Source organism: Pigmentiphaga litoralis, assembly GCF_013408655.1.
Lineage (GTDB): Bacteria > Pseudomonadota > Gammaproteobacteria > Burkholderiales > Burkholderiaceae_B > Pigmentiphaga > Pigmentiphaga litoralis_A.
The window spans coordinates 691,838-749,326 of record NZ_JACCBP010000001.1 but is presented as its reverse complement, the minus strand read 5'-3'; the positions used below and the strand labels follow the sequence as shown (position 1 = coordinate 749,326).

Genomic DNA, 57,489 nt, shown 5'->3' with positions numbered 1-57,489 from the left:
GATGCAGGACGGCCCGAACGCGCCCGCCGCGGTCCGGCGCAGCCTGGCCGATACCTGGGACGACCCGCCGGGCATTCGGGGCTTCTTCGCCGCGATCAACCACAAGACGATCGCCCGCCGCTTCATGCTGGCCACGTTCGTATTCTTTGTGCTGGGCGGACTGATCGCGCTGGCAATGCGCATCCAGTTGGCAAAGCCGGACCTGCGCCTGGTCGACCCCGACCTCTACAACCAGATGTTCACGCTGCACGGCACGACCATGATGTTCCTGTTCGCCGTGCCGGTCATGCAGGCGATCGCGACCTATCTGGTGCCCTTGATGATAGGCGCGCGCAGCGTGGCCTTTTCGCGCATGAACGCCTATGCCTTCTGGGTGTTCGTGCTGGGCGGCGCGTTTCTTTACGGGTCGTTCCTGCTGGGGTCGGCGTCCAGCGCCGGGTGGTTCAGCTACGTCCCCCTGGCCGGACCGGACTACTCGCCCGGCAAGGGCGTGGACATCTGGGCGCAGATGATCACCTTTACCGAAACCGCGGCCCTGCTCGAAGCCATCGTCCTCATCACCACGATCTTCAAGATGCGCGCGCCCGGCATGTCGCTCAATCGCATGCCGCTGTTCGTCTGGGCCACGCTGATCACCCAGTTCATGGTGCTGTTTGCAATGCCGGCCGTGATGCTGGGCAGCACGTCGCTGATCCTGGACCGGCTGGTGGGCACCCAGTTCTTCAACCCGGCGCGGGGCGGCGATGCCTTGCTGTGGCAACACCTCTTCTGGTTCTTTGGTCATCCAGAGGTCTACCTGATCTTCATTCCACCGCTTGGCATGATCTCGGCAATCATCCCGACCTTCGCGCGGCGCACGCTGTTCGGTTATCCGGCCATGGTGCTGGCCCTGTTCGCCACGGCCTTCCTGGCGTTCGGGCTCTGGGTCCACCACATGTACGCCACTGACATTCCGCAGCTCGGCAAAAGTTTCTTTACCGCGGCGAGCCTGATGATCGCGGTGCCATCGGGCATCCAGATCTTCTGCTGGCTTGCCACCCTGGCCACCGGGCGCCTCAACTTCAAGACGCCCCTGTGGTTCGTGCTGGCCTTTTTCGTGATCCTGGTCATGGGCGGGATGACCGGCGTGATGCTCGGCTCTGTCTCGCTCGACCTGCAGGTACACGACACCTACTTTGTCGTTGCACATCTCCACTATGTGCTCCTGGGCGGCGCGGTATTCCCGCTATTCGGCGCGTTCTATTACTGGTTTCCCAAATTCACCGGCCGCATGCTGAACGAGACGCTGGGCCGCTGGAATTTCTGGCTGATGTTCGTCGGCTTCAACGTCGCGTTCTTTCCGATGCATCTGCTGGGACTGCAAGGCATGCCGCGTCGCATCTGGACCTATGCCCCCGACATGGGTTGGGAGGGCATGAACCTGCTGGCCACGGCGGGCGCCTGGACGCTTGCGGCCGGCATCCTGGTCTTCATCGTGAACGTGCTGCGCAGCCGGCGGCATGGCGCGCTGGCAGGCGACAACCCCTGGGGCGCGGCCACGCTGGAATGGAGCATGCCCAGCCCCCCGCCCCCGCACAACTTCGATGTGATGCCTGTCGTGCATGGCCGCAATCCCTTGTGGGAGCCCGCCGGCAGCCCCCGTTGGGTCGCGGGCCTGGCGGCCAACGCGCGCCAGGTGCTGGTGACCAGCGTGATCGACGCGCGGCCCGACTCCTGTCCGGTATTTCCGTCGCCGTCCATCTGGCCATTCGTCAGTGCACTGGCAACGACCGCCCTGTTCATCGGATCGGTCTACACACCCTGGGCCGTGGTGTGGGGCACTATCCCCACCGCCATCGCCATGACGATCTGGTTCTGGCCCAACCGGCTCAACACCCAACGCGCCGTCTTCCTGGAGCGCAAGCCATGACCGCGCACGACCTGCCCGCCAGCGACTCGGCCACCTGGACACCCGACGGCCTGCCTGCGCGCGACGTCCTGAACGTGCGGGACCTGCCCACCTATGCCTTCGGCCACCGCAGCATCATGTGGTGGGCCACGCTGGGCTTGATGGTGATCGAAAGCACGGTGTTTGCGCTGGCGGTCATGACCTACTTCTACCTGCGCAGCCTGTCGGCGGACTGGCCGATCAACGCCATTGCGCCCGACCTGCTGTGGGGCACGGTCAACACCGTCATCCTGCTGCTGAGCGCCATCCCGAATCACTTCGCCAAACGCGAAGCCGAACGCCTGAACCGCGTGCGCGCCCGCAACTGGCTTCTGGTCTGCCTGCTGTCGGCCATCCTGTTCCTGGCCGTGCGCGCGTTCGAATTCGCGACCCTCAATGTGAGCTGGACGCTCAATGCCTACGGGTCCATCGTGTGGCTGCTGCTGGGACTGCACACCGTGCACTTGCTTACCGACACCATCGATACGTCGGTGCTCACGGTGCTGCTGTACACCGGTCCGCTCGAAGGCAAGCGCTACGTGGATGTGAGCGAGAACGCCGCCTACTGGTATTTCGTGGTTGTCAGCTGGCTTCCGATCTATGCGGTCATCTACTGGGCGCCCCGGTGGTAGGAGACGATGATGCCCACCTTCCTGGCCCTGCTGGGCGCCCCCACCGCGGCCCTGACCGCCTTGACCATCATGTACGCGCTGGTGCCCGTGTCCTGCGGCTGGCAGACCAACGCGGCGCTGCTCGCCTGCAGCCTGATCGCCTTCGTGTTCACGGTGATCGCAACGGTGCTGGCATGGCGCGACTGGCGGGCGGGCGCGCCGGCCAGCGCCCAGGTGTCGGGCAACCGGCCCTTCCTGGCGCTGGTGGGCACGTGTGTCGGGGCCATGTCGGCGCTGTCGCTGCTGGCGCTGTCGATTCCGCCATTGTTGCTGTCGGCGTGCCGATGATGACGCCATCGCCTGTCGCCTTTGCAGGTCATGGCCCGGCTTGCGGCAAGGTCGCCGGACCGGCGAGCAGCCGGTCTACCGGAGCGCGCAACGGGGTCGGTCGCACGACACTGCGACACCGGTCCTGGGCATGCGGTCGCGTGCAATCGGTGGCGGCACTCGTGCTCGCGATGGCACCGCTTGCCGCCGCGCGCGCGCACACCTTGTCGGCCGATGCCACCGGCGTTCCCGACATTGGCTGGACGTTCGAGCCGTGGGTCGTGGTGCTGCTCGTCGTCACGTTGGGCCTTTACCTGGCCGGGTATCTGCGGCTTCGCGCCCGCAGCCGGCGGGCGCGCGGGTTTCGCCTTCGCCAGTTCGGCGCCTTTGTGCTGGGCTGGGCCATGACCGTGCTGGCGCTGGTTTCACCGCTCGACGCCCTGGGCGCCGCCCTGTTTTCGGCCCACATGGTGCAGCACGAAGTGCTGATGCTGTTGGCCGCGCCCCTGCTCGTATTAGGCCGGCCGCTGGCAGTGTGGATGTGGGCCCTGCCATCGTCATGGCGGCCTGCCATCGGCCACGGCCTGCACGCGCCGGGCGTGCGCGGCAGCTGGCGGTGGATGACGTCGCCATCAGTGGCCTGGGCGTTCCACGCACTGGCCTTGTGGGCCTGGCACGCACCGCCCCTGTTCGAAGCCGCCCTGACCCGGCCCGGCATCCACACCCTGCAGCACGCCAGCTTTTTCGTCAGTGCACTGTTCTTCTGGTGGACAGTGCTGCCGGGCCGGCGTGGCCATACCGGCGATGGCCACGCCATGCTGTCAGTCTTCACGACCATGCTGCACACCGGCGCGCTTGGCGCACTGCTGACGCTGGCGCCGGGGCTCTGGTATCCCATCTATGTCACGCCCACCACGGCGCTTGGGTTCGACCCGTTGCAGGACCAGCAGCTGGGCGGGCTGATCATGTGGGTACCGGGCGGCCTGGCGTATTTCCTGGCAGGGCTGGCCATCGCGTTGCGGTACGTGCTGGATCGGCGCACGCCGGCCCTGGCCGCCGGGCATGCGGTGCCGCTGGCGCGATCCGCGAGGGGAAGCCGATGATACGGCGCGTGGTCATTTTCGCGGTGTGCCTGGTGGCTTCGGCGTGCCAGCCCAGCCTGCCGGAACGCGACATCGCCACGCACGGCTTTCCGCAAGCCGGGCGGGACGCCATTGCGCGTTACGGCTGCGGCGCCTGCCACACCATCGGCGGCGTGCCGGGCGCGCACGGCACGGTCGGCCCCTCGCTGAAAGGCCTGGGGGACCGCGCCTACCTTGCCGGCCATATCCCCAATACCCCCGACGGTCTGATCGCCTGGATCCAGCATCCCCAGGCGCTGGACCCGCGCAGCGCAATGCCCGACCTCGGCGTCAACGAGACCGACGCCCGCAACATTGCCGCCTACCTGCTGAACGCGCCCCGGTGACCGGCGGCGTCAAGACAAACATGACCATGACTTTTCGCCCCACTCCATTTGCCATGCTCTGCCTCCTGATCACTGGCGTCCTGCTGATCGGGAAGCCGGCAGTGGCGAGTGCGGGTCCCGACGCCGAACTGATTGCCCGCGGCAAGTATCTCGCGGTCGTTGCCGACTGCGCCGCCTGTCACACCGCCCGTGACAACGGCCAGCCCTTTGCCGGCGGACGCAGCCTGGGCACGCCTTTTGGCGAGATCATCAGCAGCAACGTCACGCCCGATCCCGCCTATGGCATCGGCCGCTACAGCTTTGATGACTTCGCCAAGGTCATGCGCCAGGGCATCGCGCCCGGCAACAAGCGGCTCTATCCCGCCATGCCCTACACGTCCTACAGCAAAATCACCGACGACGACATGCGCGCCCTGTTCGCCTACATGATGCATGGCGTCGCGCCAGTTGCCCTGCCCGCCCCCCAGACCGCGCTGCCCTTTCCCATGAACCAGCGCAAGCTGCTGGCCCTGTGGCAATGGGCGTTCGCACCGTCCGGCGTGTATCAAGCCAAGCCGGATCGCGACGCGACATGGAATCGCGGCGCCTACCTCGTGCAGGGCCTTGGACACTGCGGGACCTGCCACACCCCGCGCGGCGCAGGCTTCCAGGAACGCGGCAGCGACGAATCGTCCTGGCGTTACCTGACCGGCGCCATCAACGAAAACTGGTATGCGTCCAACCTGACGGGCGACCCCGGATCGGGACTGGGCCGCGTCAGCGAAGACGAACTGGTCCGCTTCTTCCGGACGGGTCATGGCGATGGCAGCGCGGCCTACGGCAGCATGGTCGAAACGATCGAAAAAAGCCTGCAGCACTGGACGGAAGACGACCACCGCGCCGCCGCCAGATACTTGAAGAGCCTGCCACCCAAACGCCCGTCTGGCGCCTTCGACGCGACCCGCACCACCGCGCGCGGACCCGCCGACGGCGACCGCACGGCAGACCGCGAGACGATAGGATTGTCGGTTTATCGTACTTTCTGCGCGCAATGCCACCAGGACAACGGACGTGGCGTGCCGGACCGCTACCCCAAGCTGGCGGGCAATCCATCGGTTCTGGCGAAAGATCCGACATCCCTGATCCGCCTGAGCCTGGAAGGCGGCGGCAGCCCCGTCACCCTGACCGGCCCGCCGCGACAGGACATGCCCGGCTTCGGGCAACGCCTGACTGATTTGCAGATTGCGCAGGCCCTGACCTATGTGCGGGGCGCCTGGGGCAACGAGGCCAAGCCGGTCACGACCAGCGACGTGGCCAAGCTGCGGCAGACGTTGCAGAAAGACAAAACGAAGCACTGACGTCGGGACGCCGGCCAGACCGCACTTGCTAGAATCGACCGCCTGTCCGAATCACCCCGCGCGGGGCTGAAGTTGTCGCCTGCCAGAATTACCCTGTGCGCGGCTGAAGCCACTGCCTGCCCAAATGACCTTGCTCGCGGCCGAAGTCACCGCCTGCCTGACCTGCCCTGCGCGCGGCTGAAGCCACCGCCGCGGCCCACCTGCCCGACCCCTCATGGAAGCCTTCATGCGCCCTCTTTCCACCCTGCTGCCCGCTTTGCGCGGCGTGTCCATGCTTCCCGACAGCCCGGCCACAGCCTTGCCTCGCGTGGTCTTCATGGCCACCGGCGGCACCATCGCCATGAAGATCGACCCGGCCACGGGTGGCATCGTGCCGGCCATCACCGGCGACGATCTGCTGCTGACCATCCCCGATGTGGCCACCCATGCCGAGATCGAGGTCGACAACGTCGCCAACATGTCGGCCAACTACTTCAACGCGGAATGGTGGGGCACGCTCACGCGCAGGGTGCAGGACACACTGGATCGGCCCGACGTCGCCGGCATTGTGCTCGCACAGGGCACCGACACCATGGAAGAGACCGCATGGTGGCTGGACCTGACTGTCGTGTCGGACAAGCCCGTTGTCATGGTCGGCGCGCAGCGCAATGCGTCGGCGGCCGACTTCGACGGACCGCGCAATCTGCTCAATGCCATCCGCATCGCCGTCGCTCCCGAAGCGCGGGGCAAAGGGGTGATGGTCGCAATGAACCAGCAGATCAACGCCGCGCGTTCCGTCACCAAGACGCACACGGGCAATGTCGAGACCTTCAAGTCGGGCGATGCAGGGTTCCTGGGCGAAGTCTGGGATGACCGCGTGGTGTTTTCACGCGCGCCCTTGCGGCGGATGACCGTGCCGGTCACGGCCACCACATTTCCCAAGGTCGATATCTTTCCGATGTATGGCGGCGCGGATGGCACCTATATCCGCTACGCCGTGGAACGCGGTGTGGCTGGCATCGTGGTCGAGGCCGTGGGCATGGGCAATATGAATGTGTCGATGTACGAGGCCGTAGTGCACGCGATCAAGCGGGGCGTGCCCGTCGTGATCACGTCACGGGTGCCGAATGGCCGGGTGCGGCCGCTGTACGGTTTTGTCGGAGGTGGCAAGACGACCTTCGACGCAGGCGCGATCCCGGGCGGTGACCTGAGCGCGCAAAAGGCGCGGTTGCTGCTGATCCTGCTGCTGCAGGCCGGCCCGCAAGACACCGCGTCGTTACGGGCCGCCTTTGATCGTTAGCCCGCTGCCTTGTTGCGGGCCGCCTTCGATCATTCAACGGCGGCCTCATTGCAGGCCGCGATCGATCGTCAGACCGCTGCCTATTTCCGGTCCACCCACACCGTCTGCGCATTCAGGAATTCCGTCATCCCGAAGTGCGACAGCTCGCGGCCATAGCCGCTGTGCTTGATGCCGCCGATCGGGATGCGCGGATCGGACGCCGGAAAGCCATTCACGAACACGCCGCCCGTTTCCAGGCGCCGCGCAAACGCCTTGCCCTTTTCGCGATCCGTGGTCCAGATGGCGCCGCTCAGCCCGAATTCGCTGTGGTTGGCCAGGGCCAGCGCGTCTTCTTCGTCTTCGGCCACGATCAGGGAAGCAACCGGGCCAAACAACTCCTGGTCGAAAGCGACCATGCCCGGACGCACATCCGACAGAATCACCGGCGCAAAGTAGTTGCCTTTGCCATCGACTTTGCCGCCCTCCAGCAGCAGGGTCGCGCCGCCGTCGATCGATGCCTGCACCTGTCCGGCCAACTCGTCCCGCAGATCGAACCGGGCCATCGGGCCGACGAAGGTATCAGCGTCCATGGGGTTACCCACCTTCAGCGCCTTGACCGCCGCCACGAACTTCTCGGTAAAGGCTTGCGCAATCGGCTTTTCAAGAATGATGCGCTTGGCCGCGATGCAGATCTGGCCATTGTTCTGGAAGCGGCCCGTCACCGCCGCCTTGACCGCGCCGTCCAGGTCTGCGTCCGCTAATACGATAAAGGGATCGGCGCCGCCCAATTCCAGCACGGACTTCTTCAGGGCCGCCCCGGCTTGCGACGCTATGGCGGAGCCCGCGCGCACGCTGCCCGTGACCGCCACCGCGGCAATCCGCCGGTCCGCAATGGCCATCGACACGCCATCATTCGATGCATTCAGTACGCTGAACGCCCCGTCCGGCAAGCCCGCTTCCTTCAGCGCCGACTGCAGCGCATAGGCGCAGCCCATCACATTCGGGGCGTGCTTGAGCACATAGGCGTTGCCACCCAACAGGATAGGCACCGCGCCGCGCAGCACCTGCCAGAACGGGAAATTCCAGGGCATGACGGCCAGCACGGCGCCGATCGGCAGGTAGGACACATAGGCGTCCTTGCCGATCGCGGTGCTTTCATCGTTCAGCATGGCGGGACCGTGTTCCGCGTACCAATCGCACAGGCCCGCGCACTTTTCAACTTCGGCCTTCGCCTGCGCAATCGGCTTACCCATCTCATTGGTGGCCAATGCAGCCAGGGCGTCGATATCGGCGCGCAGCACCTTCGCCAAACGCCGCAGCACGTCGGCGCGTCCGCTGACCGGCATCGCGCTCCAGGCCCGGTAGCCGGCCACGGCCAGATTCAGGGACGCATCAATTTCCGTTTGCGACTCGATCGGGTACCGCGCGAACTCTTCACCCGTTGCGGGGTTGATGGACAAGGCAAAAGCAGGGGTGGACGACATGCAAAGCTCCGGAACAAGAGGTCAGGCTCCACGATAAGCTTGTGCAACCTTCCTGAAAATTGAAAAATAAGGAAAGAAACATTCTTTCCGGAAGAATATGGACCTGTCCCAACTCGAAGTGTTCCGCGCCGTGGCGGAAGAAGGCGGCATCAGCGCGGCGGCCAAACGCCTGCATCGTGTGCCGTCCAACGTCACGACCCGCCTCAAGCAACTCGAAGAAGAACTGGGTGTCGACCTGTTCATTCGCGAAAAGCTGCGGCTGCGCCTGTCGTCGGTCGGCCATACTTTCCTGGACTACACCCGCCGTATCCTGGACCTGACCGAAGAAGCCCGGCAGGCCGCGATGGGCAGCGAACCGCGCGGCACTTTCACGCTGGGCGCCATGGAAAGCACTGCAGCCGTGCGTATTCCGCCGGTGCTGGCGGCTTTCCATCAACGCTATCCCAAGGTCGAACTGGACCTGTCCACCGGACCGTCAGGCGACATGATCGACGGCGTGCTGGCAGGCCGCCTGTCCGCCGCGTTCACCGACGGGCCAGTGGGCCATCCGCTGCTCGACGGCATTGCCGTGTACCCGGAAGAGATGGTCGTCATTTCGCCCAAGCGGCACGCGCCCATCGCGCGCGCCAGCGATGTGGCGGGCGCGACGCTGTATGCCTTCAGGCCCAACTGCTCCTATCGCCGGCACTTTGAAAACTGGTTTGCGGCCGACGGCGTGCGTCCGGGCAAGATCTTCGAAATGGAGTCCTACCACGGCATGCTGGCGTGCGTGACGGCTGGCGGCGGACTGGCGCTGGTTCCCTTGAGCATGCTCAATACCATGTACGGCAGCCAGAATGTGATGGCGCATCGCCTCGCATCACCGTTTCGCGAAGCGCAGACCTGGCTGGTGTGGCGGCGCGGTGCGCGGACGCCGAACGTCGATGCCCTGATCGGACTGCTCGGGGACCCCGCGACAACGGCAACGGAATCAACGCCGACGCCGGCATCGTAGCGACGGCTACATCCACATCGGCATCGATTGCGGTGCCGACATCTACACCTTGGACTGTTCCTGCTCCGGCACCTTTACCTGCTCCGGCACCTTCACCTGCGCGGGCGCCTGCGCCTTGATCGGCATGGCGTGCTCGTCCAGCGTCGCCAGATAGGCATGGATCTGCGCCACTACCCCGGCGCCCTCGCCCACCGCCGCCGCGACCCGTTTGGTCGACCCCGCGCGCGCATCACCGACCGCGAAGATGCCCGGCAGATTGGTCTCCAGCGGAGACGGCGTGCGGGCCGTCGGATCCTCGGAAGGCGCGCCGGTCAGGATGAAGCCCTTGCTGTCGCGAGCCACCGGGCAGTCCTTGAGCCAGTCAGTGTTCGGGTCCGCGCCAATGAACAGGAACAGACGGCGCACCGGGGTGAGCCGCTGTTCACCGGTGTCGCGATGCCGGCAGGTGACCGCGGTCAGCTCACCGTCTTCGCCCGTCAGACCGACAATCTCGGTGCGCAGATGCACTTCGACATTTTTCAGCCCGCGGATGCGCTCGACCAGATAGCTCGACATGGTTGCTTCCATGGACGCGCCCCGCACCAGTACATGCACCTTGGTGGCCTGGCTCGACAGATACACGATGGCTTGGCCCGCCGAATTGCCCGCACCGACCACCATGATTTCGGATGCGTGGCACAGCTTGCCTTCGATCGGCGATGCCCAGTAATGCACGCCCGCATTGTCGTAGCGCGCAAAGTTCTCGACATCCAGATGCCGGTACTTCGCGCCGCTGGCGATCACGACAGCCTTGGCTTGCACCGTCGGATTGCCTTCAATGAAGATGCGGCGCGGGCAGGCGCTGCAGTCCAGCCCTTCCACCACCGCCGGCACAGCGATGCGGGCGCCGAATTTCTCGGCCTGAACAAAGGCCCGGCCCGCCAAGGCCTGACCCGAAATCCCGGTGGGAAAACCCAGGTAGTTTTCGATCCGGGCACTGGCGCCGGCCTGCCCGCCAAACGCGTAGGCGTCGAGCACCAGCACTGACAGGCCTTCCGATGCCGCATACACCGCGGTTGCCAGCCCGGCGGGGCCCGCGCCAATCACCGCAATGTCATAGACCTTGTCGCCCGACAGATCGGGGAGCAGGCCCAGGCATCGACCCAGCTCGGCTTCGGACGGATTCAGTTTGACGGTGCCGTCCGGGCACACGACCAGCGGCAACTGATCGGCCGTCGGCCCGTATTCCTTGAGCAGCTTCAGCGCGGTCACATCGTCCATCGCCAGTTCGGCGTGGGGATGCGCATTGCGCGCCAGAAAGCCCTGCAGCCGCACCATGTTCGCGTGCCCCGGCGGCCCGACCAGCACGGGCGCCGCGGTATTGGTCTCGAGCAGCGCGACCCGCCGCAAAATCAGCGCGCGCATGATCCGCTCGCCCAGATCGGCTTCAGCCACGACCAGCGCCCGCAGGCTTTCCGGATCGATCACCAGGGCTTCGACATCGCCAATGGCGCGGCCCGACACCAGCGACGGGTGCCCTGCCAGTTGGCCTATCTCAGCCAGGAACTGCCCGGGGCCCTGCTCGACAACATCGGCGTAATGCCCCAGGCCGTCGTACTGCGTGATCTGCACACTGCCTTCCAGCAGCACCAACATGCCGGTCGCGGCATTGCCCGCCTCGAACATACCGGCGCCATCGGGCCAGCGCTGCTTGTGGCCGAAGCGGCACAGCCGGCCGATGTCGGCCGAGGACAGCATCGGGAACATCTGTGGCCGTCGCGAGGCGCTCGTCGACGTCCTGACGGGCTCGGCCAACGGAACGGAGTCGGCAAGCGAAAAGTCGGAACCTGGTGTGAGACCCATGCGTGGCGTGTCCTTGAATGTTCCGGGATGCCCGGCGTGTAGGGCCGGGGTAGGGTGCCGCTGCTAGCGCGACGCGGCCACCGCGGCGTCGATCGCGCGTTCGAGCCGGTCCATGCCGAAGGACACATCGACCAGCACGCCATTGATGTAGAACGTGGGGGTGGCGCGCACCCGCAGCGCCGTGCCCAACGCAATGTGTTCCTGCACCCGCTGCAGGTACACGTGGTCATCGAGCTCGCTCTTGAACCGCAGCATGTCCAGTTCAAGCGTTTCTGCGTAGGTGATCAGGTGCGCGTGGTCCAGATGCGACTGGTGTTCGAACAGCATATCCACATAGGGCCAGAACTTGCCCTGCGCGCCCGCCACTTCGGCGGCTTCGGCCGCAAGTTCGGCATGGGGATGCACTTCCAGCAGCGGGAAATGACGGAACACGTAACGGACGTCGTCGGCGCGGCGCTTGAGCAACTGGTGGACGGCCCCGTGTGCCGTGCGGCAGTTCGGACATTCAAGATCGCCATATTCGATGATCACGACGGGGGCCGAAGCCGGTCCGATAATGTGATCAATCGCCTTGTCAGGAATCAATGCGGTACGGTCTGGCATAGAGATACCCCCCTTGGCGCGTTGCGCCTCCCCCAGGGGCGACACCAGCGGACCGGAAGAGCCGGATCCGCGGCGTCCCTGGGGGGAGTGTGTGCTTGCGTGTCGTGATTGGAGGATAGCGGCAATTTGATGGTTCGATAACCCCCCCATCGGTGGTGGTCATGGTGTTTCGGGGGTCTACCGGGGCGATGCATGGGGTAACACGTTGCTGTGTTATTGGCGGGGAGCTGGCGGCACAATCGTATTTTCATACTATCGGCTGGCGCCTTCATGAAGATTGCTACCTTCAACATCAATGGGATCCGGGCCCGCTTGCCGGCTTTGCTGGAGTGGCTGGGGCGGGAGGCGCCGGACGTGGCGTGTCTGCAGGAGTTGAAGACGACGGACGCGACGTTTCCGGCGGACGAGATCCGGGCTGCCGGGTATGGGGTGATCTCGCATGGCCAGAAGTCGTGGAACGGGGTGGCGATCCTGGCGCGCGATACGGACCCGGTTGAGACCCGGCGCGGCTTGCCCGGCTTCGAGAAGGATGAACACAGCCGCTACCTGGAAGCGGCGGTGAACGGGGTGCTGATCGGCTGCCTGTATCTGCCGAATGGCAATCCGCAACCCGGCCCCAAGTTCGACTACAAACTGGCCTGGTTCGAGCATTTCCTGAAGCATGCGCAGACCTTGTTCGACAGCGGCCATCCGGTGGTGCTTGCGGGCGACTACAACGTCGTGCCGACCGATGACGACATCTATAACCCCAAGTCCTGGCTCAAGGATGCCTTGCTGCAGCCCGAGAGCCGAGAGTGCTTTGCGCGGCTGGTGGACCAGGGCTGGACCGATGCGCTGCGCGCGCAGTATCCCGACGAACGCATCTACACGTTCTGGGATTACTTCCGCCAGCACTGGCAGAAGAACTCGGGCCTGCGGATCGATCATCTGCTGTTGAGCAAGGATCTGGCGCCACGACTGGAATCGGCCGGCGTCGACCGGTGGGTGCGCGACCTGCCGCATGCCAGCGACCACGCACCCACATGGATCGTGCTGGGTGAAGCGAAGACGGCGGTGAAGAAAACGGCGGCGAAGAAGACCGCAGCCAAAAAGGCCGAACCCAAAAAGGCTGCAGTGAAGAAGGCAGCACCCAAGAAGTCAGCCTCCAAGACAGCGGCTGCAGAGCAAGTACCCGCAACACCGCCCCCTGCAAAGAAAGCCTCGGCGACCCAACCCGCGCAGACCCAACCCGCACAGACCAAACGGCCAGCAGCGCCACCGGCGACGCCAACATCGCCTGCAACGCGCGCCACTGCGCCGAAGCCTTCCGCCCACAAAGCGCCATCCCGACGAACCGCCGCGCGGAAGATATCGGGCTGAGGAAGCGGGCAGCCGGCGTTCCGGCGCCCGGCCCCGCGTCACCGTCCGGTCCGCCCTGCGCCCTGCGGCCCGCGCCGTCCCGGCGTACACTACCGCCCTTTCCGGACCGGCCCACTGCCGTCCGTCCCTTCCCCACGTGCGCCCGGTCATTCAACGACCCGCGCGCGTCTGCCCGTCACAGGAATCGTCCATGCAGGCCCTCGCCCGCCTCAGCCGTTTCGTCGGCAATACCTTCGCCATCTGGGTCTTGCTGTTTGCCATCATCGCCTTCTTTGCACCAGCGCAATTCACGTGGCTGGGCAAGTACATCGTGCCGCTGCTCGGCGTCATCATGTTCGGCATGGGCCTGACGCTGTCCAAGGAAGATTTCCGTGAAGTGGTGCGCCGCCCGCGCGACGTCGCGATCGGCGTGGCGGGCCAGTTCATCATCATGCCGGGCCTGGCCTGGCTGCTGACGCAGGCGCTGAACCTGCCCCCGGAAGTGGCCGTGGGCGTCATCCTGGTCGGTTGCTGCCCTGGCGGCACCGCATCGAACGTCATGACCTTCCTGGCTCGCGGCGATGTGGCGCTGTCGGTCGCCATCACATCGGTGACGACGCTGGTCGCCCCCATCGTCACGCCTGCATTGATTTACCTGCTGGCCAGCCAGTGGATCGAGGTCAGCGCCGCGGCCATGTTCTGGTCCATCGTCCAGGTGGTGGTGCTGCCGATCGCGCTCGGCGTGGCCGCACAGTATGTGCTGGGCAAGCGCGTCCAGCATGGCGTCGCCGTGTTGCCGCTGATTTCAGTGGTGGCGATCGTTGCCATCGTCGCGGCCGTGGTGGCGGGCAACCAGGCGCGTATTGCCAGCAGTGGACTGATGATTTTCGCGGTGGTTGTGTTGCACAACGGTCTGGGTCTGCTGATCGGTTATGGCCTGGCCAAGGCTTTTGGCATGAGCGTGGCCAAACGCAAGGCCATCTCGATCGAGGTCGGCATGCAGAACTCCGGCCTCGGGGTCGCATTGGCGACCGCGCATTTTTCGCCGCTGGCCGCCGTGCCCAGCGCGATCTTCAGCGTGTGGCACAACATCTCGGGCCCCCTGGCCGCGACGCTGTTCCGCCGCTTCAAGGACGACACTCGCCAGGACGCCGCCCCGCGCGTCTGAGTTCGCCCGCCAGCCCTCGGCGCAGGCCGGGGCTGCGCGGCGCGCGGGAATCTGCAAGAATCGGGGCCCGTCCTGCCGCCGAGCACGCCGCCATGCCCTACATGCTTCTGATCGTTGAACCCGTCAACCAACGCAGCGAACGCACCGAGGCCGAAGGTCGTGCCCTGTACGACCGCATGCTGGGTTTCGGTGCGGACCTTCACGCTCGCGGCCTGCTGGTCGCCGGCGAATCCCTTGTCTCCCAACAAAAAGCCGTCCGCGTACAAAAGCGCGATGGCCGCCAGCGCCTCATCGACGGCCCCTTTGCCGAAGCCAAGGAAATGGTCGGGGGCTTCTTCCTGCTCAACTGCGCCACCCGTGATGAAGCGGTCGAGATCGCCGGCACCTGCCCGGCGGCGGAATGGTGCACGGTCGAAGTCCGCGAAGTCGCGCCCTGCTACTTCTGAACCGGACCACTGAAACAATTTTTTCGCGCGGCGCACATTTCCTGTCGAGCCCGTGTCGATTCCGGTCATCGTGGGTCGTCGTAGGGGCAGAGGCGAACCTTCCCGCCTTGCAGGAGACCCCGATGCGTTTCATGATCCTGGTCCGGGCCACGCCCGAGACTGAAACCGAAGCTAGCACCCTGTTCGGCGATACGGCCATGATGGCCGCCATGACCGAGTACCACGATGCCCTTGCCAGGGCGGGCGTCCTGCTCGACGCCGCCGGGCTCAAGCCAAGCGCCGTTGGCTGGCGCATCCGCTACGCAGGCGATCGCCGCACCGTCATCGACGGGCCCTTTGCAGAGACCAAAGAGTTGCTGGCCGGCTATACGCTGATCCAGGTACGCTCACGCGATGAAGCCATGGAATGGGCAAGACGCTTCCCGAATCCGATGGGCGCGGGGGCCAGCGCCGAAATCGAAGTGCGCCCCTTGTACGAAGCCGAAGACCTGCCCGACGCGCTGACCCGGCCATCGATGTAGCCACCACAATAGCCACAACGATAGCCACCGCGACAGCAACCCCGCAGCCACCGCTGGACCCACCCTTGCCTTCACAGGACACCGCCATGCACAAACACATTTTCGTCAATCTGCCCGTCGCCGACCTGCCCCGCAGCAAGACTTTCTTTGCGGCGCTGGGCCTGACCTTCGAGCCGCGCTTTACCGACCACACCGCCGCCTGCATGATCCTTGGCGAGAACATTTTTGCCATGCTGCTGACGCATGAAAAATTCCGGGGCTTCACGCCCAAGCCCATCAGCGACGCCCACACCAGCACCGAAGTATTGACCTGCCTGTCCTGTGAAAGCCGGGCGGAAGTGGAAGACCTGGTGGCCAAGGCGCTTGCGGCCGGCGGCACGGCACCGCAGCCGCCCATGGACTACGGCTTCATGTACGCCCACGGATTTACCGACCTGGACGGCCACATCTGGGAGTTGATGTTCATGGACATGAGCGCCGCGCCGCCCGAAATGCAGCCGCCACAACCCGCCGGGACGCCATCCGGCAGCCCCGACCACCAGGCCACCACCTGACCGGTCACGTGGACGCCACGGCCACCCATCGTGCGATCGACGCCGTCTGGCGGATCGAGTCCGCGCGCGTCATTGCGGCGGTCGCGCGGCGGGTGCGTGACGTCGGCGTGGCCGAGGAACTGGCGCAGGACGCGCTGGTGGCCGCGCTCGAACGCTGGCCGCGCGACGGGGTGCCCGACAATCCGGGCGCGTGGCTCATGACGACGGCGATCAACCGCGCGCTTGACCGGCTGCGCCAGCAGGCGCTGCACGCGCGCAAGAACGAGCAGTACGGCCACGAGCAGGAAGTGCTGTATGGCGCGTCGGCGCCGGACCCGGCCGACCAGGTTGCCGCGGCCCGGGAGGACGACGTGGGCGACGATCTCCTGCGGCTGATCTTTACCGCGTGCCATCCGGTGCTGCCCACCGATGGCCGAGTCGCGCTCACGCTTCGGCTGCTGGGCGGCCTGACCACCGACGAGATCGCGCGCGCGTTCCTGGTCCCCGAACCCACCATCGCGCAGCGCATCGTCCGCGCCAAACGGGCGCTGACAGCCGCCGCCGTGCCCTTCGAGGTACCCGATGCTCAGGCCCGGCCTGAACGGCTTGCCTCGGTGCTCGAAGTCATCTACCTGATCTTCAATGAAGGCTATACAGCGACCGCGGGCGATGACCTGATGCGTCCGGCGCTGTGCGACGAAGCGATCCGCCTGGGGCGCGTGCTGGCCCGGCTGGCGCCGGCTGAAAGCGAGGTGCAGGGGTTGCTGGCCTTGATGGAATTGCAGGCATCGCGCGCTGCTGCCCGGGTCGACGCGGCGGGCCGGCCCGTGCTGCTGGCCGACCAGGACCGGACTCGCTGGGACGCGCTGCTGATTCACCGGGGGCTGGCGGCCCTGGCGCGCGCCGAGGCACTGGGCGGCGCCGACGGGCCTTACGCGTTGCAGGCCGCACTGGCTGCCTGCCACGCACGCGCGGCCACGGCGGGCGCCACCGACTGGCGGCGGATCGTTGCGATCTACAACGTGTTGATGATGCGGTCCCCATCGCCGGTGGTGGCCTTGAACCGCGCGGTGGCCGTCAGCATGGCCGAGGGTCCGCAGGCCGCGCTGGACTTGGTGGACGAACTGGCGCGCGATCCGGCGCTGGCCCATTACCCGTGGTTGCCAGGTGTGCGCGGCGACCTGCTGGCGCGCCTGCATCGGCATGCCGAGGCACGGGCCGCCTTCCAGTGCGCCGCGGACCTGACCCGCAATGCCCGCGAACGCGCGGCCTTGCTCGAACGGGCGGCGGCCCTGCCGACGGAGCCCCCTGCCGCGCCGACATGAGTCGGCCATATTGGTGTGACATCCTCAAATGTGGCACCCTTGCCGGTTGCGCGCCGCGTCCCGCCATCGGAACGCTTGTGGCCGCCCCTTCCTGAATGTGTTCGTCATGACCTCTGCACCCCCCACTGAATCGGCCCCGTCGCCCGAGGCCCGCACCCTCGCCACCCGCCGGGAATGGATAGGCCTGGCGGTCATCGCCCTGCCCTGTCTGGTCTATGCCATGGACCTGACCGTACTCAATCTGGCCCTGCCCGCGATCAGCGAACACCTGCATCCGTCCAGCTCGCAGCTCCTCTGGATCATCGACGTCTACGGATTTCTGGTGGCGGGTTTCCTCATCACCATGGGAACGCTGGGCGACCGGATCGGCCGCCGCAAGCTCCTGCTGATCGGCGCCGCCTTCTTTGCCGTGGCCTCGACGCTGGCCGCCTTTGCCGACTCGGCCGGCATGCTGATTGCCATGCGGGCGCTGCTCGGGATTGCCGGTGCGACGCTGGCGCCCTCGACCCTGTCGCTCATCCGGAACATGTTCCATGACGAGCGGCAACGGCAGTTCGCAATCGGCGTTTGGATCGCCAGCTTTTCAGTCGGCAGCGCGATCGGCCCGCTGGTCGGTGGTGTCCTGCTGGAATTTTTCTGGTGGGGCTCGGTGTTCCTGCTGGCCTTGCCGGTGATGGCGCTGCTGTTGATTGTCGGGCCGTCGCTGCTGCCCGAATACAAGGACCCGAACGCCGGCCGCATCGACCTGGTCAGCGTTGCCCTGTCCTTGTTCGCGGTGCTCAGCATCATCTATGCGCTCAAGCAGTTGGCCGAGCATGGCTTGCACGCGTTGCCACTGGCGCTGCTGGCGGTCGGCCTGGGCGTCGGCACGGTGTTCATCCGGCGGCAGACCACGCTGGCCTATCCGCTGCTCGACCTGGCCCTGTTTCAAAGCCGGCCGTTCAGCGCGGCCATCACGGCCTATGCCCTGTCCTGCCTGGCCATGTTCGGCGTCTACATCTACATCAGCCAGTACCTGCAACTAGTGCTGGGCCTGTCGCCGCTGATGGCAGGCGTCGCCTTGCTGCCCTGGGCACTGGGCTTCGTATTCGGGTCCCTGCTTTCGCCGCGGCTGTCACGCCATGTCGCGCCCGCCACCATCATGATCTGGGGGCTGCTGTCATCGTCGATCGGCTTTGCGCTGGTGTGGATGGCCGGCACATCGTGGGGCCTGTCTGCCCTGATTGCCGGCACGATCGTCATGAGCCTGGGCATGGCGCCCGTGTTCACCGTCGGCAACGAGATCATCGTGACGGCTGCGCCGCCGGAACGCGCCGGGTCGGCCTCCGCCATTTCCGAGACCAGCGCCGAATTCAGCGGCGCGCTCGGCATTGCCATCTTCGGCAGCCTGGGCACGCTCATCTACCGGATGGCGGTCAGCGATGGGCTGCCTGCAGCGCTGTCGCCCGAAGATCGCGCCACGTCGCTCGCCACGTTGGGCGGCGCGGTCGCCACGGCGCACGGCGCCCCCGGCCCGGTCGCCGACGCGTTGCTGCTGGTGGCGCGGGAGGCATTCGTCAGTGCACTGCAATTCACGGCGCTGGTCGGCGGCGTGCTGGTACTGCTTGCCGGGTTGCTGACGGCGCGGATCCTGCGCACCCTGCCGCCCAAGGTCTGAGGCGGCGCGCTTTCAACCGATGGTAACGGCGTTGGAAGCGCGCCCTGACTCGCTGCTAGCATGTCGGCCGCAGTCCAGCTGAGGAAGCCATCATGCAAGAACGTCCTTTCGGCGGCACCGGCCGCCAGGTCCCGATCATCGGTCAGGGCACATGGAACCTGGAACTCGCGCCGCGTCCCCAGGCCATCGCCGCATTGCAGCGCGGCCTGGACCTGGGCTTGCGGCACATCGATACCGCCGAAATGTACGGCGACGGAGACGCCGAAGCGCTGGTGGGCGAGGCGATCGATGGCCGTCGAGACGAGGTTTTCCTGGTGTCCAAGGTAGTGCCCTCCAACGCGTCGAAACGCGGCGTGCGCAGCGCCTGCGAACGTTCGCTCAAGCTGCTGCGCACCGACCGGCTGGACTGCTACCTGCTGCATTGGCGCGGATCCTATCCTCTGGAGGAGACCTTTGCCGCCTTCGAAGACCTGCAACGCGAGGGCAAGATCCTGAGCTTCGGCGTCAGCAACTTCGATGTCGATGACCTGGAAGAAGCGATCGATGTGTTGGGTCCGGGCCGCATTGCCTGCAACCAGGTGCTCTACCACCTGAAAGAGCGCGCCATCGAACACGCCGTCATCCCGTGGTGCGAAGAGAACCAGATCGCGGTCGTGGCCTACAGCCCTTTCGGACAGGACGCGTTTCCGTCCCCGGACAGCGCCGGCGGTCGGGTGCTGGCGGCCATTGCCGACGCCCATGGGGCCACGGCACGGCAGGTTGCACTGGCCTTCCTGACCCGCAGCAATGACGTCTTCGCCATCCCGAAGGCGTCCACCGCGGATCACACGCAAGCCAATGCCGGGGCCGGTGACATCATGCTGAGCGATGACGAGATCATCCAGATCGACAAGGCATTTCCGCGCGGCGCGAAGCCGCGGGGCTTGCCGATGCTGTAAGGCGGGCGCCGTTACGCCGCCCGGCCTGCCACACGCATTTCGTGCCAGCGCAGGCCGCCCAGCATCACCAGCACCACCGCCACCAGCGGGAACATCATCAGGTTGATGGCATCCCAGCCGGCCGCGCCCAGCATGCGGCCCGAACTGAAGGACGACAGGGCCACCGTGCCGAACACCAGGAAGTCGTTCAGGGCCTGCACCTTGGCTCGCTCTTCCGGCCGATAGCAGTCGGTGACGACGGACGTTGCGCCGATGAAGCCGAAGTTCCAGCCCACCCCCAGCAGCACCAGGCCGCCCCAGAAGTTGAACAGGTCGAGGCCACCTAACGACATCAAGGCCGCCGCCGCGATCAGCACAAGGCCCAGCGCGGTCATGGCGTACTTGCCGATGGCCGCGATCAGCCGGCCGGTGAACAGGCTGGGCGCGAACATGGCCAGCACATGCCACTGGATGCCCAGCGCGGCTTCACCGACGGTGTGCCCGCAACCGACCATGGCGATCGGCGCGGCGGTCATCACGAAGCTCATCAGCCCGAAGGTCACGACCCCGGCCGTGACGGCCACCATGAACTTCGGCGTCATGGCGATTTCGGATAACGGCCGGCCCGACCCGCTGGTGGTCACGGCGGCCGGCGGCGGAATACGCAGCATCGCAATCAGCGGAACGGCCAGCAACGCCAGGGCCGCCTGACCGAAGAAGCTGCCGGCAAACGGCGCGGCCGGCAAGGCATCGCGGGTCCAGATCACCACCTGCGGTCCGATGACCGCGGCGATCAGCCCCCCGACCATCACCCGCGAAATGGCCTGCGGACGCCAGGCCGGCGCCGCCATGTCCGCCGCCGCAAACCGGTAGCTCTGCACGCAGGCGCCATAGAAACCGGCCATGGTCGTGCCCACGCAGAACATCATGAAGTCGCTGCGGGCGATGCCCCAGGCCGCGATCAGGCCGGAGACCAGACCCAGCATGGCGCCCAGCAGATACGCCATACGACGGCCCATGCGCCGCATGATGAGGGCGGCCGGAATGGTCGACAGCGCGACCCCCAGGTTGTACAGACTGACCGGCAAGGTGGACAGCGCCGGGTTGGTCGACAGCATCTGCCCCACCAGGCCGCCCAGCGAAATGATGATGGGCGCCGACGCACCGCCCAGCGACTGCGCGGCCACCAGAAGGTGCAGATTGCGCCGCTGCGAAGGCTCGGGCGCGGCATCGGCGCCGGCCGTTGCGCTGGCCGTTGCGCTGGCCGATGCGCTGTCAGTCGTGCCGGCGGCGGCGGTCGTTGCGGGGGATGGGGTCGACATCGTCAAGGCTTCCGCTTGGCGCCCGCCGTGCCGAACACGTGGGCGAGGTAACACTGCAACATGGTCCGCAATTCGTTCAGCAGACCCGGCAAGCCGGCCGCCTCTTCGTCGATCAGCGGCCCGACACTGCGCATCTGGCTGAGCAAGGTGGCAGCGACGCGCGCGCCCTGCGCGGGCGGCACCTTGCCGGCCACGGCCAGGATGCCGACCAGGCTCGCGCGCATGTCCGCGCGCAAGCGGCTGCGGCGACCATCCGCATCGCCCCGGGCGTCCATCAGTGCGATGGCCGCGGCGCGGTCGGACCGCAGGGTGCTCATCAGGTCGACCAGCCGATCGGCCAAGCCTGCCGCGTCCAGTCCGGCCGCATCGGCGGTGATGGCATCGAGCGATGCGTGGATACGTTCGCCGTAGCGGGTGAGCAACACATCCGCCAGGACTTCTTTGGTCGGGAAAAAACGATAAAGGGATCCGATCGCCGTATTCGATCGCGCGGCAACTTCCGTCATCGTCGCGGCGTCGTAGCCCTTTTCCGCGAACACGGCCGCGCCGGCATCCAGGATCGCGGCCACGCGCTGCATGCCGCGTTCGCGTTTGGGTTCGCGCGCAGTGGCAACGGCGATTGACTTTTGCGAGGCCATCCTCAACAATCCTGATTTGCGAGTCTATCCTCGCATTCTCGCACAGCCGTGTGCCGCGATGTCCCCCATTCAACCTCACGTTTCCCCGCCCCCTTCCCTGACCGCGACCCCGGACACGCCTGCTGGCGGGCCTGCTCCTGGCGGCAAGCCCCGCGTTCCGTACAAGCGTTGGGCGGCCTTGCTTGTGCTGTCGATCGTGTTCGCGACGCTGCTGGAACTGGCCGGCCTGTCGGCCGCGCTGCTGCTGGGGCCAATGATCGCGGCCATTATCGTGGCCTACGTGGACGGCACGCTGAACGTGCCCAAGCGCCCCTTCCTGCTGGCCCAGGGGCTGATCGGCTGCATGATCGCGCACAGCATTCCGGCCACACTGCTGGGTGAAGTGCTCAAGGACTGGCCGGTATTTGTCCTGGCTGTCGGATCGGTGATCGTCGCAAGTGTGATTATCGGATGGCTCATGACACGCTGGCAGGTGCTGCCCGGCACCACGTCGATCTGGGGCGCCTTCCCGGGCGCCGCGTCGGCCATGACCTTGATGGCCGAGGCCTATGGCGCGGACTTCCGCCTGGTTGCGTTCATGCAGTACGTGCGGGTGGTGCTGGTCGCCATCGTGGCGTCGACCCTGACCCGCATCTGGGTCAGCGACGCCAGTGTCGCGGCCACCGCGCCGGTCGCGCATATCCTGTGGTTCCCCCCGCTCAACCCGGTGGACTTTGCCAAGACCCTGGCATTGGCCGCGGGCGGCGCGTGGGTGGCGCTGCGCCTGCGGATTCCGGCCGGGCCGCTGCTGGTGCCGATGGTGGTGGGGATCGTGCTGCAGAACGTATTCGGCATGACGCTGGTGCTGCCGCCGTGGCTGCTGGCCCTGGCCTACGGCCTGGTCGGCTGGAGCATCGGCCTGCGCTTCACCCGCCCCATCCTGAGCTACGCCATGAAGACGCTGCCGCAAGTCCTGATCGCCGTCGTCACGCTGATTACCGTATGCGGCGGATTCGCCGTCATGCTGGTGGTGTTTGCCGGTATCGATCCCCTTACGGCCTACCTGGCCACCAGTCCGGGCGGCGCCGATTCGGTCGCCATCATCGCGGCGTCCAGCAACGTCGACATGCCATTCGTGATGGCCATGCAGACCGGCCGTTTCGTGGTCGTCCTGCTGATCGGGCCTGGCCTTGCCCGGTTCATTGCACGCCGATCGGGCATCAAGGACATCCCCACCCGATGAACGGACCGCGCTGCAGCGCGGTTTTCGCACCGTCATTCGCGCCAGCCATAGAGGGTATGGCGGGCGATGCGTAGACACTGCCAGGCGCCCGGCCTACCTTAGCCTCCAGTACGACAGCACGATGACAGTCGCATCGTCATCCGTCGGATATCACGGAGAAACAGCATGAGCCAGGCGTCCCTACGCAACCTCGTCGACGGCGAAACCGGCACCGTCAGCCGCGAGGTCTACGTCAACGACACCATTTTTACGCAGGAGATGGAGCAGATTTTCAGCCGTGCCTGGCTCTTTGTCGGCCACGAAAGCATGGTGCCGAATCCCGACGATTATTTCGTCAGCCGCATGGGCACCGACTCCGTCATCCTGACCCGCGATCGTCAGGGCGAGATCCAGGTCCTGCTCAATAGCTGCCTGCATCGCGGCATGAAACTGTGCCGCTATGACCACGGCAACAACCGCACGTTCACCTGTCCCTATCACGGCTGGAGCTATTCCACCGACGGCCGCCTGGTCGAGAAGGCCGGTGAACTGGTCGGCGTGCCGGGCTACAAGACCCACTACTTTTCCGAACTCGACAAGCAAGCCTGGGGCCTGAAAAGCGTCGCCAAGCTGGTGAACTACAAGGGCTCCATCTGGGCCACGTGGGACGCCGACGCACCGTCATTCGAAGACTACCTGGGCGACATGAAGCTCTACCTGGACTTCGCGCTGGACCATCGCGATGGCCGCGAAGGCGGATCGGAAATGATCGGCGGCGTGCAGAAGTGGCGCATCCCGTGCAACTGGAAAACCGCTGCCGAAAACTTCAACGCCGACCTGTACCACGACATCAGCCATCGCTCGGTCGACATCGTCGGCATCGGACCCGGGGGCAAGGGACGCCGCGATCCCACCCCCAACCGCGTGTCCATCTCGTTCAAGAACCTGGGCCATGGTCTGGTCGGCCGCGCGCCCTACACCGAAGAAAATCCGTACGCGCCGCTGTATGGCAAGTACCCGGAAGTCGAGGCCTATTACCGCCAGGTCTATGAAGACCGCGAAAACCGCCTGGGTGGAAAGATGCGCGTGCTGCACAGCGTGGGCACCATCTTCCCGAACATGGCGATCCATGGGCGCCAGCCGCGCACGATTGCCGTCTTCCATCCGATCAGCGCCACCGAAACCGAAATGTGGCGCATCTATCTGGTGGACAAGGATGCCCCCGCCGCTGTCAAGGAAGCCGCGCGCGCCTACTACCTGCGCTATTCCGGCCCGGGCGGAATGACCGAGTCCGACGACATGGAAAACTGGTGCTATGCCACCGAATCCAGCACCGGCACCATTGCCCGCACCCTGGCCTACAACTACCAGATGGGCATGGGCCACGAACAGCCGGTACCGGGACTCAAGGGCGCCGTCACCACCGGTGAATTCACCGAAGAGACCAACCGCAACTACTACGTGCGATGGGCCGCATTCATGGCGGGCACGTCGTGGACCGAGCTGATGGCCGGCGCCAACGACTGAGGACGAGACATGACACAGACCTATCTGGACATCGAACCGGCCTCGGTGCAACAGGAAATCGAGCAGTTCTTCTATCGCGAAGCCGACCTGCTGGACGAACGCCGCTACGACGAATGGCTGGCCTTGCTTGCCGATGACATCCGCTACTGGATGCCGGTCGTGCGCAACGTCCGGCGGGATGCCCGCGAACAGGAATACACCCGCGAAGGGCTGGACGTCGCCTGGTTCGATGAAGGCATCGAGACACTGCGCCAGCGCGTCGCGCAGATCAACACGGGCATCCATTGGGCCGAAGAACCGGCCTCGCGGACCTCGCACCTGATCACCAACGTGCGCCTGCTGGGCGCTCCCGAAGGGCAGACGCTCGCGGCCAATGAGGTGCGCAGCAAGTGCCGCTTCATCGTGTATCAGAACCGGCTGGAAGGCGAAGTGGCGTGGTTCGTCGGCAAGCGCGTCGATACGCTGCGGCGCACCGAACACGGCCTGCAGGTGCGGCGCCGCGAGATCTACCTGGATCAGACGGTGCTGCTCGGCAAGGCGCTGACCGTCTTTTTCTAGGCGCCGCGGCGGCCAGGCATCTGGCTGCAGATCCGCTGTTTCGAGACATGACATCTCCCGCGCCACCGGGCGCGGGCGGGGACGGCTCGCGCCCGTACCTCGGCGCCGCCGCAAGCACCCAGGGTCGCCCGGCCTTGCGGCCGTCACGTCATGCCGCTGTGAAGTCTTCCGTCTTTTGTGGAGTGCCCCATGAACCCTTTGCCCGTCATCGTCATTGGAGCCGGCCATGCCGGTGTCGAATGCGCGTTTGCGCTGCGGCAGGCAGGCGTGCCGCAGGACATCCTTCTTATCGGTGACGAACCCCACCTGCCCTATGAACGGCCGCCGCTCTCCAAGGCGATGTTGTCGGACGCGCTCGATATTGAGCGCGTTCAACTCAAGCCCATGGCCGCATTCGACAAGGCGCGCATCACCCTGCGCCGCGGCGAACGTGTCACGCGGCTCGATACGGTGGCGCGTACGGTGGACCTGGCGGGTGGCGAGTCGCTGCGGTACAGCGAATGCATCCTTGCCACCGGTGGCCGCGCCCGCCTGCTGCCCGGCATGGATGCGGCGCAAGTCCACGCCATTCGCACGCTGGACGACGCACTGCGGCTCAAGCCCGAGCTTGTGCCCGGCCAACGCCTGGTCGTGATCGGTGCGGGCTACCTGGGCCTGGAGATCGCGTCCACCGCGGCCAAGCTCGGCCTGCACGTGACGGTGCTCGAAAACGGCCGGCTGATGGCCGGCAAGGCGTCGCCCTATACCGAAGCACGGTTTGCGGCCCTGCATCGGGATGCGGGCGTCGAGTTGTTCACGGGTGTCTCGGTAGTTGGCTGTGAAGGCCAGCCAGGCCAATGGCGCGTGACCGTGAATGGTGGCGCGGCGCACCCCCCCGCAACGCTGGACGGCGCGCAGTTCGATGCCGACCTGCTGCTGGTGTCCATCGGCGCACTGCCCAATACCGAACTGGCCGAGGCGGCCGGCATCGCGTGTCACGACGGCATCGAAGTCGACGCGCTGTGCCAGACCTCCGCCCCCGGCGTCTATGCCATCGGGGATTGCGCCAACGCGCATAGCCAGCATGGCCAGCGGCGCTGCCGGATCGAAAGCGTGCAGAACGCGCTATTCCAGGCGCGCACGGTAGCCGCGCAGCTGGCCGGCAAGCCCGTCGCCGCGCTGCGCCCGCCCACCTTCTGGTCCGAGCAATGCGGCAAGCGGCTGCAGATGGCCGGCCTCGTTCTGCTTGATGCGCCGATCGACGATCACGTCACCCATACCGACCGCGGCTGGGTCGTCGAACGTTTCCAGCACGGCGTCTTGCGCGCTGTGGAAGCGGTCGACAGCCCCATCGACTTCGTCCAGAAAACCCGATTGATCGCCGCGCCGCTGTCCGCCGAGACACCCGCGTGTGCCCCTTTGCTTACGGAGCCCCAGCATGCCTAGCGCGATTTTTGAACACCCCGATGGCGATCGCGAAACGGTCGACATTCCCGAAGGATGGACGCTGATGGAGGGCGCGCGGCGGGACGAGATCGCGGGCATCGACGCCGAATGTGGTGGCGGAGCGATCTGCGGCACCTGCCATGTGCAGGTCGATGGCCACTGGCTGGCGCGGCTCAAGCCAGCCGATGCATCGGAAAGTGCCCTGCTCGGCATCGTGCCCGAACGCACGGAAGGCAGCCGGCTGGCCTGCCAGATCGTGATGGATGACAGCCTGGACGGCATCGTCGTGCGCGTCCCGGCGGAACAGCTCGGCCTGTAGAGGACGGGTCAGCAGGGCGGCGGTCAGCAGGGAATCGGTCGGCAGGACAAATATCTAAATACGATTATCGGGAGAAGGTCGTGAGCGTGGCTTGGAACGAAAGGAAAGACGCGGCGTGCCCGCGCGGCGTGGGCATTGCCACCGACGTGTATGCGTCGCATGCGCAGGGCACGGAATTGTTCGATGAGAACGGCAAGCGCTATATCGATTTTGCGGGCGGCATTGGCGTGCTGAATGTGGGCCACCGCCATCCGCGCGTCGAAGCCGCCGTCGTAGACCAGGCGCGCCGCTTCATGCACAGCTGCTACCAAGTGCTTCCGTACAAGGAATACATCACCCTGGCCGAACGCCTGAACGCCATGGTGCCCGGCGACTTCCCGAAAAAAACGGTGTTCTTCACCACGGGGGTCGAGGCGGTCGAAAATGCGATAAAGATCGCCCGCGCCGCGACGGGCCGCCCTGCCATCATCAGCTTCAACGGCGCCTTTCATGGCCGCACGATGATGGGCCTGGCGCTGACGGGCAAGGTCGCGCCGTACAAGATCGGCTTCGGCTCGCTGCCGGGCGATGTCTATCGCGCCCCCTTCCCTGCCGACGGCACCGGTGCCGCCGTGGCGGACACGATGGCGGCGATCCAGGACCTGTTCCGTTACGACGTCGAAGCGTCCCGCGTCGCGGCCATCATCATCGAACCCGTGCAAGGCGAAGGCGGCTTCTATCCCGCGCCCGTCAGCCTGATGCGTCAGTTGCGCGCGCTGTGCGATGCGCACGGTATCCTGCTCATTGCCGATGAGATCCAGTGCGGCGTCGGCCGCACCGGCACGATGTTCGCGATGGAGCACTTTGGCGTGGCTGCCGACATCACGACGGTGGCCAAGAGCCTGGCGGGCGGGATGCCCCTGTCAGGCGTCGTCGGCCGCGCGTCGGTGATGGACGCCCCCGCACCCGGCGGCCTGGGCAGCACCTATGCCGGCGCACCGCTGGCCATCGCCGCGGCCCATGCCGTCCTGGACGTGTTCGAAAAAGAAGCGCTGCTGGAGCACGGCAACCTGCTGGCGCGCACGATGCGCCAACGCCTTGCCCGCGCCCAGGAGCGGCATACCGAGATCACGGACGTGCGCGGCCTCGGGCCGATGATCGCGATGGAATTCAGCGATGAGCACGGCAAGCCATCGGCCGCGCTGGCCCAGGCGCTGCGCATGGAGGCATTGGATGCGGGCCTGATCCTGCTGACCTGCGGCAGTTACGGCAACGCGATCCGCTTCCTGTTTCCGCTCAACACGCCGGTCGGCATCTTCAACGAAGCCCTCGACATTCTGGACACCGCGCTGGCCAACGTGCTGCGCCGGGAGCACACCGCATGACGACCCTCTCCGCCGCATCGGATCACTCCGAATCAGGCATGCCCGCAGGCAAGCCATGCACCATGCAGGCAAGCCCACCAACCGGCACGCAAACCGGCCCCCAGACCGGCTCCCACTGGATGCTGCGCAGCGCCGCCGCCTCCGGCCTGACCGTCTGCTTCGCCAACCCAGGCACGACCGAACTCCCCTTCGTCGCCGGAATGGATGCCGTGCCCGACGTCCGGCCCATCCTGACGATGTTCGAAGGCGTCTGTTCCGGCGCCGCCGACGGCTACTACCGCATCAGCGGCAAGCCGGCCATGACGCTGACCCATCTTGGCCCGGGCTTCGCCAATGCGATCGCCAACCTGCACAACGCCCGTCGCGCCGGATCGGCCATCTACAACGTCATCGGCGAACACATGTCGTGGCACATCGAGGCCGACCCGCCGCTGAACAGCGACATCGAATCGCTCGCGCGGCCGGTATCCGCGGGCGTGTATCGCGCCGACTCGGTGGCATCGCTGGCGTCCGTCACCCGCCAGTCGCTCGACAACGTCGTGGCGCCGGGCGGCGGCATTCACAGCCTTATCCTGCCCATGGATCTGCAAGCCGCGCCCATGGACGCACCGTTGCACGCCGCCGTCGCCAAGCCCATCGACGCGCCCATGGATGGCGCAGCGATCGACCGTGTGGCGGCCGGCATAGCCGCGGGCAAACGCACCCTGTTGCTGCTGGGCGCCGATGCCTTGCATGAAGCGGCACTGATCGAAGCGCTGCGATTCCGGTCATTGGGCCACGTCGACATCGTGGGCGAGACCTTTCCCGCCCGCAGCGAACATGGCGGCGGCTTGCCGGCCATCCGGCGCTTCAACCCGTCGGCCGAACAGGCGCATCCCTATTTGCTCGGCTTCGATTGCGTGGCGCTGATCGGCGCCAAACGGCCAGTCGCCTTCTTTGGCGCGCCAGGCTATCCCAGCTTCCTGGGCGACCCGGCCCGCACGGTTCCGCTGTGCGGCGGCAGTGAAGGCGCGCGCGGGGTGTTGCGGGCCCTGGCCGAGACCCTGCGTTTGCCGGTGCAGTCCGTCCAGGCTCCCCCGCCCGCGCAGGACCACGACCGCGACAACACGTTGACCGCCGAATCGGCCGCGCGCGTCGTCGCGGCTCACCTGCCTGCCAACGCCATCGTGTCGGCCGAGGGCCAGACATTGGCCTTCCCGTTCAACGCCATCGCAGCCGAAGCGCAGCGCCATTCGACCATCGTGCTGACAGGCGGGGCCATCGGCCAAGGCATTCCCGCCGCATTCGGCGCCGCCATTGCTGCGCCCGATCGCAAGGTCATCGGCCTGCAGTCCGACGGGAGCGCGCTCTATACGATCCAGACGCTGTGGTCGATGGCACGCGAAGGCGTCGATGCAACGATCCTGATTGCATCGAACCGCCGCTACAACATCCTGATCAACGAGATGCGCCGCAATGGCTATGACCTGGTCAGCCCGGCCGTGACCGACCTGCTGCATCTGTCGCGCCCCGATATCGACTGGGTGCATCTTGCGCGCGGCTTCGGCGTCAACGCCGACCGGGTCGAAACCGTCGCCGAACTGCGCGCGTCCTTCCGCCGCGCCATGGCCGAACCGGGCCCGAAGCTGATCGAGGTTGTCCTTCCCTAACGTCTCTCGTGGAGTCGCCATGCACGCCAACTACATTGCCGGACACTGGGTCGAAGGTGACGGCATCACCCGCAACATCAATCCGTCGGACACGTCCGACGTGGTCGGGGTCTACACCCAAGCCACCCTGTCGCAGGTGGACGATGCCATTGCCGCCGCCGAAGCCGCCGCGCCGGCCTGGGGCAGCACGACCGCCCTGCAGCGCGCCGACATGCTCGACGCCATCGGCACGGAACTGATCGCCCGCAAGGACGAACTGGGCCGGCTGCTGGCCCGCGAGGAAGGCAAGACACTGGCCGAGGCCACGGGCGAAGCGTGGCGCGCGGGCACTATCTTCCGCTTCTTTGCCGCCGAAGCGGTCCGCCTGCGCGGCGATCGGCTGCCGCAGCTGCGCCCGGGTGTCGACGTCGACATCACCCGCGAACCCGTCGGTGTGGTCGGTCTGATCACGCCCTGGAATTTCCCGCTGGCCATTCCGGCTTGGAAGATCGCACCCGCACTGGCCTTTGGCAACACCGTCGTGCTCAAGCCCGCCGAGCTGGTGCCCGGCTGCGCCTGGGCGCTGGCCGATATCATCAGCCGCCATGGCGTGCCGCCGGGGGTCTTCAACCTGACCATGGGCCGTGGCACTGTGGTGGGCCAGGCCATTCTGGACGACCCCCGCGTGGCAGCCATCAGCTTTACCGGGTCGGCCGCAACCGGCAAGCGTATTGCGGAGGCGGCCATGCGCCGTCTGGCCAAAGTGCAGATGGAAATGGGCGGCAAGAATCCACTCGTGATCCTGGACGATGCCGACCTGGATCGCGCCGTGGACTGCGCGGTGCAAGGATCCTTCTTTTCGACCGGCCAGCGTTGCACGGCATCCAGCCGCCTGATCGTTCAACGCGGCATCCATGATCGTTTCGTTTCGGCCATGAAGACGCGCATGGACAGCCTGCGCACCGACAACGCCCTGCTGCCCGGCACCGACATCGGCCCGGTCGTCGATGCCCGTCAGCTGCAGCAAAACGAAGACTATCTGCGGATCGGCCGCGACGAAGGCGCAACCCTCGTCCACGGTGGCGAGCGTTTGCGCCGCGATACGGACGGCTTTTATTTTTCGCCCGCGCTGTTCACCGACTGCGACAACAGCATGCGTGTCTGCCGCGAAGAAATCTTCGGGCCGGTGGCTGCGGTCATCTTGGTGGACAGTTACGAGGAAGCCCTGGCCGTGGCCAACGATACGGAATATGGCCTGTCCGCCGGCATCTGCACCGGCTCGCTCAAGCATGCCACGCACTTCAAGCGCCAGGCACAGGTTGGCCTGGTCACGGTCAACTGCCCGACCGCCGGCGCCGATCACCATGCGGCGTTTGGCGGCCGCAAGGGATCCAGCTACGGGTCGCGCGAGCAAGGCACCTATGCCGCCGAGTTCTATACCACCGTCAAGACGGCCTATACGGCCCCCTGACCCACCTTCACTCACTCAAGCAACCGGTTGTTTGACACAAACAACGGTATTACCGATTCACTCCCCTTCATTGCGAGGAACCATGTCGTCATCCCAACCTACCGTCGTCATCAGCGCCACCCTGCCCGCCGATTTGCGCGCCAAAGTCGCCGCCGCGTGCCGAATCATCGACGTGCCCCCCGGCGCTTCCCTGAGCGAAGCCGTTCCCGAGGCTGACCGTGCCCTGGTCGAAGGCGTGCTGTGCACCCTCAAGACGTCCATCGGCAAGGACCAGCTGGCTGCCCTGCCCAAGCTGCGCGTGGTTTCCAACTACGCCGTCGGCTTCGACAACATCAGCGTACCCATGGCATCCGAACACAAGGTCCTGGTCTGCAACACCCCGGGCGTGCTGGACCGCGCGGTCGCCGATCTGACGATCGGCCTGCTGATCTGCCTGGCGCGCGGCATGGTTGCCGGCGATGCCTTTGTGCGCAGTGGTGCATGGACCAAAGGCGCCGCGCCCCTGACCATGGACATTGCCGGCAAGACCTTGGGCCTGCTTGGCATGGGCCGCATCGGCACGCTGGTGGCCCGCACCGCCAAGGCATTCGACATGAAAGTTGTCTATCACAACCGTCGGCGCGACCAAGCCGCCGAGGCCGAAGGCCTGGCCACCTATGTGGAGCGCGACGCCCTGTTCAGCCAGTCGGATGTGGTCAGCGTCCATATCCCGCTGTCGCCCGAAACCCGCGGCGCGGTCGGCAAGGCCGAACTGGACATGATGAAACCTACCGCCTACCTCATCAACACCGCGCGCGGTCCGGTGGTGGATGAAGCGGCGCTGATCGCGCATCTGCAGCAAGGCAAGATCGCCGGCGCCGGGCTCGACGTCATGGAAAAGGAACCCCTGCCCGCCGACAGTCCGCTGTGCAGCCTGCCCAATGTCGTGCTGCAGGCCCACGTAGGCAGCGGCACCGTCGAAACCCGCCGCGCCATGATGGACCTGGCCGTCGCCAACCTGCTCGACGCCATGGCGGGCACGCAGCCCAAGGCCATGGTCAACCCCGACACCTGGGCTGCTGCCCAACGCCGCGCTGCCTGATCGCAGACGGAACGACCAACGACGCGCGCTCTTGGAAACGCGCGCTCATTGGGCCACGTAACTTCAAGGACACGCATTGCCATGAGTCAGATCCTGCAGCAGATGACCGGCATCCAGCCGGAAGTCGCCATCGAAGCCATTCCTTCCGACGAACGTGTCTGGGTGCTCCAGGCGCCCAACGTCTGGTTCCGACCGCTGTTCTTCAACACGCTGTCAGGGGGCTGGTGCAATCTGTTGCGTGTCCGCCGTTCGGGCGTATTGAGCCGCCACATCCACCCCGCCCCCGTGTTCGCATACGTGATCAAGGGTTCCTGGCGCTACCTGGAACACGACTGGGTCGCGTCCGCCGGCACGTTTGCGTTCGAGCCCCCGGGCGAGATCCACACCCTGGTGGTTGACGCCGACAACGAAAGCGACGAGATGATTACCTTCTTCAATGTCAGCGGCGCCATGATCTATCTCGATGACGCCGGCCGCCAGGTCGGGTATGAAGATGTCTTCAACAAGATCGACATGTGCCGCAAGCATTACCGCGAAGTCGGCCTGGGCGAGGACTACGTCGACCAGTTCATCCGCTAGCCGCCGCGGCACATCACGCACCTTCACCCTGAGGCACCATGGATCGTCGAACCCTATTGAAAGTCATCGGCAGCGCGGCAGCCCTTTCCTGGAACCTGCCCGCGTCAGCCCAGGGCACCTTCCCGGCCAAGCCCTTGCGCATCGTCGTGCCTTACACGGCCGGCGGCGTGACCGACGTCGCCGCGCGCATCGTGGGCGACATTCTTTTCCGCAAGTACGGCCAGCCGGCCGTCATTGAAAACCGTGCCGGGGGCAGCGGTGTCATCGGCGCCCAGTACGTGGCCCATGCGCCGGCCGATGGCTACACCCTGATCGTGGGCGGCCTGGGCGGCAACGTCATCCTGCCGGTCACGGTGCGCAACCTGCCGCTGGATATCAAGGCGTCCTTCGTTCCCGTTGCCCAGGTGGCGGAATTCGTCAACGTCCTGGTGGTGGCCCAGTCCCATCCGGCCAACAGCGTGGCAGAACTCATTGCCTACGCCAAACGTTCGCCCAAGCCGCTGGGCTACGGCACCAACGGGCTCGGCACCTCATCCCATCTGACCACCGAACTGTTCGCGCTGACCGCCGGCCTGAGCCTGATGCACGCACCCTACAAGGGCAGCAACGAGGCCCTGGTGGACACCGTCAACGGCAATCTGGACTTCTGTTTTTCGAATCTGCCGCCCGTGCTACCGCTGCTGAAGGCAGGGAAACTCAAGGCGCTGGCAGTCACCAGTTCGTACCGGTCCCGGCATCTGCCCAATGTCATGACAATGGGAGAAGCAGGCGTCGCCGACTTTTCGGTCACGAGCTGGCTGGGGATCTATGGTCCGTCGAAGATGCCGGCGGCCATCGTCGCGCAGCTGGGCAAGGACATCTCCGACGGCCTGAAAGCGCCGGACATGCAGGCCAAGGTCGAAGCCGCCGGGTTCGAGCCGCGGCCGCTCGACGCCGACGCCTTCGCGCGCCTGAACGAGGCCGAATACGCCCGTTGGGAAGGCATCGCCAGAAAGGCGAACGTGTCGCTGGAATTCGGCAAGTAAGCGCCGCGCCGCTTCACGCGGCGGCGCCGCCCGACCGGCTTTCGTTACCGACCTTGCGCAACGTGGCGCCGATCTGCAAGGCCGCGATATGACTGCGCAACCAGGTATTGGCCGTGTCGTTGTGAAAGCGTGCGTGCCAGAACTGGCGAATGTGCGAGTGCGGTGTCTCGAACGGCAAGGGGCACCACGTCACCCCCTTGGACGCTGTCACCGCATGCGCGATCACCTCCGCCACCGTCACCACCAGGTCGGTCTGCGCCAGCACCGTCGCCAGCACCAGATAGTTCGGCACACTCAACGCCACGTCGCGCCGGCTGCCGTGCTTGTCCAGTTCCAGGTCGATACCCAGGTCCGTTCGATTGGCCGACACCACCAGATGCCGCGCGGCAATGTATTCGTCCATCGTGATGTTCGGACCAGCCTTGCGAAAGTCCCGGCCCATCACACAGACGTGCTGATCGACCCACAAGCCCGACTGATAGAAGCCGCTTTGCAGCTCCTGCAGATTGCCCACCGCCAGATCGGCATCGCCGCTTTCCAGTGCACCGCGATACTGCTCGCGCGGAATGTTGCTGACATGCAGGTTCACGCCCGGCGCTTCCCGCTTGAGGCGCGCCACCAACGGCGGCAGCACCAGGAACTGCGCAAAATCCGACATCAGCAAGGTAAAGCTGCGAGTGGTGGTCGCCGGATCGAACCCGGTCGCCTGCTCCAGGCCGTTGCGCACCAGTTCCAGCGCGCGCAGCACAGTGACCGACAGGTCCGTGGCAAACGGCGTCGGCTCCATGCCGGCCTGCGTCCGCACGAACAGCGGATCGCCACACTGCGTGCGCAGCCGGACCAGCGCATTGCTCATGGAAGGTTGCGACAGACCGACACGCCGACCCGCACGCGTCACGTTCCGTTCGATATACAGCGCTTCAAACACCGGAAGCAGATTGAGATCGAGTTTGCTGATGTCCATGGCGGGAAAATGATATCTGCTGACCGCATCGCAGGCAATGATGCAAACGATGTGAAGCCCGGACGCGGCTTCGTTGCGAGAATCAACGATTTTGAACAACGACACGGCGGCGCGGTATCGGGAACGCCTGAGTGGTGAGCCACAACAAAAAAAGGGAGGCCGAAGCCTCCCTTTTTTACCTGCCAGGTCGCCCAAGGGCGACCGGCCTTGCTCGCTTACGCGCGGCGACGCACCATGCCGTAGATCACCAGCAGGATGACCGCGCCGACGACCGAAGCAATCCAGCCTGCCGGTTCGCCTTCGTTGTACCAGCCCAGCGCACGGCCCAGATATCCGGCAACCAGTGCACCGGCTATACCCAGCACGATCGTCATGACCCAGCCCAACTTGTCATCGCCCGGCTTCACCGCGCGTGCAATAAGACCAACGACAAACCCTACGATGATGGTGCCGATGAGAGAAAACATGGACTGCTCCTTGGGAAAACGGGTGGGGCCGCGCATTGCACCCTGCACTGCGCGGTGGCATGGCGGCTGAGCAAGTATCGTTCCCGCAGATGACCAAAGCAAGACGATCCGCCTGGAAAGCCCGCTGCAGCTTGGGATGCCGCCGGATCGTGCGGTCCGCCTGTTGCCATCAGCCGCTTAGAGTGCCCGCTTGTCCAAGCCAACTTTCCCGTAAATTTCATTGATGTGCTGCTTGACCGACTCCGGCGTGTCGTCGTTCTCGGGCTTGTGATTCCAGCCGACTCTTGCGCGCGCGTACTGGCCGATGATCTCGTCCTGGTCCGACGTGGCCCCACTGATCCCATAGGCACCCACCATCTCGTCGCCCTTGAAAATCGGCGCGCAACCCCCGGACGCCACGATCTGCCCGTTCGAGAACACCGACGCATTCATCATCATCTGCGGGTTACGTTCCTTGAACCATTGCTGGATGATCAGCCCGTCCTGGAAGCGCGGGCTCATGGAACGAAAGGCCGCCACGGTATAGGCCTTGGCGCGCGCCGTATCCGGCGTGATGAAGCCCGCGTCGTCCATCCGTTCCAGCGCGATCAAGTGCCCTTCCGCGCTGACCACCGCCATCGACAGCGGCACGCCCATCTCGGCCGCCTTCTCCGTCACAGCAAGAAAAAACGTACGGCATTCTGCAATCGTGACCTTCGCCATCATTCGACTCCTTCAATAATCAATCGAGTTTCACGCCCGCGGCCTGCATGACCTTGGCGTACTTGTCCACTTCCGTGCCGATGTAGCGGCCGAACTGCGCGGGGCCCGCGTCAACCGGTTCGATGCCTTGCGCCTGGAACTGCGCCTTGACTTGAGTGGCGTTGACGGCGGCCTTGACCGCTTCCACCAGCTTGCGCGTCACGGCCTCGGGCGTGCCCACCGGCGCCGCCAATCCGAACCACACTGACGAATCGAAGCCCTTGAGCCCCGCTTCGGCAATCGTCGGCACGGTTGGCAAGGTGGCGGTTCTTGCCGGGCTGGCCACGCCCAGGGCCTCCAGCTTTCCGGCCTGGATGTGCGGCAGCACCGTCGATGCCGGACCAAACATGATCGCAACCTGCCCGCCAAGCAGGTCGGCCACGGCGGGCGAGCTGCCGCGGTACGGAATGTGCAGCAGCTGAACGCCCGCCATCGATGCAAACAGCTCCCCCGCCAGATGGGGCGACGTGCCATTGCCCGACGAGGCGAACGTGATGCCGCCCGGCTTGGCCTTCGCGGCGGCAATCAGTTCGGGCACCGTCTTGACCTTGAGCGACGGATGCGCGACCAACACGTTCGGGACATTGCCCATCATGGCGACTGGCGAGAAGCTGCGCGTCACGTCTATGAACGACGTGCTCTTCGAACTCGTGTTGATGGCATTGGCGATAGTGACCACGAACAGGGCGTAGCCGTCGGGCGGTGACCCGGCCACCTGGCGGGCCGCGATGTCGCTGCTGGCACCCGGTTTGTTTTCGACCACCACCGACTGGCCCAAGGTGTCCGCCAGGCTGTTCGCGATCACACGCGTGGCGACGTCAGTCGAACTGCCTGCCGGAAAACCCACCGTGATCTTGATGGGCCGGGAAGGAAAGGCGTCCTGGGCCGTAGCGGCGAGCGGTGCGAGCGCCATGGCCGCAGCCACGACGATCCCTGCGTGTCGAGTGTTCATGTCGTCTCCTTGATCGGCAAGGCGTCGATGCGCCCTGCTCGTTGTATGCGTTCCAGCCGCAACGCCATTACATGGCGCGGGCATTTATAATTCAAACGAATCTTTCTTATATTTCAATGAGCCAAGCTCATGAATCTGACCGTTCGCCAACTGCAGGCCTTTGTTCATGTCGCGCGCCTGGGCAGCTTCACCAAAGCCGCACAGGCCATGCACCTGACCCAATCCGCATTGAGCCTGCTCATACGCGAGCTCGAAAGCGTGCTCGACACGCGCCTGATCGACCGCACCACACGCAGCGTCAGCCCGACCGCGGTCGGGCTCGAATTCCTGGCCAGTGCAGAACGCATCCTGGATGACCTGACCCACGCCATTGCCAACGTCGACCAACTCGTTGCGCAGCAGAAAGGCCGCGTCGTCGTCGCCGCGCCATTGGTCCTGTCGAGCACCTACCTGCCTCGCATCCTGGCTGGCTTCCGCAAGCGCTACCCCGGCATCGAACTCGCCCTGCGCGACTCGCTGCCCGACGAAGTACTGCCCCGCGTCAAAAGCGGCGCGGCCGACATCGGCATCGGCACCTTCGATGACAACGAACCCGATCTGGGCCGGATCCTGCTGTTTCGTGAATCGCTGGTCGCCGTCTTCCCGAAAGACCACGCCTTCGCCCAGGTCCGCATGCTGGGATGGAAACAGCTGGCCGACGTGCCGATCCTCGCCCTCCCGCGGGGCAGCGTGTTTCGCGACCTGGCCGAACGCGGATGCGCCGATGCCGGCATCAGCCTGGTGCCCGCCTTCGAAGCGACCTATGTAGGCACGCTGATCGGGATGGTCGGAGCAGGTCTGGGTGTCGCGATCGTGCCGGGCTACGCCACCGCATTGGCCGATGCCCAGACCACGGCGTGGAAACCGCTGGCACAACCGGTGGTGCAGCGCGACGTGGCCATCGTGCACCGGGCAGGCGTATCGCTGTCGCCAGCGGCCACGGCTTTCGTGGAGTTCTTGCAAGCCGCCGAGCGAGATGGCGGCCGCCCCGTGAACGGAAAGCCAAGGCCCAGGCGGCTGGCTCGTGGCTGAATGTCGCGTGCGCGGCTTTGTCGATTATCGTATTAGCCGATCGTCGTAGTACTGACCGCAGCACAGGTCGCCATCCACAACGCATGCCAAGCGCCCCCGCGCGCAAGGAGATCGATCATGCCCGGCATCCTCGCCCACAGCCACGCATTCGGCGGCTTTTCGTCCCCCGACGTTGCTCGCACCATCGCCTTCTACCGCGACGTCCTCGAATTGGACGCCGCCGAAGAAAACGGCATCGGCCAGATCCGCCTGCCCGGCGGCAGCAGCGTCATCTGCTACCCCAAGGCGGACCACGTACCGGCCACGTTCACCCTCCTCAACTTTGCGGTGCCCGATGTGGACGTGGCAGTCGATGCCCTCGTCAAGAAAGGCGTCGTCTTCGAACACTACGATCAGCCCGAGATCCGCACCGACGCCAAAGGCATCAGCCGCGACAACGGCGGGCCTGTCATCGCCTGGTTCAAAGACCCGGCCGGGAACATCCTGTCGGTGCTGCAAGCGGATTGACTGAAACGCGATGGGCACGCCAAGTGAGTGCCGCGCCACTCAGAACGTGACGGTCACCGACGGCGCGCTTCGCGTCGCCGCGCCGTGGAAAACCGCCTCGATATTGTTGCCGTCCGGGTCCAGCACGAACGCGCCGTAGTAGCCCGGGTGGTAGGGCCGATAGCCCGGCGCGCCGTTGTCCGTGCCGCCGTTGGCGAGCGCGGCTTGGTAGAAAGCATCCACCATCGCCGTGCCGTCCGCCTGGAACGCCAGATGATGACGGCCGGTCAGCTTGCCCTGCGCCGCCTCGCTGTCAGCGGACGATACGAACAACTCGTCCGCCCAGAAATAGCCCGGCCCCGTGCCGCCGATCGGCACGTTCAGTACGGCAAGCACTGCCCCGTAAAAACGCTGGCTGGCTGCCAGATCCGCCACGACCAGTTGCAGATGATCGATCAGCCGGCCGCGATGCAGTTGATTCGTTTCCATGGTGACCTCCTTGGTGGATGCTTCAGGCCCCCATAATAAATTGCTGACACGGCTAAGAAAAACGCCATAATCCGCCGTAGCGGGACGCAGAGCCTGCGCCACAGGAGACATGCATCATGAGACAGCTTTGCCTTGGCATCGCCGCGGGCCTTGCCGCGTCCGTGCTTGCCGTCGGCCACGCCGCTGACGCGCCCTTCCCCGATCATCCCGTCAAGATCGTCATCGGTTTTCCGCCCGGCAGCGCGACCGATGTCGCCACCCGCATCATCGCCAACAAGATGGGCGACCTGCTCGGCCAGCCCATGGTTGTGGAGAACAAACCCGGCGCCAGCACCAACATTGCGGCCGCCCAGGTCGCGCGCGCGGCGCCCGACGGCTACACACTCTTCATGGCGGGCAATTCGAATTCGGTCAACCCCGCCCTGCTCAAGAACGTGCCGGTCGACATGTTCCGCGACTTCACGCCGGTCGGGCTGGCCGCCACCGTGCCAAGCATCCTGGTGGTGGCGCCCAGCCTGGGCGTCACGTCCGTACCCGACCTGATCGCCGCCGCCAAACGCACACCCGGCAAGATCTTCTTTGCGTCATCCGGCGTCGCCACGACGTCGCATCTGTCGGGTGAACTGTTCGGCATGTCCACCGGCGCCAAAATGACCCATGTGCCGTACAAAGGCAGCAATCAGGTCATCACCGATCTGCTCGCCGGCTCGGTCCCCGTCATGTTCGCGCCCGCACCCACCGTGCTCGCCTTCGTCAAAGACAACAAACTGACCGCTTTGGCCACCACCGGCCTGGCCCGATCCAGGCTGCTGCCCGACCTGCCGACGGTCGCCGAGGCCGGCGTCAAGGATTACGAAACGCGCATCTGGTTCGGTCTCGTCGCACCCGCCGGCACACCCCAACCGGTCGTGCAGAAACTGTCCAGCGCGCTCGACGCCGCCACCGACAGCCAGGAAGTCCGCGACCAGCTCGCCGCGCAAGGCATCGAACCCTTCAAGGGCGACGCGAAAGAGTTCGCGCGCTACATGCAGCAGGAAACGCGCAAGTGGGCCGACGTCATCAAGACCAGCGGCATCACCGTGGAATGACTCCGGGCACGAGGTGGACCGGGATCGGCCCGCGGCAACCCGCCCCCATGCCGACACGCTTATGCCAGCGCCCGACATCCAACACCCGTCGTCATCCCCAAAAACGATCACGGAGACAAACTTGAACACGCTCAAACAATTGATTGCCGGCAACGAGCTGATCGTTGCCCCCGTCGCGCTGAACCCCATGATGGCCCGCCTGGCGCAAGACGCGGGCTTTCACGCCGCGTACGTCAGTGGCGGGTCGCTCGGCTGGCTCAAATGCGTGACCGAGGCAAATCTAAGCCTGCATGAAATGGCGCAACTCGGCCTGGACATCCGTTCGGCCTGTGACATCCCGTTAGTACTGGATGCCGGCGGCGGCTGGGGCGACCCGGTGCACATGCACCGCACCATGGCCTTGTCCGAAGCCGCTGGCTATGCGGCGCTTGAAGTCGAAGACCAGTACCTGCCCCGCCGCGTGCACCACCACCTCGGCGTCGAACGCCTCATCGATACCGACCTGATGGTCCAGAAGCTGCGCGAACTCGCCGCCGCCCGCAAGAACCCCGACACCCTGATCATCGCCCGCACCAACGCCATCCGCGCCGGCGGCATGGACGACGCCCTGCGCCGCGCCGAAGCCTTCCACAAGGCCGGCGCCGACATGCTGTTCGTCCACACCCGCGACCCGGAGCAGATGCGCTACCTCGGCGAACGCCTGCCCGCCCCACTGATGATCTTCGCGCCCGGCGATGGATTTTCCACGTTCGCCCTGTCCCGTACAGACCTGGCCGGACTCGGCTACCGCCTGGCCGCGTCGTCCGGCTCCGCGTTCGCCGCGATGTACAAGGCGGTCAAGGAGTCCTACGAATCCCTGGCGAACGACACCCCCAACCCGTACATGGCGCCTGGCGAAGTCGGGCGGCAGATGAAAGCGGCGCATGCGACCAGCCGCTTGCAGGACCTGATTGATGTGGAGCGGACTACGACGGGAGATTGATTCAGGAAGGGCGAAAGCCTTCCTGAATCGTCGCTGCCTCAGTCGCTTTGATACTTTGGCGAACGCGGGCCATAAAGCGGACCGTTCAACTGCCCAGCGCCAAGCAGGCGTTGATTGGTAATGGCAGCCATCTGCGTGCTCCGGTCGTCTGCGACCGTGTTGATGATCTGGTTGATGACCGCAACAATAAGAAGTCCGACCAGCCCGCCACCGCTTTGGCTCTGCTGTTCTGCGGTGGACGCACTGGCAGAACCTGCCCAGAGCACGTCTCCGCTCCGAAGATCAATCATTTTGGCATTCGCTGTGACGGTGACGTCGCTGGCCAAGATCGCGTAGGTAGCTCCATACTTCGTGACTTCCATGTACAACGCGGCGTCAGCGCCGAATACTTCGCGCAGTTTCGTCGGCGGAGCGTTATGCATGTCGTCTGGCATTGCCAGGCCGTTCTGCTTCAATGTTTCGTCGACTAGTGCAACCGGAAGCACGTAGTAACCCGCCTCAGCCAATGGCGCCGTTGCCCGTGACAAGACCCCGTAACTAGCGGCGACTTCCATCGACTTATTGAGTGGAGGAAGCACGACAATGGACGCCGGCCGGTTCGCACGGTATGCGGTGTAGTCGTACCTTGCCGGAGCCGCACAACCGACGCTCAGTGAAAGCAAGGAGACTGCGAGAGTCGCTTTACAAAACCGTACGTTCATTTCTTTTCTCCCGAACCCGAGTATCTAGCGATCAGAAAGTCCATATATTTGGCCGATTCGGGATAAAGAGTTTTCTCGGTTTCCAATTGCTGGATGACCTGATTTTCCTTGCCAACTTGCGCGTAAAGCAGCCCCAAGTGAGCATGAAAACCCGGCGGCAATTGGGCGCCGGTCGCTCGGGCTTTCTCAGTGTCCGCCTCTAAGGCAATGATCTGCTTCTCGAATCCGCCACCCGCGTTCTTGAAGTAATCGTAAACCTGCTCTTGATAACCACCCCAGTAGTAAAGGGGGCGTGGCTGTTGCACGCACGCAGTCGCAAGCAGCAAAATGCCGGGCGCGGCGACGGCACGCAGCGCGGTTTTAATCGAAATGGTCATGGCGATCGCTTAGTTTGTAGGCCGCCATGCGCCCGATTCGATCCCTGCGACCAGCTTGTTGACCGATTCGCGGATCGCCAGATCCAGCACCTTGCCATTCAGGGTGGAGTCATAACCTGCCGTCCCGCCGAAGCCGATAATCTCGCGATTCGACAAACTGTATTCGCCCGCACCGACTGCTGAAAAAACCACTTGCGAAGTTTGAACGTCCACAACGTTCACATTCACTTTTGCATAGGCGACTTGCTCCTTGCCACGGCCCAGGATCCCGAACAACTGCATGTCGCCCACTTCCTTGCGACCGAACTCCGTCACATCGCCAGTCAAGATAAAGCTGGCGCCTTTAAGGGTTTGTGAACGCTGGTTAATGCCTGCTTCCTGACGTGTCTCGGCCATGTTGTCGCGATCCATCACCGCGAAACGCCCTGTCTGTTGAAGGTGAGTAATCAAAATGGTCTTCGCCTGACCACCCAGCCGGTCAACGCCATCGGAAAACAGTCCGCGCATATAACTGGAACGGTTATCGAACTTGCCAACCGCCACCGGATTCTGGACGCCCGTATATGCGGTATTCGCAGATGCCACCTGCTTAACCTCAAGCGTGCGCGACTGTTCAACGGCGCATCCGCCAAGTGCCAACGCGCCGACAATAGACGCTACGACCGGTAGGAAAATAGTTTTCATTTTGAACTCGGGAGAATGGGTGCGCGATAGTAACGTTATGTGTCATTAGAAACAATAAGAGTTAATACTTTTCGGTGAGTATTTACGAAACGGCTGTCTAAACGTGATTGGAAAGGTGCAAGACTGGACGATTGCTCATCTTGACAATGCCGCCCCCGCCTCCACCTATCAACGATGTGCGCCCGCCCTTTCCGCCTTGCCGAGAGCTTCCACCCCGCCGTCACCGCGTGGTTCACCTCCGCCTTTACCGAACCCACCCCCGCGCAGCAACAGGCCTGGCCGCTCATTCAATCCGGCCAGTCCACCCTGATCGCCGCGCCGACCGGGTCTGGCAAGACGCTGACCGCCTTCCTGGCCGCGCTGGACACCCTGGTGCGCGACGCAATCGAGCACAAGGGTTCCCTGCCCGACGAAACCACCGTCGTCTACATCTCGCCGCTCAAGGCGCTGTCCAACGACATCCGCATCAACCTGGAACGGCCGCTCCAGGGCATCACGGATGAGCTGATCAAGCTTGGCCTGCCTGCCCCCGGCATCCGCACCGCGGTCCGCACGGGCGACACGACGCAGCAGGAGCGCAACGCCATGCGCAAGCGGGCGCCGCACATCCTGGTGACGACGCCGGAGTCCTTGTATGTGCTGCTTGGATCGGACGGCGGCCGGGCGACGCTGAAGACGACGCGGACGGTGATCGTGGACGAGATCCATGCGGTGGCGGGCAGCAAGCGGGGCAGCCATCTGGCCTTGAGTCTTGAACGGCTGGACGCGCTGTGCGCCGCGCCGCCGGTGCGCATCGGCTTGTCGGCCACGCAGAAGCCGCTGGATGCCGTGGCGCGCTTCCTGGTCGGCGCAGATCGGCCGTGTGCCGTGGTGGACATCGGGCACGGGCGGCCACGGGACCTGGCGCTGGAACTGCCACCGGTGCCGCTGGAAGCCGTCATGGCCAATGATGTGTGGGAGCGGGTCTACGACCGGATGGCGGAACTGACCGTGCTGCATCGAACGACGCTGCTGTTCGTGAACACGCGGCGGATGGCGGAGCGGACGGCGCGGCATCTGGCGGATCGCCTGGGGCCCGAGTTGGTGGCGGCGCACCACGGCAGTCTGGCGAAGGAGACGCGGCTGGATGCGGAGCAGCGCCTTAAGCGCGGGGAATTGCGGGTGTTGATCGCGACGGCGTCGCTTGAACTGGGCATCGATATCGGTGACGTCGATCTGGTCTGCCAGGTCGGGTCGCCGCGCAGCATTGCGGCGTTTTTGCAGCGTGTCGGGCGCTCGGGTCACCATGTGGGCGGCACGCCCAAGGGGCGGTTGTTTCCCACGTCCCGGGATGATCTGATCGAGTGCACGGCGCTGCTGGACTGTGTGCGGCGGGGAGAGCTCGATACCTTGCGCATTCCGCAAGCGCCGCTGGACGTCCTGGCGCAGCAGATCGTGGCCGAGGTGGCGTCGCGGGAATGGGCCGAGTCCGACCTGTTCGAGACGGTGCGGCGGGCGGCGCCCTATGCCAAATTGTCGCGCACGAGCTTCGACGCGGTGATCCGCATGCTGGCCGAGGGGTACACCGGCAGCAACGGCGTGCGCGGCGCCTACCTGCATCGCGATTCGGTTGCTGGCACCGTGCGTGCCCGGCGGGGTGGCAAGCTCACGGCGGTGACGTCGGGCGGAACGATTCCAGACAGTGCGGATTTTTCGGTGCTGCTGGAACCGCAGGGCCTGTCGATCGGCACGGTCAATGAAGACTTTGCGGTGGAAAGCCTGGCCGGCGATGTCTTCCAGTTGGGAAACACGTCATACCGGATCGTGAAGGTCGAAAGCGGCAAGGTCCGGGTCGAAGACGCCCATGGCGCGGCGCCGAACATCCCGTTCTGGCTGGGGGAGGCGCCGGGCCGCAGCGACGAGCTGTCGATGGGCGTGGGCCGGCTGCTCGCGGCGATTGACCGGTCATTGGGAGTTTCGGACAACCGGACAGAGCAGGCAGCGCACGGCACGTCGAACAAAGCAGAAAGCGAGACGGCACACGGCGCACTGGACGAAGCAACACGCGAACTCGGCTATGGAGCGGCATTCGAGCCAGCGCGCGCAGCAGGCTGTGATGCGGTAAGCGAAGCGGCACATCAGCAAGCATCTGCGCCGAACCTCGATGCGGCGATCGACATGCTGGTCGACGACGTCGGCATATCCCATGCGGCCGCGGCGCAGATCGTCGACTACATGGCCCGTGCCCGCTCGGCCCTGGGCGCCCTGCCCAGCCAGGACACGCTGATCATGGAGCGCTTCTTCGACGAAAGCGGCGGCATGCAGCTGGTGATCCACTCGCCATTCGGCAGCCGGGTCAACCGTGCCTGGGGCCTGGCGCTGCGAAAGCGTTTTTGCCGAGCGTTCAATTTTGAGCTGCAGGCAGCCGCGACCGAAGACGCGATCGTGCTGTCCTTGTCGACGCAGCACAGCTTTGCGCTGGACGAGGTGTGGCGCTACCTGCGCAGCGAGACGGCCGAACATGTCCTGATCCAGGCCCTGCTGGACGCGCCGCTGTTCAACGTGCGGTGGCGCTGGAATGCCACAACAGCCCTGGCCTTGCCACGCTTTACCGGCGGCCGGAAAGTGGCGCCGCCGTTGCAGCGGATGCGCAGCGACGACCTGTTGACGTCGGTCTTTCCGGATCAGGCGGCCTGCCTGGAAAACGTGGTGGGAGAGCGTGACATCCCAAGCCATCCGCTGGTCGACCAAACCCTGGACGATTGCCTGCATGACGCCATGGACAGCGACGCCTGGCTGGCGCTGCTGCGACGGATCGAGCAAGGCGAGGTTCGCTTGATCGCGCGCGACCTGCCCGCGCCGTCTCCGCTCGCCATGGAGATCCTGAACGCGCATCCGTATGCCTTCCTGGATGATGCGCCGCTGGAAGAGCGCCGTACGCAGGCCGTCCGCAACCGCCGCTGGACCGACCCGTCGTCACCGGACGACCTGGGCGCGCTCGACGCGCAGGCAATCGCCGATGTCCTGGCGGAAGCCTGGCCGCACGTGCGTAATGCCGATGAAATGCACGAAGCCTTGATGGCGCTGGGGTGCGTGACGCAAGCGGAGGCCTTGCGGGGTAGCGGCGTGGGGGACGCTGAAGACCGAGCGACGTTGGCAGCGTCACCGGTCCCTGTGAAAGCGGAGCCTGTGAAAGCGGAGCCTGTGAAAGCGGCCCCGGTAAAAGCGGAGCCTGATGGCGCCTGGACGCCCTGGCTGCTTGCGCTGGCTGCCAGCGGCCGGGCATTTCTTATCGAGCCCGGGCCCACTGCCGAGCCGTCCGCCTCACATGCGGCCCTCTGGGCGCCGATCGAACGCGCCGCACAGTTTCGCCTGATCTACCCCGACGCCTTCACTCCCGGCTCCTCCGACCGATCTTCAAGTGACGAAACCGGCTTTCCGGACGAAGACACCGTCGACGACGCCATCACCGACCTCCTCCGCGCCCGCCTGTCCGGCATCGGCCCTGTCACGCCAGAGCAACTGGCCGCCCCGCTGTCGCTGAACCTGTCCACCGCACGGACCGCCCTGGCCCGTCTCGAAGCCAACGGCACGGTGCTGCGCGGCCGCTTCACCCCCGACGCCACCGCCGAAGAATGGTGCGATCGCCACCTGCTGGCGCGCATCCACCGCTATACCATCCGCCGCCTGCGTCGCGACATCGAGCCCGTCGAGCGGCAGGATTTCATGCGCTTCCTGCTGGAATGGCAGCACCTGACACCCGACACCCGCCTGCAAGGCCCCGAAGCGGTCTCCGAAGCGGTCGCGCAGCTGGAAGGCTTCGACGCCGCGGCCGCCGCCTGGGAAGGTCAGCTGCTGCCCGCCCGCGTCACAGATTATTCGCCGTCGTGGCTGGACGACCTGTGCCGAGCGGGCAAAGTCGTCTGGACCCGGCTGGCCGGGCAGTCGAACGCCACGGGCGGACCGGTCCGTAGCACGCCTATCGTCCTGCTGCCCCGACGGCACCTGGCGACCTGGACCGCGCTGCCGACCCTGGTGGGCAACCCCGACGTCTCGCCGCGCGCCGGCAAAGTCCATGAAGCGTTACTGAAACACGGCGCGATGTTTTTCGACGAACTGGTGACCGACGCCCGCCTGTTGCCGACCGAACTGGAAAACGCCCTGGGTGAGCTTGTGTCCGCCGGCCTCGTCAACGCCGACAGCTTTGCAGGCCTGCGTGCGCTGCTGCTGCCTGCCACGCAGCGCATCAGCCCGGGCAAACGCCGTGGCAGAGGCGGTTTCCGCCCCGCCACCATGGACGAAGCGGGCCGTTGGGCGGCGCTTCGCAAGGCGGGGGCGCCGTCCAGCGCGGATGTCGACGCCGATGATGCCGTCACCGCCCTGACACCGGCGGCCCGGGATCCCTCGCAGCACTTCGCCAATACCCGCCGCCCCCGCACCGATCCAGCCACCCTGGAACACATCGCCAACGTACTCCTGCGTCGCTACGGTGTGGTTTTCTGGCGCATTCTGGAACGCGAACCGGACTGGTTGCCTCCCTGGCGCGACCTGCTGCAGGTGTTCCACCGCATGGAAGCGCGGGGCGAGATCCGCGGGGGGCGTTTCGTGGGCGGTTTGTCAGGCGAGCAGTTCGCCCTGCCTGAGGCCATTCCGCTGCTGCGGAACGTCCGCAACCGCCCCCTGGACGGCACACTGGTCGCCGTGTCCGCCTCCGACCCGGTCAACCTGGTCGGCACCGTGCTGCCCGGGGACAAGGTCCCGTCCCTGGCCACCAATCGCCTGGTGTTCAATGACGGACTGCCGGTCGCGACGGTGATCGGCGGCGACCTCACGTTGACGGAATCACTGCCCGCCGACGACCGCCCGGCGATCGAAGCCGCCCTGCAGATGCGACGCTGACCCCCGAAGGTAAACACCGCCAGCACAAAAAAAACCGGCCGGCTCTGCAACAGAACCGGCCGGCTTTCATCCAGCTTTCAAAACCGCATCGATCTTACGACCAGTCGCGCGCCTCGAAATTCTTGTTGATCCGCAGTGCCAGCAGCGTGCACGCCGCGCCGGACAGCAGATAGGCGCTCAGGTAAGCCAGACCATAGTTGGCCGACAGACCCAATGCCACCACCGGTGCAAACGCCGCACCGATCAGCCAGGCGAAGTCCGACGTCAGGGCGGCACCCGTGTAACGGAAGCGCGGCAGGAAGTTGGCGGTCACGGTACCCGACGACTGGCCGTACGACACACCCAGCAGCGCGAAGCCGATCAGGATGAACGCGTCTTGCGCCAGCGGGCTGCCATCGATCAGCCACGGTGCGAACACCGCGAAGATGCCGATGAGCACCGCCAGAATACCCAGCGTGGTGCGGCGACCGATGCGGTCGGCGATCAGGCCCGACGCGATCGTTGCGCCAATGCCCACGAAGGCGCCGATCACCTGCACGAACAGCACGTCCGTAATCGACTGCGACGAACGCAATGCGATCCATGACAGCGGAAATACCGTCACCAGGTGGAACAGTGCATAGCTGGCCAGGGCAGCGAACGCGCCGATGAACAGGTTGTAACCCTGGGCCTGGACCAGTTCCGTCACCGGCACGGGTTCCAGCTCGCCTTCTTCCATCAGCTGCGTGTATTCCTGCGTCAGGACCAGGCGCAGACGGGCAAACAGCGCCACGACGTTGATCGCGAAGGCCACGAAGAAGGGATAACGCCATCCGAAGTCAAGGAAGTCACCCAGCGACAGTTCGGCGTACAGATACAGGAACAGCGCGCTGGCGATCATGAAACCGATCGGTGCGCCCAGCTGTCCAAGCATGGAGTACCAGCCGCGGCGGTTGGCCGGGGCGTTCAGCGCCAGGAGCGACGGCAGGCCGTCCCACGAACCGCCAAACGCCACGCCCTGCAGGACGCGGAACAAGGCCAACAGGATGATCGAGGCGCTGCCCAGCGAGGCGTAGCCCGGCAGGAAGGCCATGCCGCAGGTGGCGGTACCCAGCAGGAACAAGGCGGCCGTGAGTTTGGCGCTTCGCCCCCATCGCCGCTGGATCGCCATGAACAGCGCGGTACCGATCGGGCGGGCCACGAACGCGAACGAAAAGATCACGAACGAGTACAGGGTGCCTTCCAGGCGTTCTTCGAATGGGAAGAACACGGTGGGGAACACCAGCACGCAAGCGATGCCAAATACAAAGAAGTCGAAATACTCGGACGCCCGACCAATGATCACGCCAATGGCGATTTCACCCGGGGCGACCTTGGAGTGGCTGGTGGTGACCAGCCGGGCGTCGTTCTCCAGTTGAGAGGAGTGCGGCTCGGCGTGGTGCTCAGTAGTGGTGCTGGACATCGTGCTTGCTCAGTGATTCGGAATGAGATTGCGCCAATAATGCGCGAACGGCCGTAGGATGGCATTGTCTGCCCCGGGCCGCCATAGGACAAAATGTCCAATTCCGGCAGCGCCCGGGTAAGCGTACATTTTGCATCCTTTCCCAAGGTACGTTTTCGTCAATCCGGCAATGCCCACCCTCAAGAAATTTCGCGGACTGCTCTTGCTCCCCGCCGTCGCCATGTTGGCGGGCTGCAACGCGGTACTGCTCTCCCCCTCCGGCGACATCGCCGCCCAGCAACGCGATCTGATCATCTATTCAACAGTGTTGATGCTGATCATTATCGTACCTGTCATCGTGCTGACATTGTTGTTCGCGTGGCGTTACCGCGCGTCCAACAAAGAAGCGACGTATGAGCCGGACTGGGACCACTCCACCCTGCTCGAGCTGTTGATCTGGGCTGCACCGCTGCTCATCATCATCGCGCTCGGCGCGCTGACCTGGGTCAGCACGCACAAGCTGGATCCTTACCGACCGCTGGATCGGGTCAGCGCCACGCGCGAATTGCCGGCGAACGTCAAGCCGCTGATCGTCGAAGTGGTGGCCCTGGACTGGAAGTGGTTGTTCCTTTACCCGGAACAAGGCATTGCCACGGTCAATGAAATGGCGGCGCCGGTGGATCGGCCCATCATGTTCAAGATCACCTCGTCAACCGTGATGAATTCGTTCTTCATCCCTGCCCTGGCTGGCCAGATCTACGCAATGCCGGGCATGGAAACGAAGCTGCACGCGGTGATCAACCACCCTGGCGACTACGAAGGCTTCTCGGCGAACTTCAGCGGCGCGGGCTTCTCGGGCATGCGTTTCCGCTTCCACGGCGTCAGCGAAGGCGACTTCGACAAGTGGGTCGCCAAGGCCAAGGCCGAAGCAGGCAATGCCGGCGAACTGACCCGCGATGCGTACCTGAAGCTCGAACAGCCCAGCGAACGTGATCCGGTCAAGTATTTCGCCACGGTGGCCCCTGGCCTGTACGACGCGATCCTGAACCGTTGCGTCGAAGCCAACCGCATGTGCATGAAGGACATGATGGCCGTTGACCAGCGCGGCGGCCTCGGGATGGCCGGTGCGTACAACGTCGCCAAGCTCGACACCGCGTCGCGCAAGCGCCTGGGTATCGACGACAGCAAGGCCAAGACGTATGTCGGCGCCATGTGCACCCCGACCGACCTGTCGGGCTCCGCGAACGCGAGCGTGCCCCTGTGACCGATCGTCTTCCTGTAATTCTCTCCCGCGCTTTCCGCATCGGTACCCAAGATGTCTGAACAACTCGATCTCACCAAGCTAATATTCGGCCGCCTCTCGTGGGAGGCGATTCCCTTCCACGAGCCCATCCTGCTGGTCACCTTCGCCGCCGTGCTGCTGGGCGGCCTGGCGCTCGTGGGCGTGCTGTTCTACTTCAAGCTCTGGACCTACCTCTGGAAAGAGTGGTTCACCAGCATTGACCACAAGAAGATCGGGATCATGTACATGATCCTGGGCATCATCATGCTGCTGCGCGGCTTTGCCGATGCGCTGATGATGCGGGCCCAGCAGGCGATCGCCTTCGGCGACAACGCCGGCTTCCTGCCGCCGCACCACTACGACCAGATCTTTACGGCGCACGGCGTCATCATGATCTTCTTCGTGGCGATGCCGCTGGTGACGGGCCTGATGAACTTCGTTGTGCCGCTGCAGATCGGCGCCCGCGACGTGGCCTTCCCGTTCCTGAACAACTTCAGTTTCTGGATGACCACCAGCGGCGCCGTGCTGCTGATGGCATCGCTGTTCGTCGGTGAATTCGCCCGTACCGGCTGGCTGGCCTATCCGCCGCTGTCCGGCATCGCGCAGAGTCCAGACGTGGGGGTGGATTACTACATCTGGGCCTTGCAGATCGCGGGGGTCGGAACATTGCTGTCAGGCGTCAACCTGCTGGCGACCATCGTCAAGATGCGCGCGCCCGGCATGGGCCTGATGAAGATGCCGATCTTCACGTGGACCGCGCTGTGCACCAACGTGCTGATCGTTGCCGCCTTCCCGGTGCTGACCGCCGTGCTGGCCCTGCTGTCCCTCGACCGTTACGCCGGATTCAACTTCTTCACGAACGACTTCGGCGGCAACTCGATGATGTACGTGAACTTGATCTGGATCTGGGGCCACCCCGAGGTGTACATCCTGATCCTGCCGCTGTTCGGCGTGTTCTCGGAAGTCGTGTCGACCTTCAGCCGCAAGCGCCTGTTCGGGTACGCGTCGATGGTGTACGCCACTGTCGTGATTACCGTGCTGTCGTACCTGGTCTGGCTGCATCACTTCTTCACGATGGGGTCGGGTGCAAGCGTGAACTCGTTCTTCGGGATCACGACGATGATCATATCGATCCCGACCGGCGCGAAGATCTTCAACTGGCTGTTCACGATGTACCGTGGCCGCATCAAGTTCGAAGTGCCGATGCTGTGGACGGTGGGTTTCATGGTCACGTTCGTGATCGGTGGCATGACCGGCGTGATGCTGGCTGTTCCCCCGGCTGACTTCGTGCTGCACAACTCGCTGTTCCTGATCGCCCACTTCCACAACGTGATCATCGGCGGCGTGCTGTTCGGCCTGATGGCAGGCATCAACTACTGGTTCCCGAAGGCCTTCGGCTACAAGCTCGATCCGTTCTGGGGCAAGTGCTCGTTCTGGTTCTGGCTGATCGGTTTCTGGGTGGCTTTCGCACCGCTGTACGTGCTGGGCTTCATGGGCGTGACCCGTCGCATGAGCCACTTCACGGATCCGTCGCTGCAGATCTGGTTCCAGATCGCCGCCGTGGGCGCTGTCCTGATCGCACTGGGTATCGCAAGCTTCCTGATCCAGCTGGTCGTCAGCTTCCGCAACCGTGAAGCGCTGCGCGATCACACGGGTGACCCGTGGGATGGCCGTACGCTGGAGTGGGCGACCTCGTCTCCCCCGCCTGCCTACAACTTTGCGTTCACCCCGGAAATCCATGAAGGCGACGCCTGGTGGCAGATGAAGCAGCGCAACTACAAGCGCCCTTCGGAAGGCTTCATGCCGATCCACATGCCGAAGAACACCGGCGCGGGCATCATCCTCGCGGGTATCTCGACGGTGCTGGGCTTTGCGTTGATCTGGCATATGTGGCTGCTGGCCGGCATCTCGTTTGCCGCCCTGCTGATCGTGACGATCGTCCACACCTTCAACTACAAGCGCGACTATTACATCCCCGCCGAAGACGTCCTGCGCGTCGAGACGGAACGTACCCGACTGCTGGCCCAATATGTCTAATTCACACGCTATCCCTGCGACCGGCGACGCAAGCTCGCCGGACAACCTGCGGTTCTACGTGCCAGGCGAGCACCACGTCGAAAACGCCACCGGGTTGGGCTTCTGGCTCTACCTGATGAGCGACTGCCTGATCTTCGCGTGTCTGTTCGCGGTGCACGGCGTGCTGGGCCGCAGTTACGCGGCCGGCCCGTCGGGTGCCGACCTGTTCGACCTGCCGCTGGTGGCCATCAACACCTCCATGCTGCTGCTGTCGTCGATCACGTATGGTTTCGCCATGATCGAGATGCGCCGCAAGCGCGTCAACGCGGTGCTGGGCTGGCTGGCGCTGACCGGCCTGCTGGGCGCGGTCTTCATCGGCCTCGAGCTGTATGAATTCGCGCACCTGATCCACGAAGGCGCGACGCCACAGCGCAGCGCGTTCCTGTCGTCGTTCTTCACCCTGGTGGGTACGCACGGCCTGCACGTCTCGTTCGGCATCATCTGGCTGGTCACACTGATGTTCCAGGTCAAGCGTCACGGCCTGATCGCAGAAAACCGCCGCCGCCTGGCCTGCCTGTCGATGTTCTGGCACTTTCTGGACGTGGTCTGGATTGGCGTGTTCACCTTTGTCTATCTGATGGGAGTGCTGCCGTGAGCGCGGACACCAATACCCTGCATGCGCACGGCCACGCGCATGGTCATGATGACGGCCATCACGGTCACGACGACCACGATCACGATCATGGCGATGGCTCGAGCCACGGCACCTTCCGGGAATACATGACCGGCTTCGTGCTGGCCGTGATCCTGACGGTGATCCCGTTCTGGATCGTGATGACCGGCCAGTTCCAGGATTCGGGCACGACCGCCCTGGTCATCCTGGGTTTCGCCGCCGTGCAGATCGTGGTTCACATGGTCTACTTCCTGCACATGAACGCCCGCTCCGAAGGCGGGTGGACGATGCTGGCGCTGATCTTCACCATTGTCCTTGTCGTGATTACCCTGGCAGGTTCCATCTGGGTGATGTTCCATCTGAACACCAACATGATGCCGAACATGCTGCATGACATGAACAACATGCCCTGATCTTGACTGACCCGCAACACACGCCCTCCGCCGGCCCGACTCCTGGGCCGGCACCCGCCGCCCCGTCGGGCCCCGCCCGGCGGCGCGCGCGATCCTTTACCTTCCTTGTCACCCTCTCCCTCCTTGCCGCGATCCTTGCCGGCGGCTTTGCTGCGCTTGGCACCTGGCAGGTCTATCGGCGTGCCTGGAAGCTGGACCTGATCGAACGGGTCGACCAGCGGGTGCATGCGCCCGCCGTGGCGGCCCCCGGCAAAGACCGCTGGCCGGCGGTCAACAAGGCGGACGACGAATACCGCCATGTCGAAGTCCGCGGCCAGTTCAAACACGACAGCGAAAGTTTCGTCCAGGCCGTGACCGAGGTCGGCAGCGGCTTCTGGGTCATGTCGCCATTGCTGCGCGATGACGGCACCACCGTGCTCATCAATCGCGGCTTCGTCTCGCCGGAACGCCGGGACCGCACCACTCGCGGCGCGGAACCCTCCGGCGACGTGGTCGTGACCGGCCTGCTGCGCATCACCGAGCCCAAAGGCGGCTTCCTGCGGGACAACGATCCCGCCGGCGACCGCTGGTTCTCGCGCGACGTTCAGGCCATTGCCGCTGCTCGCGGCTTGACCAACGTTGCGCCCTACTTCATCGACGCTGCGGCGACACCGCCCGGCGCCAACGGGGAACGGTCGTGGCCCATTGGCGGCCTGACCGTCATCCGTTTTCCAAACAGCCACCTGGTCTATGCCCTGACGTGGTACGGCCTCATGCTGATGGTGATCTTCGCGGCTTGGTATGTGGCGCGCGACGAGCGGCGCCTGCGCCAGCAACAGGAACCGCTTACACTTCGCGCGAACGGAGAACGCGAAGATGCCCCACTTTCCGACTGACACAGTCACCCTGCTGCAAAGCCCGCAGCCGCCGGCCGCCACGCGCCGCGGCATGAACGACACCACCGGACGCAAGAACATGCAGCAGCTGATCGAGCTGCGCTGGATCGCTGCGCTCGGGCAGTTCGCCACCATCCTGGTTGTTCACTTCGGCTTCGATATCCCGCTCCCGCTCAAGCCCATGCTGTGGCTGCTGGGCGGCCTGGTGCTATTCAATGCCATCAGTGTGCTGCGCTTGCGCACCCATCCCGAAGTCACCAATGCCGAACTGCTGGTAGCCGTCCTGGTCGACGTTGCCATGCTGACCGGCCAGCTCTACCTGAGCGGCGGCGCGACCAACCCCTTCGTCTTCCTGTATCTGCTGCAGGTCACGCTAGCCGCGGTGCTGCTCGAGGCCTGGTCGACCTGGACCATCGTTGCCATCACCGGCGCCTGCTTTGCGGGCCTGGCCCTGTTCGGCCGGCCGCTTGCCCTGCCCCTGGACCACGACCGCGGCCTGTGGAGCCCGTACATCCAGGGCATGCTGCTCTGCTTTGCGCTGAACGCCGCCCTGCTGGTGGTGTTCATCAGCCGCATCAGCGCCAACCTGCGCGCCCGCGATGCGCGACTGGCGGACCTGCGCCAGCGCGCAGCTGAAGAAGAGCACATCGTGCGCATGGGCCTGCTTGCGTCGGGCGCGGCGCACGAACTGGGAACGCCGCTGGCGACCCTGTCGGTGATCCTTGGCGACTGGGCCCACCTGCCCTCTTTTACGTCCGAACCCGACATGCTGCAAGAGATTGAAGAGATGCAGGCGCAGGTCTTGCGCTGCAAGTCCATCGTCAGCGGCATCCTGCTGTCGGCGGGCGAAGCGCGCGGTGATTCGCCCGCCGAAACCACCATGCGCACCTTCCTCGACAATCTGGTGGATGAGTGGAAGGTGACGCGATCGGTGTCGTCCGTGGACTATCGCAACCGGTTTGGCGACGACCTGCGGATCGTGTCGGACTCGGCCATCAAACAGATGGTCTGCAATGTGCTGGATAATGCCCTGGAAGCCTCGCCGACCTGGGTCGGCCTGGAAGCCGTGCGCGACGAGAACATGTTGCGACTGACCGTCACCGATCGGGGCCCGGGATTTGCGCCGGGCATCCTGCAACGACTCGGTACGCCCTATCAGTCCACCAAAGGCCGGCCGGGGGGTGGCCTGGGGCTGTTCCTGGTGGTGAACGTGGCGCGCACGCTCGGCGGCAGCGTCGACGCCGGGAACCGTGCAGACGGCGGCGCGTTCGTGACCGTGACCCTGCCGCTTGCGGCCATTACGCTGGACGAAGAGGAAGAAGGCATCGATGCCGATTGACGACGACGCACCCGACACCGCCATCAGCGACCGCACCCTGCTGATCGTCGAAGACGACGCCGCGTTCGCCCGCACGCTGGGGCGGTCGTTCGAGCGCCGTGACTACACGGTGCTGCACGCCGCCAGCCTGGAAGACGTCGTTGCCCTGTTGCCCGATCATTCGCCCGGCTACGCCGTGGTCGATCTGAAACTGAAGGGTGAGGCGTCGGGCCTGGCCTGCGTGCAGGCCCTGCATGCGCACGATCCTGATATGTTGATCGTCGTGCTGACCGGCTTCGCCAGCATCGCAACCGCGGTCGAAGCGATCAAGCTGGGGGCCTGTCATTACCTGGCCAAGCCGTCGAACACCGACGATATTGAAGCGGCCTTTGAACGCGCCGAGGGCAATATCGAGGTGGAACTGACTGGCCGGACCACGTCGATCAAGACGCTGGAATGGGAAAAGATCCACGAGACCTTGGCCGAGACGGGCTTCAATATTTCCGAGACGGCGCGCAGGTTGGGAATGCATAGGCGGACGCTGGCGCGCAAGCTGGGGAAGCAGCAGGTGAAGTAGGTGGTGGGGCGCGGTGGTGCGGCGGTGGCTGGGAGGTCGTGGGTGCGTCGTAGACGTCTGCTGTTGGCCTGTGCGGCCGCGTCGTGCATCGATGCGATGCGCCCGGGTCTTCACGCCTCGCTTCGTTGTCGAATTCAAGCGCAAGAAACGGGCTGCGCCTCAGGGGCCGCGCACCTACAGTGAACGCATCGACCTTTCGGTGACCTGTCATGACTTCTTCCCGTTTCCTTGATGTACATGGTGTCGAGCATGCCGACACAGCGGATGCTGACGTGGTGGGTGCTGATGTCATGGGTGCCGATGTCGCGGGCGCCAATGCCCGGGGTGCTGATGCCGTGGGTGCCGATGCCGCGGGTGCCAATGCCCGGGGTGCTGATGCCGTGGGTGCCGATGTCGCGGGTGCCGATGTCGCGGGTGCTGACGCCGTGGACGCCGCGCGCTATGCAGGCGACGAGGCCCGCTGGCGCGCCGTGATCAGCCGCGACCGCGCTGCCGACGCATGCTTCGTGGTTGCCGTCCGCACAACCGGCGTGTACGGCCGGCCAAGTTCATCCGCCCGTATTCCCCGCCGCGACAATGTCGAATTCTTCGACACACCGGCCGCGGCTGAAGCCGCAGGCTACCGGCCCAGCCGGCGCGCAAGCGCCGACGGCAGCCAGGCAGCAGAACGGCGATTGCAATTGGTCGAGCAGACCTGCCGCCTCATCGAACAGTCCGACACCCCACCTCCCCTTGCCGACCTGGCCGCCCACGCCGGCATCAGCAGCTTTCATCTGCATCGTCTGTTCAAACAGGAAATGGGCCTGACGCCCAAGGCGTACGCGACGGCCTTTCGTGCGCAACGCATGCGCGAGCAACTGGGCGAGGCATCCACGGTCACCCAGGCGATCTACGACGCAGGCTTCAACTCGCACAGCCGCTTCTATCAGGAATCGGACGGCCGGCTGGGCATGCGTCCGCGCGCTTTTCGTGCGGGCGGCGTCGATGCCCAGATTCATTTCGCGATCGGCCAGACCACATTGGGCGCCGTGTTGGTGGCGGGCAGCGGGCGCGGCATCTGCGCGATCCTGCTTGGCGATGATCCGGAACTGTTGTTGCGCGACCTTCATAACCAATTCCCAAAGGCCGAACTGATTGGCGC

The 57,489-nt window shown here is 65.1% G+C and carries 53 protein-coding genes and 1 pseudogene (2 of these 54 only partly in view); 40 read left to right on the top strand and 14 right to left on the bottom strand.

Annotated features, from left to right (window positions below; translation table 11 throughout):
* The 7 genes from ctaD to HD883_RS03150 form a co-directional block, all read left to right on the top strand.
* Positions 1-1,909 carry the 3' portion of a cytochrome c oxidase subunit I gene (gene ctaD, locus HD883_RS03180; protein ID WP_179587863.1) on the top strand. Its footprint begins 23 nt before the window's first position, so only the last 1,909 of its 1,932 coding nucleotides appear in the window; its start codon lies beyond the left edge, outside the window; its stop codon occupies positions 1,907-1,909.
* Entirely contained in the window at positions 1,906-2,559 is a 654-nt protein-coding gene (locus tag HD883_RS03175) for a cytochrome c oxidase subunit 3 (RefSeq protein WP_179587864.1), read from the top strand. The genes ctaD and HD883_RS03175 overlap by 4 nt, the downstream gene beginning before the upstream one ends.
* 9 nt (positions 2,560-2,568) lie before the next feature.
* Positions 2,569-2,886, top strand: a complete 318-nt coding sequence (locus HD883_RS03170) for a hypothetical protein (protein ID WP_179587865.1) — start codon at positions 2,569-2,571, stop codon at positions 2,884-2,886.
* 170 nt (positions 2,887-3,056) lie between these two features.
* Entirely contained in the window at positions 3,057-3,968 is a 912-nt protein-coding gene (locus HD883_RS03165) for a cytochrome c oxidase assembly protein (protein ID WP_179588769.1), read from the top strand.
* Between the two features lie 8 nt (positions 3,969-3,976).
* Positions 3,977-4,333, top strand: a complete 357-nt coding sequence (locus HD883_RS03160) for a c-type cytochrome (RefSeq protein WP_373563300.1) — start codon at positions 3,977-3,979, stop codon at positions 4,331-4,333.
* A gap of 20 nt (positions 4,334-4,353) precedes the next feature.
* Positions 4,354-5,670: a cytochrome c gene (locus HD883_RS03155; RefSeq protein WP_179587867.1), complete on the top strand. Its 1,317-nt coding sequence runs from the start codon at positions 4,354-4,356 to the stop codon at positions 5,668-5,670.
* Positions 5,671-5,941: 271 nt separating this feature from the next.
* On the top strand, positions 5,942-6,949 hold the full coding sequence (locus HD883_RS03150) for an asparaginase (protein WP_179588770.1): 1,008 nt from the start codon (positions 5,942-5,944) through the stop codon (positions 6,947-6,949).
* An 80-nt stretch (positions 6,950-7,029) separates the two neighbouring features.
* Here HD883_RS03150 and HD883_RS03145 read toward each other — a convergent pair whose 3' ends face one another.
* Positions 7,030-8,412: an NAD-dependent succinate-semialdehyde dehydrogenase gene (locus tag HD883_RS03145; protein WP_179587868.1), complete on the bottom strand. Its 1,383-nt coding sequence runs from the start codon at positions 8,410-8,412 to the stop codon at positions 7,030-7,032.
* A gap of 97 nt (positions 8,413-8,509) precedes the next feature.
* Between HD883_RS03145 and ptrR the strand changes: the two genes are divergently transcribed.
* Entirely contained in the window at positions 8,510-9,406 is an 897-nt protein-coding gene (gene ptrR / locus HD883_RS03140) for a putrescine utilization regulator PtrR (protein WP_179587869.1), read from the top strand.
* 42 nt (positions 9,407-9,448) lie between these two features.
* Here the strand turns inward: ptrR and HD883_RS03135 are convergent, their stop codons facing one another.
* A complete protein-coding gene (locus HD883_RS03135) occupies positions 9,449-11,248 on the bottom strand; it encodes an FAD-dependent oxidoreductase (protein ID WP_179587870.1) in 1,800 nt (599 codons plus the stop codon).
* 63 nt (positions 11,249-11,311) lie between these two features.
* Positions 11,312-11,851, bottom strand: a complete 540-nt coding sequence (locus HD883_RS03130) for a DsbA family protein (RefSeq protein ID WP_179587871.1) — start codon at positions 11,849-11,851, stop codon at positions 11,312-11,314.
* Between the two features lie 270 nt (positions 11,852-12,121).
* On the opposite strand from HD883_RS03130, the pseudogene HD883_RS03125 reads away from it, so the two are divergent.
* The 8 genes and pseudogenes from HD883_RS03125 to HD883_RS03090 all read left to right on the top strand — a co-directional run.
* A pseudogene (locus tag HD883_RS03125) lies at positions 12,122-12,910 on the top strand (exodeoxyribonuclease III); the annotation flags it as partial.
* A 490-nt stretch (positions 12,911-13,400) separates the two neighbouring features.
* The gene (locus HD883_RS03120; RefSeq protein ID WP_179587873.1) at positions 13,401-14,357 is read left to right on the top strand and encodes a bile acid:sodium symporter family protein; all 957 of its coding nucleotides are present in this window, start codon (positions 13,401-13,403) and stop codon (positions 14,355-14,357) included.
* Between the two features lie 92 nt (positions 14,358-14,449).
* Positions 14,450-14,803: a YciI family protein gene (locus HD883_RS03115; protein WP_179587874.1), complete on the top strand. Its 354-nt coding sequence runs from the start codon at positions 14,450-14,452 to the stop codon at positions 14,801-14,803.
* A 122-nt stretch (positions 14,804-14,925) separates the two neighbouring features.
* Positions 14,926-15,324, top strand: a complete 399-nt coding sequence (locus tag HD883_RS03110; protein WP_179587875.1) for a YciI family protein — start codon at positions 14,926-14,928, stop codon at positions 15,322-15,324.
* Positions 15,325-15,410: 86 nt separating this feature from the next.
* On the top strand, positions 15,411-15,878 hold the full coding sequence (locus HD883_RS03105) for a VOC family protein (RefSeq protein ID WP_257021971.1): 468 nt from the start codon (positions 15,411-15,413) through the stop codon (positions 15,876-15,878).
* Between the two features lie 8 nt (positions 15,879-15,886).
* A complete protein-coding gene (locus tag HD883_RS03100) occupies positions 15,887-17,182 on the top strand; it encodes an RNA polymerase sigma factor (RefSeq protein WP_179587876.1) in 1,296 nt (431 codons plus the stop codon).
* Positions 17,183-17,288: 106 nt separating this feature from the next.
* On the top strand, positions 17,289-18,839 hold the full coding sequence (locus HD883_RS03095; protein WP_179587877.1) for an MFS transporter: 1,551 nt from the start codon (positions 17,289-17,291) through the stop codon (positions 18,837-18,839).
* 92 nt (positions 18,840-18,931) lie between these two features.
* Positions 18,932-19,777 carry an aldo/keto reductase gene (locus HD883_RS03090; RefSeq protein ID WP_179587878.1) on the top strand — a complete coding sequence of 282 codons (846 nt, stop codon included), beginning with the start codon at positions 18,932-18,934 and terminating at the stop codon, positions 19,775-19,777.
* A gap of 11 nt (positions 19,778-19,788) precedes the next feature.
* On the opposite strand, the gene HD883_RS03085 is transcribed toward HD883_RS03090, so the two are convergent.
* Both HD883_RS03085 and HD883_RS03080 read right to left on the bottom strand, forming a co-directional pair.
* Positions 19,789-21,078 carry an MFS transporter gene (locus tag HD883_RS03085; RefSeq protein ID WP_179587879.1) on the bottom strand — a complete coding sequence of 430 codons (1,290 nt, stop codon included), beginning with the start codon at positions 21,076-21,078 and terminating at the stop codon, positions 19,789-19,791.
* Between the two features lie 2 nt (positions 21,079-21,080).
* Positions 21,081-21,716: a TetR/AcrR family transcriptional regulator gene (locus HD883_RS03080; protein ID WP_179587880.1), complete on the bottom strand. Its 636-nt coding sequence runs from the start codon at positions 21,714-21,716 to the stop codon at positions 21,081-21,083.
* Positions 21,717-21,774: 58 nt separating this feature from the next.
* Between HD883_RS03080 and HD883_RS03075 the strand changes: the two genes are divergently transcribed.
* The 11 genes from HD883_RS03075 (at position 21,775) to HD883_RS03025 (ending at position 33,894) form a co-directional block, all read left to right on the top strand.
* Entirely contained in the window at positions 21,775-22,938 is a 1,164-nt protein-coding gene (locus HD883_RS03075; RefSeq protein WP_179587881.1) for an AbrB family transcriptional regulator, read from the top strand.
* 165 nt (positions 22,939-23,103) lie between these two features.
* The gene (locus HD883_RS03070) at positions 23,104-24,444 is read left to right on the top strand and encodes an aromatic ring-hydroxylating oxygenase subunit alpha (RefSeq protein ID WP_179587882.1); all 1,341 of its coding nucleotides are present in this window, start codon (positions 23,104-23,106) and stop codon (positions 24,442-24,444) included.
* A gap of 9 nt (positions 24,445-24,453) precedes the next feature.
* Entirely contained in the window at positions 24,454-25,002 is a 549-nt protein-coding gene (locus tag HD883_RS03065; protein WP_179587883.1) for a 3-phenylpropionate/cinnamic acid dioxygenase subunit beta, read from the top strand.
* A gap of 189 nt (positions 25,003-25,191) precedes the next feature.
* A complete protein-coding gene (locus HD883_RS03060) occupies positions 25,192-26,427 on the top strand; it encodes an NAD(P)/FAD-dependent oxidoreductase (RefSeq protein WP_179587884.1) in 1,236 nt (411 codons plus the stop codon).
* Positions 26,420-26,746 (top strand): 2Fe-2S iron-sulfur cluster-binding protein, encoded by a 327-nt coding sequence (locus tag HD883_RS03055; protein WP_179587885.1) that lies wholly within the window; start codon positions 26,420-26,422, stop codon positions 26,744-26,746. Before HD883_RS03060 ends, HD883_RS03055 begins: the two co-directional genes overlap by 8 nt.
* A gap of 80 nt (positions 26,747-26,826) precedes the next feature.
* The gene (gabT, locus tag HD883_RS03050; protein WP_373563299.1) at positions 26,827-28,110 is read left to right on the top strand and encodes a 4-aminobutyrate--2-oxoglutarate transaminase; all 1,284 of its coding nucleotides are present in this window, start codon (positions 26,827-26,829) and stop codon (positions 28,108-28,110) included.
* Positions 28,107-29,759 carry an acetolactate synthase large subunit gene (locus HD883_RS03045; RefSeq protein ID WP_179587886.1) on the top strand — a complete coding sequence of 551 codons (1,653 nt, stop codon included), beginning with the start codon at positions 28,107-28,109 and terminating at the stop codon, positions 29,757-29,759. Before gabT ends, HD883_RS03045 begins: the two co-directional genes overlap by 4 nt.
* 19 nt (positions 29,760-29,778) lie before the next feature.
* Positions 29,779-31,209 (top strand): aldehyde dehydrogenase family protein, encoded by a 1,431-nt coding sequence (locus HD883_RS03040; RefSeq protein ID WP_179587887.1) that lies wholly within the window; start codon positions 29,779-29,781, stop codon positions 31,207-31,209.
* 82 nt (positions 31,210-31,291) lie between these two features.
* The gene (locus tag HD883_RS03035) at positions 31,292-32,290 is read left to right on the top strand and encodes a 2-hydroxyacid dehydrogenase (protein ID WP_179587888.1); all 999 of its coding nucleotides are present in this window, start codon (positions 31,292-31,294) and stop codon (positions 32,288-32,290) included.
* 81 nt (positions 32,291-32,371) lie between these two features.
* Complete coding sequence (locus tag HD883_RS03030; RefSeq protein ID WP_179587889.1) at positions 32,372-32,869, top strand: 2,4'-dihydroxyacetophenone dioxygenase family protein; 498 nt, start codon at positions 32,372-32,374, stop codon at positions 32,867-32,869.
* A gap of 38 nt (positions 32,870-32,907) precedes the next feature.
* On the top strand, positions 32,908-33,894 hold the full coding sequence (locus tag HD883_RS03025) for a Bug family tripartite tricarboxylate transporter substrate binding protein (protein ID WP_179587890.1): 987 nt from the start codon (positions 32,908-32,910) through the stop codon (positions 33,892-33,894).
* 13 nt (positions 33,895-33,907) lie between these two features.
* On the opposite strand, the gene HD883_RS03020 is transcribed toward HD883_RS03025, so the two are convergent.
* From HD883_RS03020 to HD883_RS03005, 4 genes are all read right to left on the bottom strand, one after another.
* Positions 33,908-34,858, bottom strand: a complete 951-nt coding sequence (locus HD883_RS03020) for a LysR family transcriptional regulator (RefSeq protein WP_179587891.1) — start codon at positions 34,856-34,858, stop codon at positions 33,908-33,910.
* A gap of 215 nt (positions 34,859-35,073) precedes the next feature.
* Positions 35,074-35,325: a GlsB/YeaQ/YmgE family stress response membrane protein gene (locus HD883_RS03015; protein WP_179587892.1), complete on the bottom strand. Its 252-nt coding sequence runs from the start codon at positions 35,323-35,325 to the stop codon at positions 35,074-35,076.
* A 177-nt stretch (positions 35,326-35,502) separates the two neighbouring features.
* Positions 35,503-36,027, bottom strand: a complete 525-nt coding sequence (locus HD883_RS03010; protein ID WP_179587893.1) for a GlcG/HbpS family heme-binding protein — start codon at positions 36,025-36,027, stop codon at positions 35,503-35,505.
* A gap of 19 nt (positions 36,028-36,046) precedes the next feature.
* Positions 36,047-37,018, bottom strand: a complete 972-nt coding sequence (locus tag HD883_RS03005) for a tripartite tricarboxylate transporter substrate binding protein (RefSeq protein ID WP_179587894.1) — start codon at positions 37,016-37,018, stop codon at positions 36,047-36,049.
* A gap of 129 nt (positions 37,019-37,147) precedes the next feature.
* On the opposite strand from HD883_RS03005, the gene HD883_RS03000 reads away from it, so the two are divergent.
* Both HD883_RS03000 and HD883_RS02995 read left to right on the top strand, forming a co-directional pair.
* Positions 37,148-38,089, top strand: a complete 942-nt coding sequence (locus HD883_RS03000) for a LysR family transcriptional regulator (RefSeq protein WP_179587895.1) — start codon at positions 37,148-37,150, stop codon at positions 38,087-38,089.
* 117 nt (positions 38,090-38,206) lie between these two features.
* A complete protein-coding gene (locus HD883_RS02995; protein ID WP_218863266.1) occupies positions 38,207-38,596 on the top strand; it encodes a VOC family protein in 390 nt (129 codons plus the stop codon).
* A gap of 39 nt (positions 38,597-38,635) precedes the next feature.
* Here the strand turns inward: HD883_RS02995 and HD883_RS02990 are convergent, their stop codons facing one another.
* Positions 38,636-39,064 (bottom strand): VOC family protein, encoded by a 429-nt coding sequence (locus HD883_RS02990; protein ID WP_179587896.1) that lies wholly within the window; start codon positions 39,062-39,064, stop codon positions 38,636-38,638.
* 116 nt (positions 39,065-39,180) lie between these two features.
* Between HD883_RS02990 and HD883_RS02985 the strand changes: the two genes are divergently transcribed.
* Together HD883_RS02985 and HD883_RS02980 are read left to right on the top strand one after the other, a co-directional pair.
* Positions 39,181-40,152, top strand: a complete 972-nt coding sequence (locus tag HD883_RS02985; RefSeq protein WP_179587897.1) for a Bug family tripartite tricarboxylate transporter substrate binding protein — start codon at positions 39,181-39,183, stop codon at positions 40,150-40,152.
* A gap of 121 nt (positions 40,153-40,273) precedes the next feature.
* Entirely contained in the window at positions 40,274-41,134 is an 861-nt protein-coding gene (locus HD883_RS02980; protein WP_179587898.1) for an isocitrate lyase/PEP mutase family protein, read from the top strand.
* Positions 41,135-41,172: 38 nt separating this feature from the next.
* On the opposite strand, the gene HD883_RS02975 is transcribed toward HD883_RS02980, so the two are convergent.
* The 3 genes from HD883_RS02975 to HD883_RS02965 are packed head-to-tail and all read right to left on the bottom strand — an operon-like array spanning position 41,173 to position 42,896.
* On the bottom strand, positions 41,173-41,835 hold the full coding sequence (locus HD883_RS02975) for a DUF799 domain-containing protein (protein WP_179587899.1): 663 nt from the start codon (positions 41,833-41,835) through the stop codon (positions 41,173-41,175).
* Complete coding sequence (locus HD883_RS02970) at positions 41,832-42,212, bottom strand: DUF4810 domain-containing protein (protein WP_179587900.1); 381 nt, start codon at positions 42,210-42,212, stop codon at positions 41,832-41,834. The genes HD883_RS02975 and HD883_RS02970 overlap by 4 nt, the downstream gene beginning before the upstream one ends.
* Before the next feature lie 9 nt (positions 42,213-42,221).
* A complete protein-coding gene (locus HD883_RS02965; RefSeq protein WP_179587901.1) occupies positions 42,222-42,896 on the bottom strand; it encodes a CsgG/HfaB family protein in 675 nt (224 codons plus the stop codon).
* Between the two features lie 174 nt (positions 42,897-43,070).
* Here HD883_RS02965 and HD883_RS27580 point away from each other — a divergent pair, with 174 nt between their 5' ends.
* Complete coding sequence (locus HD883_RS27580) at positions 43,071-47,774, top strand: DEAD/DEAH box helicase (RefSeq protein WP_257021969.1); 4,704 nt, start codon at positions 43,071-43,073, stop codon at positions 47,772-47,774.
* Between the two features lie 94 nt (positions 47,775-47,868).
* Here the strand turns inward: HD883_RS27580 and HD883_RS02955 are convergent, their stop codons facing one another.
* Positions 47,869-49,215, bottom strand: coding sequence for an MFS transporter (locus tag HD883_RS02955; protein ID WP_179587902.1), 1,347 nt, complete (start codon positions 49,213-49,215; stop codon positions 47,869-47,871).
* Positions 49,216-49,384: 169 nt separating this feature from the next.
* Here HD883_RS02955 and cyoA point away from each other — a divergent pair, with 169 nt between their 5' ends.
* The 8 genes from cyoA to ada form a co-directional block, all read left to right on the top strand.
* Positions 49,385-50,458: a ubiquinol oxidase subunit II gene (gene cyoA / locus HD883_RS02950; protein ID WP_179587903.1), complete on the top strand. Its 1,074-nt coding sequence runs from the start codon at positions 49,385-49,387 to the stop codon at positions 50,456-50,458.
* 51 nt (positions 50,459-50,509) lie between these two features.
* Positions 50,510-52,513 carry a cytochrome o ubiquinol oxidase subunit I gene (gene cyoB / locus HD883_RS02945; protein ID WP_179587904.1) on the top strand — a complete coding sequence of 668 codons (2,004 nt, stop codon included), beginning with the start codon at positions 50,510-50,512 and terminating at the stop codon, positions 52,511-52,513.
* Positions 52,506-53,147, top strand: a complete 642-nt coding sequence (gene cyoC / locus HD883_RS02940) for a cytochrome o ubiquinol oxidase subunit III (protein WP_179587905.1) — start codon at positions 52,506-52,508, stop codon at positions 53,145-53,147. Before cyoB ends, cyoC begins: the two co-directional genes overlap by 8 nt.
* Complete coding sequence (gene cyoD, locus HD883_RS02935; protein ID WP_373563298.1) at positions 53,144-53,578, top strand: cytochrome o ubiquinol oxidase subunit IV; 435 nt, start codon at positions 53,144-53,146, stop codon at positions 53,576-53,578. Before cyoC ends, cyoD begins: the two co-directional genes overlap by 4 nt.
* A 2-nt stretch (positions 53,579-53,580) precedes the next feature.
* Positions 53,581-54,453, top strand: a complete 873-nt coding sequence (locus HD883_RS02930) for an SURF1 family protein (RefSeq protein WP_218863268.1) — start codon at positions 53,581-53,583, stop codon at positions 54,451-54,453.
* Complete coding sequence (locus HD883_RS02925) at positions 54,434-55,792, top strand: ATP-binding protein (protein WP_179587906.1); 1,359 nt, start codon at positions 54,434-54,436, stop codon at positions 55,790-55,792. The genes HD883_RS02930 and HD883_RS02925 overlap by 20 nt, the downstream gene beginning before the upstream one ends.
* Entirely contained in the window at positions 55,782-56,348 is a 567-nt protein-coding gene (locus HD883_RS02920; RefSeq protein ID WP_179587907.1) for a response regulator transcription factor, read from the top strand. The genes HD883_RS02925 and HD883_RS02920 overlap by 11 nt, the downstream gene beginning before the upstream one ends.
* Positions 56,349-56,557: 209 nt before the next feature.
* Positions 56,558-57,489 carry the 5' portion of a bifunctional DNA-binding transcriptional regulator/O6-methylguanine-DNA methyltransferase Ada gene (gene ada, locus HD883_RS02915; RefSeq protein WP_179587908.1) on the top strand. The gene runs 358 nt beyond the window's last position, so the window shows 932 of its 1,290 coding nt (coding positions 1-932); its start codon is at positions 56,558-56,560; the stop codon falls past the right edge of the window.

Bases quoted from the DNA above. Each gene is read 5' to 3' on its own strand.
- HD883_RS02920 (WP_179587907.1), top strand. From the start codon at position 55,782: ATGCCGATTGACGACGACGCACCCGACACCGCCATCAGCGACCGCACC.
- HD883_RS03135 (WP_179587870.1), bottom strand. From the start codon at position 11,248: ATGGGTCTCACACCAGGTTCCGACTTTTCGCTTGCCGACTCCGTTCCG.
- HD883_RS03085 (WP_179587879.1), bottom strand. From the start codon at position 21,078: ATGTCGACCCCATCCCCCGCAACGACCGCCGCCGCCGGCACGACTGAC.
- HD883_RS02970 (WP_179587900.1), bottom strand. From the start codon at position 42,212: ATGACCATTTCGATTAAAACCGCGCTGCGTGCCGTCGCCGCGCCCGGC.
- HD883_RS03065 (WP_179587883.1), top strand. From the start codon at position 24,454: ATGACACAGACCTATCTGGACATCGAACCGGCCTCGGTGCAACAGGAA.
- HD883_RS03130 (WP_179587871.1), bottom strand. From the start codon at position 11,851: ATGCCAGACCGTACCGCATTGATTCCTGACAAGGCGATTGATCACATT.
- HD883_RS02925 (WP_179587906.1), top strand. From the start codon at position 54,434: ATGCCCCACTTTCCGACTGACACAGTCACCCTGCTGCAAAGCCCGCAG.
- HD883_RS03025 (WP_179587890.1), top strand. From the start codon at position 32,908: ATGGATCGTCGAACCCTATTGAAAGTCATCGGCAGCGCGGCAGCCCTT.
- cyoB (WP_179587904.1), top strand. From the start codon at position 50,510: ATGTCTGAACAACTCGATCTCACCAAGCTAATATTCGGCCGCCTCTCG.
- cyoA (WP_179587903.1), top strand. From the start codon at position 49,385: ATGCCCACCCTCAAGAAATTTCGCGGACTGCTCTTGCTCCCCGCCGTC.
- HD883_RS03070 (WP_179587882.1), top strand. From the start codon at position 23,104: ATGAGCCAGGCGTCCCTACGCAACCTCGTCGACGGCGAAACCGGCACC.
- cyoC (WP_179587905.1), top strand. From the start codon at position 52,506: ATGTCTAATTCACACGCTATCCCTGCGACCGGCGACGCAAGCTCGCCG.
- HD883_RS03105 (WP_257021971.1), top strand. From the start codon at position 15,411: ATGCACAAACACATTTTCGTCAATCTGCCCGTCGCCGACCTGCCCCGC.
- HD883_RS03120 (WP_179587873.1), top strand. From the start codon at position 13,401: ATGCAGGCCCTCGCCCGCCTCAGCCGTTTCGTCGGCAATACCTTCGCC.
- HD883_RS02965 (WP_179587901.1), bottom strand. From the start codon at position 42,896: ATGAAAACTATTTTCCTACCGGTCGTAGCGTCTATTGTCGGCGCGTTG.
- HD883_RS03035 (WP_179587888.1), top strand. From the start codon at position 31,292: ATGTCGTCATCCCAACCTACCGTCGTCATCAGCGCCACCCTGCCCGCC.
- HD883_RS03010 (WP_179587893.1), bottom strand. From the start codon at position 36,027: ATGGCGAAGGTCACGATTGCAGAATGCCGTACGTTTTTTCTTGCTGTG.
- HD883_RS03015 (WP_179587892.1), bottom strand. From the start codon at position 35,325: ATGTTTTCTCTCATCGGCACCATCATCGTAGGGTTTGTCGTTGGTCTT.
- HD883_RS03145 (WP_179587868.1), bottom strand. From the start codon at position 8,412: ATGTCGTCCACCCCTGCTTTTGCCTTGTCCATCAACCCCGCAACGGGT.
- ptrR (WP_179587869.1), top strand. From the start codon at position 8,510: ATGGACCTGTCCCAACTCGAAGTGTTCCGCGCCGTGGCGGAAGAAGGC.
- HD883_RS02985 (WP_179587897.1), top strand. From the start codon at position 39,181: ATGAGACAGCTTTGCCTTGGCATCGCCGCGGGCCTTGCCGCGTCCGTG.
- HD883_RS03150 (WP_179588770.1), top strand. From the start codon at position 5,942: ATGCTTCCCGACAGCCCGGCCACAGCCTTGCCTCGCGTGGTCTTCATG.
- HD883_RS03075 (WP_179587881.1), top strand. From the start codon at position 21,775: ATGTCCCCCATTCAACCTCACGTTTCCCCGCCCCCTTCCCTGACCGCG.
- HD883_RS02995 (WP_218863266.1), top strand. From the start codon at position 38,207: ATGCCCGGCATCCTCGCCCACAGCCACGCATTCGGCGGCTTTTCGTCC.
- HD883_RS03055 (WP_179587885.1), top strand. From the start codon at position 26,420: ATGCCTAGCGCGATTTTTGAACACCCCGATGGCGATCGCGAAACGGTC.
- HD883_RS03040 (WP_179587887.1), top strand. From the start codon at position 29,779: ATGCACGCCAACTACATTGCCGGACACTGGGTCGAAGGTGACGGCATC.
- HD883_RS03030 (WP_179587889.1), top strand. From the start codon at position 32,372: ATGAGTCAGATCCTGCAGCAGATGACCGGCATCCAGCCGGAAGTCGCC.
- HD883_RS02990 (WP_179587896.1), bottom strand. From the start codon at position 39,064: ATGGAAACGAATCAACTGCATCGCGGCCGGCTGATCGATCATCTGCAA.
- HD883_RS03115 (WP_179587874.1), top strand. From the start codon at position 14,450: ATGCCCTACATGCTTCTGATCGTTGAACCCGTCAACCAACGCAGCGAA.
- HD883_RS03175 (WP_179587864.1), top strand. From the start codon at position 1,906: ATGACCGCGCACGACCTGCCCGCCAGCGACTCGGCCACCTGGACACCC.
- HD883_RS02955 (WP_179587902.1), bottom strand. From the start codon at position 49,215: ATGTCCAGCACCACTACTGAGCACCACGCCGAGCCGCACTCCTCTCAA.
- HD883_RS03095 (WP_179587877.1), top strand. From the start codon at position 17,289: ATGACCTCTGCACCCCCCACTGAATCGGCCCCGTCGCCCGAGGCCCGC.
- HD883_RS03080 (WP_179587880.1), bottom strand. From the start codon at position 21,716: ATGGCCTCGCAAAAGTCAATCGCCGTTGCCACTGCGCGCGAACCCAAA.
- HD883_RS03090 (WP_179587878.1), top strand. From the start codon at position 18,932: ATGCAAGAACGTCCTTTCGGCGGCACCGGCCGCCAGGTCCCGATCATC.
- HD883_RS03045 (WP_179587886.1), top strand. From the start codon at position 28,107: ATGACGACCCTCTCCGCCGCATCGGATCACTCCGAATCAGGCATGCCC.
- HD883_RS03165 (WP_179588769.1), top strand. From the start codon at position 3,057: ATGGCACCGCTTGCCGCCGCGCGCGCGCACACCTTGTCGGCCGATGCC.
- HD883_RS27580 (WP_257021969.1), top strand. From the start codon at position 43,071: ATGTGCGCCCGCCCTTTCCGCCTTGCCGAGAGCTTCCACCCCGCCGTC.
- HD883_RS03005 (WP_179587894.1), bottom strand. From the start codon at position 37,018: ATGAACACTCGACACGCAGGGATCGTCGTGGCTGCGGCCATGGCGCTC.
- HD883_RS03170 (WP_179587865.1), top strand. From the start codon at position 2,569: ATGCCCACCTTCCTGGCCCTGCTGGGCGCCCCCACCGCGGCCCTGACC.
- HD883_RS03060 (WP_179587884.1), top strand. From the start codon at position 25,192: ATGAACCCTTTGCCCGTCATCGTCATTGGAGCCGGCCATGCCGGTGTC.
- HD883_RS03155 (WP_179587867.1), top strand. From the start codon at position 4,354: ATGACCATGACTTTTCGCCCCACTCCATTTGCCATGCTCTGCCTCCTG.
- HD883_RS02975 (WP_179587899.1), bottom strand. From the start codon at position 41,835: ATGAACGTACGGTTTTGTAAAGCGACTCTCGCAGTCTCCTTGCTTTCA.
- HD883_RS03110 (WP_179587875.1), top strand. From the start codon at position 14,926: ATGCGTTTCATGATCCTGGTCCGGGCCACGCCCGAGACTGAAACCGAA.
- HD883_RS03020 (WP_179587891.1), bottom strand. From the start codon at position 34,858: ATGGACATCAGCAAACTCGATCTCAATCTGCTTCCGGTGTTTGAAGCG.
- HD883_RS03000 (WP_179587895.1), top strand. From the start codon at position 37,148: ATGAATCTGACCGTTCGCCAACTGCAGGCCTTTGTTCATGTCGCGCGC.